The organism is Roseivirga echinicomitans (assembly GCF_001592935.1).
Classification (GTDB): domain Bacteria; phylum Bacteroidota; class Bacteroidia; order Cytophagales; family Cyclobacteriaceae; genus Roseivirga; species Roseivirga echinicomitans.
Map to the genome: position 1 here is coordinate 345641 of NZ_LRDB01000023.1, position 57671 is coordinate 403311.

The 57671-nt window shown below is 40.7% G+C and carries 51 protein-coding genes (2 of these 51 running past the window's edge); 24 read left to right on the plus strand and 27 right to left on the minus strand.

Going from position 1 to position 57671, the window contains the following annotated elements; all coding sequences use genetic code 11:
* Together AWN68_RS12860 and lipA are read left to right on the plus strand one after the other, a co-directional pair.
* Window positions 1-637 carry the 3' portion of a hypothetical protein gene (locus AWN68_RS12860; RefSeq protein WP_068416309.1) on the plus strand. Its footprint begins 92 nt before the window's first position, so only the last 637 of its 729 coding nucleotides appear in the window; its start codon lies beyond the left edge, outside the window; it ends in the stop codon at window positions 635-637.
* A gap of 67 nt (window positions 638-704) precedes the next feature.
* Complete coding sequence (gene lipA, locus AWN68_RS12865) at window positions 705-1586, plus strand: lipoyl synthase (RefSeq protein ID WP_053223562.1); 882 nt, start codon at window positions 705-707, stop codon at window positions 1584-1586.
* A 48-nt stretch (window positions 1587-1634) separates the two neighbouring features.
* Here lipA and AWN68_RS12870 read toward each other — a convergent pair whose 3' ends face one another.
* Window positions 1635-2171, minus strand: a complete 537-nt coding sequence (locus AWN68_RS12870; RefSeq protein ID WP_068416312.1) for a YXWGXW repeat-containing protein — start codon at window positions 2169-2171, stop codon at window positions 1635-1637.
* A 305-nt stretch (window positions 2172-2476) separates the two neighbouring features.
* Here AWN68_RS12870 and rpsT point away from each other — a divergent pair, with 305 nt between their 5' ends.
* The 7 genes from rpsT (at window position 2477) to rny (ending at window position 8926) form a co-directional block, all read left to right on the plus strand.
* Window positions 2477-2728 (plus strand): 30S ribosomal protein S20, encoded by a 252-nt coding sequence (gene rpsT, locus AWN68_RS12875; RefSeq protein ID WP_068416315.1) that lies wholly within the window; start codon window positions 2477-2479, stop codon window positions 2726-2728.
* Window positions 2729-2844: 116 nt separating this feature from the next.
* Window positions 2845-3534, plus strand: coding sequence for a RadC family protein (radC, locus tag AWN68_RS12880; protein ID WP_068416318.1), 690 nt, complete (start codon window positions 2845-2847; stop codon window positions 3532-3534).
* Window positions 3535-3592: 58 nt separating this feature from the next.
* The gene (locus AWN68_RS12885) at window positions 3593-4210 is read left to right on the plus strand and encodes a DUF1684 domain-containing protein (RefSeq protein ID WP_068416321.1); all 618 of its coding nucleotides are present in this window, start codon (window positions 3593-3595) and stop codon (window positions 4208-4210) included.
* 74 nt (window positions 4211-4284) lie between these two features.
* Window positions 4285-6699: a phenylalanine--tRNA ligase subunit beta gene (gene pheT, locus AWN68_RS12890; protein ID WP_068416324.1), complete on the plus strand. Its 2415-nt coding sequence runs from the start codon at window positions 4285-4287 to the stop codon at window positions 6697-6699.
* A gap of 1 nt (window position 6700) precedes the next feature.
* Window positions 6701-6997 (plus strand): hypothetical protein, encoded by a 297-nt coding sequence (locus AWN68_RS12895; RefSeq protein WP_068416325.1) that lies wholly within the window; start codon window positions 6701-6703, stop codon window positions 6995-6997.
* Window positions 6998-7057: 60 nt separating this feature from the next.
* On the plus strand, window positions 7058-7297 hold the full coding sequence (locus AWN68_RS12900) for a cell division protein ZapA (RefSeq protein WP_245658006.1): 240 nt from the start codon (window positions 7058-7060) through the stop codon (window positions 7295-7297).
* Between the two features lie 63 nt (window positions 7298-7360).
* Window positions 7361-8926, plus strand: a complete 1566-nt coding sequence (rny, locus tag AWN68_RS12905; RefSeq protein WP_068416327.1) for a ribonuclease Y — start codon at window positions 7361-7363, stop codon at window positions 8924-8926.
* 120 nt (window positions 8927-9046) lie between these two features.
* Here rny and AWN68_RS12910 read toward each other — a convergent pair whose 3' ends face one another.
* The 3 genes from AWN68_RS12910 to AWN68_RS12920 all read right to left on the minus strand — a co-directional run bounded on the left by AWN68_RS12910 (window position 9047) and on the right by AWN68_RS12920 (window position 14661).
* Window positions 9047-11107, minus strand: coding sequence for a carboxy terminal-processing peptidase (locus AWN68_RS12910; protein ID WP_068416328.1), 2061 nt, complete (start codon window positions 11105-11107; stop codon window positions 9047-9049).
* A gap of 179 nt (window positions 11108-11286) precedes the next feature.
* On the minus strand, window positions 11287-13668 hold the full coding sequence (locus tag AWN68_RS12915; protein ID WP_068416329.1) for an ABC transporter permease: 2382 nt from the start codon (window positions 13666-13668) through the stop codon (window positions 11287-11289).
* Window positions 13669-13686: 18 nt separating this feature from the next.
* Window positions 13687-14661 (minus strand): S41 family peptidase, encoded by a 975-nt coding sequence (locus tag AWN68_RS12920; RefSeq protein ID WP_084362860.1) that lies wholly within the window; start codon window positions 14659-14661, stop codon window positions 13687-13689.
* A gap of 175 nt (window positions 14662-14836) precedes the next feature.
* Here AWN68_RS12920 and AWN68_RS12925 point away from each other — a divergent pair, with 175 nt between their 5' ends.
* Window positions 14837-15994, plus strand: coding sequence for a DUF4221 family protein (locus AWN68_RS12925; RefSeq protein WP_068416334.1), 1158 nt, complete (start codon window positions 14837-14839; stop codon window positions 15992-15994).
* 3 nt (window positions 15995-15997) lie between these two features.
* Here AWN68_RS12925 and AWN68_RS12930 read toward each other — a convergent pair whose 3' ends face one another.
* Window positions 15998-16477, minus strand: coding sequence for a MarR family winged helix-turn-helix transcriptional regulator (locus tag AWN68_RS12930; RefSeq protein WP_068416335.1), 480 nt, complete (start codon window positions 16475-16477; stop codon window positions 15998-16000).
* Between the two features lie 312 nt (window positions 16478-16789).
* Here AWN68_RS12930 and AWN68_RS12935 point away from each other — a divergent pair, with 312 nt between their 5' ends.
* On the plus strand, window positions 16790-17314 hold the full coding sequence (locus AWN68_RS12935; protein WP_068416336.1) for a RidA family protein: 525 nt from the start codon (window positions 16790-16792) through the stop codon (window positions 17312-17314).
* Window positions 17315-17543: 229 nt separating this feature from the next.
* Here AWN68_RS12935 and AWN68_RS12940 read toward each other — a convergent pair whose 3' ends face one another.
* Window positions 17544-18365, minus strand: coding sequence for a neutral zinc metallopeptidase (locus tag AWN68_RS12940; protein ID WP_068416337.1), 822 nt, complete (start codon window positions 18363-18365; stop codon window positions 17544-17546).
* A gap of 90 nt (window positions 18366-18455) precedes the next feature.
* On the minus strand, window positions 18456-19343 hold the full coding sequence (locus AWN68_RS12945) for a S1 family peptidase (protein ID WP_068416339.1): 888 nt from the start codon (window positions 19341-19343) through the stop codon (window positions 18456-18458).
* A 247-nt stretch (window positions 19344-19590) separates the two neighbouring features.
* On the opposite strand from AWN68_RS12945, the gene AWN68_RS12950 reads away from it, so the two are divergent.
* Together AWN68_RS12950 and AWN68_RS12955 are read left to right on the plus strand one after the other, a co-directional pair.
* Window positions 19591-21393 (plus strand): M61 family metallopeptidase, encoded by a 1803-nt coding sequence (locus AWN68_RS12950; protein ID WP_068416340.1) that lies wholly within the window; start codon window positions 19591-19593, stop codon window positions 21391-21393.
* Between the two features lie 284 nt (window positions 21394-21677).
* Window positions 21678-22244, plus strand: coding sequence for a pentapeptide repeat-containing protein (locus AWN68_RS12955; RefSeq protein ID WP_068416341.1), 567 nt, complete (start codon window positions 21678-21680; stop codon window positions 22242-22244).
* A 35-nt stretch (window positions 22245-22279) separates the two neighbouring features.
* On the opposite strand, the gene AWN68_RS12960 is transcribed toward AWN68_RS12955, so the two are convergent.
* From AWN68_RS12960 to AWN68_RS12970, 3 genes are all read right to left on the minus strand, one after another.
* The gene (locus tag AWN68_RS12960; RefSeq protein ID WP_068416344.1) at window positions 22280-23383 is read right to left on the minus strand and encodes a Fic family protein; all 1104 of its coding nucleotides are present in this window, start codon (window positions 23381-23383) and stop codon (window positions 22280-22282) included.
* A gap of 155 nt (window positions 23384-23538) precedes the next feature.
* Window positions 23539-25068 carry a P-loop NTPase family protein gene (locus AWN68_RS12965; protein WP_068416347.1) on the minus strand — a complete coding sequence of 510 codons (1530 nt, stop codon included), beginning with the start codon at window positions 25066-25068 and terminating at the stop codon, window positions 23539-23541.
* Between the two features lies 1 nt (window position 25069).
* A complete protein-coding gene (locus AWN68_RS12970; RefSeq protein ID WP_068416497.1) occupies window positions 25070-26167 on the minus strand; it encodes a vWA domain-containing protein in 1098 nt (365 codons plus the stop codon).
* A gap of 212 nt (window positions 26168-26379) precedes the next feature.
* On the opposite strand from AWN68_RS12970, the gene AWN68_RS12975 reads away from it, so the two are divergent.
* The 3 genes from AWN68_RS12975 to AWN68_RS19010 all read left to right on the plus strand — a co-directional run bounded on the left by AWN68_RS12975 (window position 26380) and on the right by AWN68_RS19010 (window position 27621).
* On the plus strand, window positions 26380-26826 hold the full coding sequence (locus AWN68_RS12975) for a hypothetical protein (protein WP_068416351.1): 447 nt from the start codon (window positions 26380-26382) through the stop codon (window positions 26824-26826).
* A gap of 23 nt (window positions 26827-26849) precedes the next feature.
* The gene (locus AWN68_RS12980; RefSeq protein ID WP_068416352.1) at window positions 26850-27266 is read left to right on the plus strand and encodes a DUF1761 domain-containing protein; all 417 of its coding nucleotides are present in this window, start codon (window positions 26850-26852) and stop codon (window positions 27264-27266) included.
* A gap of 187 nt (window positions 27267-27453) precedes the next feature.
* Window positions 27454-27621 carry a hypothetical protein gene (locus tag AWN68_RS19010; protein ID WP_157716201.1) on the plus strand — a complete coding sequence of 56 codons (168 nt, stop codon included), beginning with the start codon at window positions 27454-27456 and terminating at the stop codon, window positions 27619-27621.
* Window positions 27622-27633: 12 nt separating this feature from the next.
* On the opposite strand, the gene AWN68_RS12985 is transcribed toward AWN68_RS19010, so the two are convergent.
* Genes AWN68_RS12985 through AWN68_RS12995 form a run of 3 tightly spaced genes read right to left on the minus strand, consistent with a single transcriptional unit; the run spans window position 27634 to window position 32554 of the window.
* A complete protein-coding gene (locus AWN68_RS12985) occupies window positions 27634-28434 on the minus strand; it encodes a Rossmann-fold NAD(P)-binding domain-containing protein (RefSeq protein WP_068416353.1) in 801 nt (266 codons plus the stop codon).
* An 11-nt stretch (window positions 28435-28445) separates the two neighbouring features.
* Window positions 28446-29588 (minus strand): N-acetyl-alpha-D-glucosaminyl L-malate synthase BshA, encoded by a 1143-nt coding sequence (bshA, locus tag AWN68_RS12990; RefSeq protein WP_068416355.1) that lies wholly within the window; start codon window positions 29586-29588, stop codon window positions 28446-28448.
* 38 nt (window positions 29589-29626) lie between these two features.
* A complete protein-coding gene (locus AWN68_RS12995; RefSeq protein ID WP_068416500.1) occupies window positions 29627-32554 on the minus strand; it encodes a glycoside hydrolase family 3 N-terminal domain-containing protein in 2928 nt (975 codons plus the stop codon).
* A gap of 109 nt (window positions 32555-32663) precedes the next feature.
* Between AWN68_RS12995 and AWN68_RS13000 the strand changes: the two genes are divergently transcribed.
* Genes AWN68_RS13000 through AWN68_RS13015 form a run of 4 tightly spaced genes read left to right on the plus strand, consistent with a single transcriptional unit; the run spans window position 32664 to window position 36618 of the window.
* Window positions 32664-33017, plus strand: coding sequence for a hypothetical protein (locus tag AWN68_RS13000; protein WP_068416357.1), 354 nt, complete (start codon window positions 32664-32666; stop codon window positions 33015-33017).
* Between the two features lie 15 nt (window positions 33018-33032).
* Entirely contained in the window at window positions 33033-34895 is a 1863-nt protein-coding gene (gene mutL, locus AWN68_RS13005; protein WP_068416364.1) for a DNA mismatch repair endonuclease MutL, read from the plus strand.
* Window positions 34896-34900: 5 nt separating this feature from the next.
* A complete protein-coding gene (locus AWN68_RS13010; protein ID WP_068416366.1) occupies window positions 34901-35698 on the plus strand; it encodes a rhomboid family intramembrane serine protease in 798 nt (265 codons plus the stop codon).
* Window positions 35699-35703: 5 nt separating this feature from the next.
* Window positions 35704-36618: a rhomboid family intramembrane serine protease gene (locus AWN68_RS13015; RefSeq protein WP_068416368.1), complete on the plus strand. Its 915-nt coding sequence runs from the start codon at window positions 35704-35706 to the stop codon at window positions 36616-36618.
* On the opposite strand, the gene AWN68_RS13020 is transcribed toward AWN68_RS13015, so the two are convergent.
* From AWN68_RS13020 to AWN68_RS13030, 3 genes are all read right to left on the minus strand, one after another.
* Window positions 36615-39059, minus strand: coding sequence for a TonB-dependent receptor (locus AWN68_RS13020; protein ID WP_068416373.1), 2445 nt, complete (start codon window positions 39057-39059; stop codon window positions 36615-36617). The two genes, AWN68_RS13015 and AWN68_RS13020, sit on opposite strands and share 4 nt — an antisense overlap.
* Before the next feature lie 81 nt (window positions 39060-39140).
* Entirely contained in the window at window positions 39141-40181 is a 1041-nt protein-coding gene (gene rlmN, locus AWN68_RS13025) for a 23S rRNA (adenine(2503)-C(2))-methyltransferase RlmN (RefSeq protein ID WP_068416376.1), read from the minus strand.
* A 17-nt stretch (window positions 40182-40198) separates the two neighbouring features.
* Entirely contained in the window at window positions 40199-40621 is a 423-nt protein-coding gene (locus AWN68_RS13030; RefSeq protein ID WP_068416377.1) for an acyl-CoA thioesterase, read from the minus strand.
* Between the two features lie 163 nt (window positions 40622-40784).
* Between AWN68_RS13030 and clpB the strand changes: the two genes are divergently transcribed.
* Entirely contained in the window at window positions 40785-43403 is a 2619-nt protein-coding gene (clpB, locus tag AWN68_RS13035) for an ATP-dependent chaperone ClpB (RefSeq protein WP_068416503.1), read from the plus strand.
* Window positions 43404-43476: 73 nt separating this feature from the next.
* Window positions 43477-44370, plus strand: a complete 894-nt coding sequence (locus AWN68_RS13040) for a S66 peptidase family protein (protein WP_068416378.1) — start codon at window positions 43477-43479, stop codon at window positions 44368-44370.
* Here AWN68_RS13040 and chrA read toward each other — a convergent pair.
* The 6 genes from chrA to AWN68_RS13070 are packed head-to-tail and all read right to left on the minus strand — an operon-like array spanning window position 44354 to window position 50450.
* On the minus strand, window positions 44354-45538 hold the full coding sequence (chrA, locus tag AWN68_RS13045; protein WP_068416379.1) for a chromate efflux transporter: 1185 nt from the start codon (window positions 45536-45538) through the stop codon (window positions 44354-44356). The genes AWN68_RS13040 and chrA overlap by 17 nt on opposite strands.
* A gap of 15 nt (window positions 45539-45553) precedes the next feature.
* On the minus strand, window positions 45554-46528 hold the full coding sequence (locus AWN68_RS13050; RefSeq protein ID WP_068416380.1) for an isopenicillin N synthase family dioxygenase: 975 nt from the start codon (window positions 46526-46528) through the stop codon (window positions 45554-45556).
* A gap of 53 nt (window positions 46529-46581) precedes the next feature.
* On the minus strand, window positions 46582-47271 hold the full coding sequence (recO, locus tag AWN68_RS13055; protein ID WP_068416384.1) for a DNA repair protein RecO: 690 nt from the start codon (window positions 47269-47271) through the stop codon (window positions 46582-46584).
* Window positions 47271-49523: a type IX secretion system anionic LPS delivery protein PorZ gene (porZ, locus tag AWN68_RS13060; protein ID WP_157716202.1), complete on the minus strand. Its 2253-nt coding sequence runs from the start codon at window positions 49521-49523 to the stop codon at window positions 47271-47273. The genes recO and porZ overlap by 1 nt, the downstream gene beginning before the upstream one ends.
* Window positions 49520-50125 carry a thymidine kinase gene (locus AWN68_RS13065; protein WP_068416389.1) on the minus strand — a complete coding sequence of 202 codons (606 nt, stop codon included), beginning with the start codon at window positions 50123-50125 and terminating at the stop codon, window positions 49520-49522. Before AWN68_RS13065 ends, porZ begins: the two co-directional genes overlap by 4 nt.
* Before the next feature lies 1 nt (window position 50126).
* Window positions 50127-50450: a 2Fe-2S iron-sulfur cluster-binding protein gene (locus AWN68_RS13070; protein ID WP_068416392.1), complete on the minus strand. Its 324-nt coding sequence runs from the start codon at window positions 50448-50450 to the stop codon at window positions 50127-50129.
* Between the two features lie 33 nt (window positions 50451-50483).
* Here AWN68_RS13070 and AWN68_RS13075 point away from each other — a divergent pair, with 33 nt between their 5' ends.
* Window positions 50484-51479 (plus strand): hypothetical protein, encoded by a 996-nt coding sequence (locus AWN68_RS13075; RefSeq protein WP_068416394.1) that lies wholly within the window; start codon window positions 50484-50486, stop codon window positions 51477-51479.
* 26 nt (window positions 51480-51505) lie between these two features.
* Here AWN68_RS13075 and AWN68_RS13080 read toward each other — a convergent pair whose 3' ends face one another.
* From AWN68_RS13080 to AWN68_RS13090, 3 genes are all read right to left on the minus strand, one after another.
* Window positions 51506-51727 (minus strand): hypothetical protein, encoded by a 222-nt coding sequence (locus AWN68_RS13080; protein ID WP_068416396.1) that lies wholly within the window; start codon window positions 51725-51727, stop codon window positions 51506-51508.
* 41 nt (window positions 51728-51768) lie between these two features.
* The gene (gltX, locus tag AWN68_RS13085; protein WP_068416399.1) at window positions 51769-53283 is read right to left on the minus strand and encodes a glutamate--tRNA ligase; all 1515 of its coding nucleotides are present in this window, start codon (window positions 53281-53283) and stop codon (window positions 51769-51771) included.
* A 90-nt stretch (window positions 53284-53373) separates the two neighbouring features.
* Window positions 53374-53757 (minus strand): RidA family protein, encoded by a 384-nt coding sequence (locus AWN68_RS13090; protein WP_068416403.1) that lies wholly within the window; start codon window positions 53755-53757, stop codon window positions 53374-53376.
* A gap of 49 nt (window positions 53758-53806) precedes the next feature.
* Here AWN68_RS13090 and AWN68_RS13095 point away from each other — a divergent pair, with 49 nt between their 5' ends.
* Window positions 53807-54475 (plus strand): 3-hydroxyacyl-CoA dehydrogenase family protein, encoded by a 669-nt coding sequence (locus AWN68_RS13095; protein WP_068416506.1) that lies wholly within the window; start codon window positions 53807-53809, stop codon window positions 54473-54475.
* A 52-nt stretch (window positions 54476-54527) separates the two neighbouring features.
* Here the strand turns inward: AWN68_RS13095 and glmS are convergent, their stop codons facing one another.
* Both glmS and AWN68_RS13105 read right to left on the minus strand, forming a co-directional pair.
* Complete coding sequence (gene glmS / locus AWN68_RS13100; RefSeq protein WP_068416405.1) at window positions 54528-56363, minus strand: glutamine--fructose-6-phosphate transaminase (isomerizing); 1836 nt, start codon at window positions 56361-56363, stop codon at window positions 54528-54530.
* Window positions 56364-56406: 43 nt separating this feature from the next.
* Window positions 56407-57671, minus strand: partial view of a DUF4270 family protein gene (locus AWN68_RS13105; protein ID WP_157716203.1) — the 3' portion only. The gene runs 28 nt beyond the window's last position; 1265 of the gene's 1293 nt are visible here — the last part of the coding sequence; its start codon lies off the right edge, out of view; it ends in the stop codon at window positions 56407-56409.

A 57671-nucleotide genomic window follows, 5' to 3' on the forward strand; every position in this document is an offset into this window, starting at 1 on the left:
ACTTGAAGACGAAGAGTATGAAATTGAAAATGTGTTTGGAGCCTCTCATGCCTCCAACAGCGGCCTCATAAGTTCCTTATTCTGGCGGCACTCAAATTCATTTGACAAAAAGAATTTGGCACATTACGGGGTTGAACTGGCTAATACACGACACCCAAGAGAATCGCGACAAACCACTATTACAGGAAATAGTTTTGTTATCGGAAAATCCAATTATCTCATTTCTATCCGTCCTTATTACGGAAGAGAAAAAGTGTTATTTCAAAAATCACAACAACAAGGGGTAAGGATTTCGGCTATGGCTTCTGCAGGCCCCACGCTTGGCTTAGAAACACCTTACTATGTAAATTATAGAGGAAGGAAGGAACAGTATGACCCAAGCATGCACTCTGTGAATAATATTAATGGAACAACTGGGATATTAAAAGGGCTCTTTCAATCAAAGTTTGTACCGGGGCTTCATTTCAAAACCTCAATGACTTTCGAAACCAATTCTACAAAAAATAGGGTTTTTGGCATTCAGGCAGGCTTTGTTGTGGAGGCTTTCACACGTAAAATCAACATACTTCCAGAGGCCGAAAATAAGAATGTTTACTCTGCCGCATTCATTGCCGTTTATTTTGGCAAAAGAAGATAAGCTACTTTCATACCATTTCGGAACCTTTGCCTTACCTTTGTGGTATTGTTAGTCAGAGGAGAAAAGGATGATTGAACTACCAGTAATTTCTAAAGAAAAAGAAACCAGAAGAAAAAAACCGGACTGGTTGCGTGTAAAACTTCCTATTGGGGAAGAATACGCCAAAGTCCGTAAACTGGTTGATCAATATAAACTTCATACCATTTGCGAAAGCGGTAATTGCCCAAATATGGGTGAATGCTGGGGAGCAGGTACTGCCACGTTTATGATTTTAGGTAATGTATGTACCCGAAGCTGCTCATTTTGCGCAGTAGCCACAGGTCGCCCACCAGAATATGATACCGAGGAGCCTAAAAGAGTAGCCGAAGCGATTAAGTTGATGGGGGTTAAGCATGCCGTGCTTACTTCAGTCAACAGAGATGAGCTAAAGGACAGAGGAGCCGAAATCTGGTATCAAACGGTTGTAGAGACCAAAAAATTAAGCCCTGAAACGACCATAGAAACACTTATTCCAGATGTTAAAGGGAATTGGGACGCCCTATACAGAATGATCGATGCCGGTCAGGAAGTGGTTTCGCACAATATGGAAACTGTTGAAGAACTCTATAGAAGGGTTCGCCCTCAGGCCAAATACGCAAGAAGTTTAGAAGAGTTAAAACGCATTAAGGAATATGGCAAGCGTTCTAAATCTGGCGCCATGTTAGGTTTAGGTGAAACTGACGAACAAGTATTCAGACTAATGGATGACTTGGCGGAAGTAAAGCTTGATATTTTGACTTTAGGCCAGTATTTGCAGCCTACCAAAATGCACCACGAAGTAATTGAATACGTTCACCCAGATAAGTTTGAATTCTTTAAAGAAGAAGGCTTAAAACGAGGAATTAAGTATGTAGAATCGGGCGCACTGGTTCGATCATCATACCACGCAGAAAGACACGTTCACGTATAACAAAAGAGGCGCCAATGGCGCCTCTTTATATTTACATACTATCAGTTTCTAGAAAATTCTAATCCAAACACCTGGCACCCAAACTCGAACACCGCCCATTACGCTATAGCGGCCTTCCTGCCAACGATGATAATCTCTTCTCACTGTCCAGTGGCCAGAAACCCATACATCTCTTCTCAACCTTCTATTATACTCCCAATAGCCATTTACCCAAATATGTCTGCTGCTGGGCGCGCTACTTCGGAATACTTTATTCCTTCTTCCATTTCTGAAATCGTAATCATAGTCGTAAGAATAATTATCAACTCTAGTCCAACCACCGTTACTCCTAGAGCCTGAGTAGCGATAGCCGTTATTTCTAACTACCACCTTCTTTACCACAGTCTCAGTTCTCCCATTTCTCTTTACGCTAGTGCTATATACTTTTTTACGATCATCGTTTCGTTTGCGATCGTCATTGCGTTTTTCAACTTTGTTTTTATCTCGGTTGTTTCGGCTATCATTACTTCGCCTCTGAGCCTGTATCTCTCCTTCGGCAAAAAGCCCAACCACCATAATTCCTATTAACAGTATCACTCTTTTCATAACCTTGATATTTAAGTTTTCAACAAGGGTCGACCATTTTACTAATGCATTACAGACTCACATTTCCATTATCGTGCCAAAAAGAAAAGGGGTTTGGAGAAAAGAATTTCTGAATTCAACATTCTACTTGTTCCTAGCAGAACAAATCCGTAAAATTGCACACGCATTGACAAATAGTGAACCGCTCAATAATTGAGAATAATAATTGTTTGGCTCTTAGGTAAATTTCAGCATTAGTGTTTGCAAATATTATTATAAGACTTATCTTTGCGTCCCGAATTTGAGAAATTGTAAGTAATAAATACATGGCAAATCATAAGTCTGCATTAAAAAGAATACGTTCGAACGAGGCTAAACGATTGAGAAACCGTTACCAGCACAAAACAACTCGTACTTACATCAAGAGATTGAGAGATACCTCTGATAAAGCTGAGGCTCAAGAGTTATTGAAGAAAGTTATTGGAATGGTGGATAAATTGGCGAAAACCAATATCATCCATAAAAACAAGGCTGCCAATAACAAATCAAAATTAACTAAGCTGGTAAACAGCCTTTAAGGGTTAATTTGTAAAAATACTTGAAACCGAACTCTTCAGGGTTCGGTTTTTTTTGTTGCCCAATATTTAATATTCATAAGCTTTTATTATATTCAGTCTTCCCATTCTAATATAAAATGGAAAAAGGACTAAATATTCTTAAATGGGCTGAAGAAGATCGCCCACGTGAAAAACTCCTACTGAAAGGTAAGGCCGCGTTATCCGATGCAGAACTAATTGCCATCCTTATTGGTTCGGGATCTCGTGAGCTAAGTGCCGTTGATCTTTCTAAAAAAATCCTCTCCAACTCCAACAACGATCTCAATACATTAGCCAAACAATCAGTTTCTGAACTTCAGCAATTCAAAGGGGTCGGTGAAGCCAAAGCTATTTCTATTATGAGTGCCTTAGAATTGGGTAGAAGAAGAAAGGTGTTTCAATCGGCTAAAAAACTAAAAATCTCCAACTCAAAAGATGCATACGAGCTTATGAAGCCCGAATTGACGGATCAGCCCGTTGAACAATTTTGGGTAATTATGCTCAAAAGAAACAATGAAGTCATTCAGAAAAGAGTAATCAGCCTAGGTGGTGTTTCAGGCACCGTAGCCGACCCTAAAGTGATCTTCAAAAAGGCATTAGAAGATTTAGCCAGCGGGATTATACTTGTTCACAACCATCCTTCTGGCAACCTAAAACCAAGTCAAGCAGATATTAAACTCACTGAAAAACTGAAGAATGCAGGAGAGTTACTTGAAATCCCCGTTTTAGACCATATCATCTTTACTGATGACGGCTACTATAGCTTTGCAGACGAAAGCTTAATCTAGCCTATACTTAAATCAACTTTGCATTTGAGTTTCGGCCTTTTCAACCTTACTTTGCAGCATGAAAAGGAGCACCATTTTCGTTATTCTGATCGTTTTACTATTAGGTGTCACTGTCTTTAATTTTCTCACCGTTGGAGAGAGCACTAAAGATTACACAGCGCGAATTGAAACAGAAAGAAAAGACAAGGACAAGCGAATGCTCGCTTCAAGTTCTCCCCTACTGGATGAAGAAAAGAAAATCTTCACTAAACTTAACTATTACCCAGTAAACGAAGATTATAAAATCTTGGCGCGCCTCATTGAAATAAAGCGGAAGGTGCCAGTCTTCATTACTACCACTACTGGCGAGCAGGAAAAGTACATTCCATATGCTCATGCACAATTCGAACTCGAAGGCAAGCAACAAAAACTGTTGCTCTACAAAGATTGGGACGATGTAAACCCAAACCGTTTGTTTTTAATGTTTGCGGATGACACCAGCGGAGACGAAACTTATGGTGGTGGCAGGTACATTGATTTAGAAGAAAACGGTACCAATTCCATTATTTTAGACTTCAATACAGCCTACAATCCATACTGCCACTTCAACCCTGAGTACAGTTGCCCCATCCCTCCTGCCGAGAATTTGATGAAAGTTCCAATTAAAGCAGGCGAAAAGCTCTACAAAAACCTTTAAGCACATTGTTGGAAAGCTTAAATCATTAATTTTGCTCTTTCACCTAAATTTGGTGGGGCAAGTAAATTATCAGCATGAAGATTTCCCTTAACTGGCTTAAAGAATACATTCAAATTACTGAATCTGCAGAAGAGATTGCAGCACTTTTAACTGGCTCTGGACTTGAAGTAGAAACTTGGGAGGAAGTAGAATCGGTAAAAGGCGGCTTAAAAGGCTTGGTCATTGGTGAAGTCATCACTTGTGCAAAACACCCCAATGCAGATAAACTAAGCGTAACCACCGTTGATATTGGAGGAGAACAGCTTTCTCCGATTGTATGTGGCGCTCCAAACGTAAAAGCAGGTCAAAAAGTAATTGTTGCTACCGTAGGTGCAACGCTATACCCAAGTTCAGGCGATTCATTCCAAATAAAAAGGGCCAAGATTAGAGGTGAAGTTTCAGAAGGAATGATTTGTGCCGAAGATGAGATAGGTCTTGGACAATCGCATGATGGCATTTTAGTGCTTGACACAGATCTACCCAGCGGCACTCCTGCCGCAGACTATTTCAATTTAGAATCTGATTTCGTTTTCGAAATAGGCTTAACCCCAAACCGAGCAGATGGCGCTTCGCACATTGGTGTAGCCAGAGACCTCAAAGCGCTTCTCAATAGAAAAGTTGAATCCCCTTCTGTTGAAAGCTTCAAAGTAGACAATGAGAAAAGAGTCATTCCGGTAACCGTTGAAAATACCGAAGCGTGCCCAAGGTATTCTTCTCTCACCATAACTGGGGTTACAGTAACTGATTCTCCTGAATGGTTAAAAAATAGATTGAATTCAATTGGAATAAAGCCGACCAATAATGTGGTGGACATTACCAATTATATACTCCATAGCCTTGGCCAACCAATGCATGCGTTTGACGCGGATGAAGTTGTAGGAGATAAAATAACAGTGAAAACACTTCCTGAAGGAACCACATTCACAACCCTAGATGAAAAAGAAAGAAAACTAGCCGATACAGACCTGATGATTTGTAATGAGGCTGGTGGAATGTGTATCGCTGGTGTATTTGGCGGTATAAAGTCAGGCGTTAAGAAAACCACTAAAAACGTGTTTTTGGAAAGTGCTTATTTCTCTCCAGACTACACCAGGAAAAGTGCCCAAAAGCATCAATTAAAAACAGACGCCTCTTTCCGTTACGAGCGTGGAACAGACCCTAACATTACGGTTTACGCATTAAAATATGCGGCACTGCTCATTAAAGAGCTTGCTGGAGGCGAAATCTCATCACCAATAGCCGACTTCTATCCTGCGCCAATTCAAGATTTCAAAGTAGAAGTAAAATTCGCGAATATCGACCGATTGATAGGCAAGGCAATTGGAAATGACAGGATCAAGTCTATTCTAGAAAGCTTAGATATTCAAATTCAGGATGAAACTGAAACTGGCTTTACTGCTATTGTTCCTCCTTTCCGTGTAGATGTCCAGCGCGAAGCTGATATTGTAGAAGAAGTATTGAGAATTTACGGTTACAACAATATTGAGATTGATGAGCATTTAAGCAGCTCATTTCTTTCCGAGTTTCCAGCCAAAGATGCAGATGGCATCAAAAAGGAAACCTCTCGTTTGTTGGCGGGCGCAGGGTTTCATGAAATCGTAACCAACTCACTTACTAAAGATGGTTATTCCAATTCTACTGCTGCCATTGATGAAAATGACAACGTTAAAATTCTCAACTATTTGAGTGAAGATTTGAACGTAATGCGTCAAACACTTTTGTTCCATGGCCTCGAGGTTATCGATAGAAATGTAAAACGTAAAAATGGCGACCTAAGACTTTTTGAATTTGGAACCACTTATCATTTCATCAAGGAAAAATATGTAGAGCGTTCTAGGCTTTCACTGTTTGTAACAGGAAATGCCACGCCTGAGAGCTGGTTATCACCAAGTAGGAAGGTGAACTTCCATGATTTGTCTGCGATTGTGCTCAAGTTATTGGCCAAGTTTGGCATCAGTAAAATTGAAAACCAAGAAACAGAAAGTGAGTTATTCGGCTATGGATTAACAATTTCTACGAATAAAAAACCAATTGTACACCTTGGAAAGGTGAACGCAGAAGTGGCCAAATTAACGGATGTTTCTACCGAAGTATTCTTTGCTGACTTCGATTGGGACTATATTCAAAAACTTTATACTTCTGAATTTACCTTCCAGCCGATCTCTAAATACCCTGAGGTAAAAAGAGACTTGTCATTGGTTGTTGATAAAGCCATAAATTTTGATGACATTAGGATGTTAGCAGAAAAGCTTGAGCGATCATTGATCAATAGAGTCAGTGTTTTTGACGTATATGAAGGTGACAAAATTGATGCGGGTAAGAAAGCCTATGCCATTAGTTTCTATCTTCAAGACCAAGAAAAAACATTAACAGACAAAGTGATTGATAAAAGCATGAGTCGATTAATGCAAGGTTTTGAGCGTGAGCTTGGAGCAGTAATAAGAAAATAAGATGGCAGAATTATCGCTTTTTCAACGTTTAGACCGTGTGCAACAGCAGTTAAAGCAACTGGTGGTCAAGCATGAGACATTAAAGCAAGAGAACAAAGCGTTAGCGAACCAAAATACTGAGTTAAAAGGACAAATAATTGACCTTCGAACTCAAGTTGCTGATTTTAAAAATCAGGATAAAATCACTAAAATTGTATCAAACACAACCGTAGAAAAGGAAGAGTCTACAGAGTTGAAGCATAAGTTAAACGAGTACATTAAGGAAATAGATAAATGTATTACTCATTTAAGTGAGTAGTATGATCATATGGTAGACATTCTATCAATAAAAATCAAAATTGGGGACCGAGAGTACCCTATGAAAGTTAAACCTGAAGAGGAGCAAAGGGTACGGAATGCAGGCAAGTTAATAAATGAGAAATTACGGTCTTTTAAAAGCCAGTTTGGTATAGATGACAAAGAAGATCTCTTAGCCATGGTAGCATTCGATTGTATGATCGCAAAGATGAAAGTGGAAAGTGAAGTAGAATCAATAGATTCGACAACTACTGACCAGTTAGATCAACTTGAAGACATAATCAAAACAGCCCTCTCTTAATTCCTTAAATACCGATTTAGATTACGTTTCAGTACACTTCCAATTCTACCTATAGATTCACATATGGGAGAAACAGTTACAATCCTCATTACGGCCATCGGAGCGTTGGCTATAGGGGTGTTCATAGGAAGACTTCTGTTACAAAAAGTTAACACGAAGGCTGCTCAAGAACTTGCAGAAAAAGGCAAACTAATCATGAAAGAGGCTGAACTTACAGCCGAAACCCTCAAAAAAGATAAAATTCTTGAGGCCAAAGAAAAGTACCTACAGCTTAAATCTGAGTTTGAAGAAGAGGTTAATCGCAAGAAAAATCAAATCATCACCAACGAGAACAAGCTGAAACAAAAGGAAACCACACTCAATGCTCAACTAGAAAAGGTAAAGCGAAAAGAAGCCGAAGTTGATAGCCTTAAAGAAAATGTAGAAGCGCAGTTAGAGATTGTTCGAAAGCGTAAAGACGACCTTGAAAAAAAGGTGGATGAAAAAGTAAGAGCACTTGAAAAAGTCGCCCAACTTTCAGCTGACGAAGCCCGAGATCAACTGATGGAAACCTTAAAGGTTGAAGCGGAATCTAATGCATCGGTGCTCATTAAAGACATTATTGATGAGGCCAAGCTAACAGGGGCAAAAGAAGCCAAGAAGATTGTCATTGAATCTATTCAAAGAACCGCCACTGAACATGCAGTTGAAAACTGTGTATCCATTTTCCATATTGAAAGTGATGATGTAAAGGGTAAAATTATTGGTAGAGAAGGTAGAAATATTCGTGCGCTAGAGGCAGCTACTGGAGTAGAAATTATTGTTGATGATACTCCCGAAGCGATCATCATTTCTGGCTTTGATCCAGTAAGAAGAGAAGTCGCTCGACTTTCTTTGCATAGGCTTGTAACTGATGGTAGAATTCACCCCGCGAGGATTGAAGAAATTGTAACCAAAACCACTCAAAACATTGAGGAGGAAATCGTAGAGATTGGTGAAAGAACGGTGATCGACTTGGGTATCCATGGCCTCCACCCTGAACTTATCAAGTTGGTAGGTCGAATGAGGTTTAGATCTTCTTATGGTCAAAACTTACTTCAACACTCAAGAGAAGTAGCTAGACTTTGTGCTACTATGGCTTCAGAGCTAGGCTTAAACGCCAAACGTGCGAAAAGAGCAGGCTTGCTTCATGATATAGGAAAGGTTTGGCCAGAAGAACCGGAAATTCCACATGCATTATTAGGAATGGAATTAGCTCAGAAATACAAGGAGCATCCAGAAATCTGCAATGCGATCGGAGCCCACCACGATGAAATCGAAATGACTTCAATGATCTCTCCACTTATCCAGGCTTGTGATGCTATCTCAGGGGCTCGCCCTGGCGCTAGAAGAGAAGTGATGGAATCTTACATCAAACGACTGAAAGACCTTGAGGCGCTTGCCTTAGACTTTGACGGAGTAAATAAATGCTACGCCATACAGGCCGGTAGAGAATTGAGAGTTTTGGTAGATGCCGACTCAGTTTCTGATACTACCGCGGGTCAGCTTTCTTTTGATATTTCACAAAAAATTGAAAAGGATATGCAATACCCAGGGCAAATTAAGGTGACTGTGATTCGTGAAATGAGAGCGGTAAACTACGCTAAATAGAATCATGCTTAGCAGAGAAAATTTCCGATAGGAACCTCTCACTCAGGCTATAAATAAAAATGGCTGGTCTTCTGATGAAGGCCAGCCATTTTTGTTTGGTTTATCGCTTACTATAGCGGTTTATCCTTTGCTCTTCTTGGCAGCGATCTGCTCCGCTAAGAGGATTATGCTTTCTTTTAAGAATGGATCTTTCAATTCATTCAAAGAGTGGTTCACGCCTTTACTCGATCCTAACTCTTTTAGTGAGTCTCCAATTTTTACTCTGGCATCTCTTTTCTTTTCGAAGTCATCAGCCTCTTTTTTACGCGTATCATAATTCAACGAAACTGAAGTTTTCGCCCTAGCTTTATTCAGCTCATTTATGTCATACTGGTAATCAACCAAGCTCTGATCTGTCTTTAATCTTTCCTCATGCGACTTCTTGAGTTGAGCAATCAAGTCATTGTCTACATAATTAAGTGGAGTAAACTTTGCCGCTGGAATTTTATCCCATGGCAATGCACTTGGTTTTGAGCTCTCTCCAAATTCCTTGGCACTAAAAGCAGACGGCAGACTAATATCTGGCGAAACACCCAAATGCTGAGTACTACTTCCTGTTACCCTATAAAATTTTGCTATGGTGTATTTGATAAGCCCAAGTTCATCAGTAGTTGGCTCTCGTAAGAAATCATTCAATCCTCTCACGTTCTGAACGGTTCCTTTACCGTAGGTCTGCTCTCCAACAATCACAGCTCTTTTATAGTCCTGCAATACGGCAGCGAAAATCTCAGAAGCCGAGGCAGAAAAACGGTTTGTCATGATGCTCAGAGGTCCAGAATAAAACATCTTTTCCTTATCATCTTCTTTGGCTATTTGGCCATTGGCATATTTAATTTGAACTACTGGTCCGCCTGGTAAAAACAAGCCAGATAAACTTATCGCTTCAAGTAATGAACCTCCACCATTGTTTCTTAAATCCAACATCACTCCATCTACACCGTCTTCTTGCAGTTGTGTAATTAGCTTTTTAACATCGCTGGTAGCACTACTGAAATCCTTTTCTCCATCTTCAAGGCCTTCAGAATCCAAATAGAAATCGGGAAGCGTTATAATTCCCAAGTTGTAAGTCTTACCTCCCTCTTCATACTGAACTACTTGACTTTTAGCCTTGGCCTCATCGTACTTAATTTTGTCCCGAACTATATTCACAATTTTCGTTTGCCCACCAACAGGCCTTCCCGCAGGCAAGAACTCTATGCGAACTAAGGTTCCTTTCGCGCCACGAACTTGACCTGCCACTTCATCAGACCTCCAGCCTACAACATCAACCATTTCACCTTCGGCACCTTGCGCAATTCCTACTATCCTGTCATCTACATCAATCTGACCACTTAAAAAAGCTGGGCCCCCAGGACGCAACTCAACAATTTTGGTGAAATCGTCATCTTGCTGCAAAGTGGCACCAATTCCTTCCATGGCTTTAGAACTTTCACGCTGAAAGTCTTCGGCACTTCTTGGCCCAAAATAACTCGTATGAGGGTCGAACGACTCGGTTACTGAATTCATCAGTATCTCGAAGACATCCGTACTGTTGTACTTATCTACATTGCTTTTAAAGCGTTCGTAACGCGTTACAAGCGTTTCAGAAATCTTCTTATCATCAGAACCACTTAATTTTAAGCTTAAGGCCTGATTCTTTATAATCTTCCTCCAAAGTTCATCTTGCTCTTGAGCGGACTGAGGGTAAGGTACCTTCTCTCTATCAAAGACAAATTCTTCCTTTTTAGTGAAGTCGAATTTATGTTGCGATTCGGCCAAAGCATATTTAAGGCGCTCTTCCACCCTCTTTTTATAAATATTGAAAATGTAAAAGGCTGGGACTAAATTTCCACGCTTCAAATCTTCATCGAAAGCAAAGCGATACTTTTGAAACGACTTAATATCCGCAGCTAAAAAGTAATTTTTACTTCCATCCAATGACTCAATGAAATTATCTAGAATGACTGAAGACAGTGAATCATTTAAATCAACATCTCTATAATGGAAAAAATCAAGGATTTGAGTCACCATAATGGCTTCCTTGATGTGCTCCGATTTTGGCTGCAAATACTTTGTGGTATCAGCCGTATCGGAAGCATAAATATTGGTGCTGCCCAATAATATGAGAGCAGGTATGATAATTAACTTTTTAAACAATTTCATAATAAGTAATAAGCTTTTCAAACTCAATAAACCCAAATGGGGGAAGAGCATAAATCTAACGAAAATAAGTGCTTTTCGTCTTTACCGATGATCACATTCTTTGGGTATCAACAATTAAACCAATTCTAACCATTTAGGTTGCGACCCCTACTCTCTATAATGTTAAAGTTTGCTAAAATCTATTCGCACCTCAACGATTTGGCTGGATTTACCATGGCCGCTTTAACCGATTGATAGGTTACTGTGGCTAACGCAATAAATAAAGCTACTATTGCCGAAGCCAAGAACCACAGCCAGTTGATGTCTACACGATAGGCAAAATCACTCAACCAGTATTCCATCATATAATAAGCCAAGGGGCTGGCCAAAAGCACAGCAACAATAATGAGCTTTGTGAATTGGTTTGAAAGCAATACAACGATTCCGAAAATTGAAGCGCCCAATACTTTTCTCACTCCAATCTCTTTTGTTTTTTGTTGGGCTGTAAAGGCTGAAAGTCCGAATAAACCCAAACAAGCAATGAAAATAGCCAGCCAAGTAAAGCTAAAAACTAGGGTTCCGAACTTTTCATCGGACTGGTATTGCTGACCAAATTCCTCATCAAAGAAACGGTACTCTAAAGGACTATTCGGGAACACCTCAGTCCAAGTGCTTTGCACAAAAGCCATTGTTTTGCTTATATCCGCTGCATTCAACTTAATGGCCAAGCTACCTCCGCCATTAGGGTTATAGAACATGGCCAGTGGTTCGATTTGATAGCGAAGTGAGGCAAAATGAAAATCTTTCACGACACCGATAATGGTTGACTCATTTTGGCCAAAAGACAACTTCTTCCCTATTGGCTCATCCCAAGCCAACAGCTTGGCCATGGCCTCATTAATAATTACAGCCTGCTGCTGATCCGTGGCAATTTCCTTATTGAAAAGTCTTCCTTGAGCAATTTCCATCCCCATTAAGTCTACAAAGTGCTCATCAAAATTAAGCACACTCACGATCCATCGATCATCTGGGCCAGCACCTTCAGGAGTAACCCCTCTTCGACCAAAAGTGCGTCCTGGCATTGAAGCAGTACCGGCTGTGGCAATGATGGAAGGATTTTGTTCTAGCTTATTTTTAAGTACTTGAATGGAAGGCTGCAAGCTTGGATGACTTACATCCAAAGTGAGGATTTGTTCTGTATCAAAACCTTTGTCCGCATTGCGCAAAAGTTGCAATTGGTCATACACGATGGTCGTTCCAATGATCATCACTATTGACACCATAAACTGAAAGACCACCAAAGATTTTCTTAGAACAACGCCTTTCCCGCTAGTTTTAAAAGAGCCGCGAAGAATACTAATTGGGCTGAAACTGGACAACATAAAAGCAGGATAGCTTCCTGAAAACAGACCCAATATTATAGTAAAGACGATTGCACCTAATATCCAAACTGGATTAGAAATAAAGTGTATGGCCAAGTTATCATTAAATGGAAGGCTAACTGCCGAACCCAAAGCTGCCACTAGGCCAATGGCGATCACCAAGGAGAAAAGGCAAAGGAAGATTGACTCTACCATGAACTGATTGATCAGCTGCTTTTTTACAGCCCCAAACACCTTTCGAATTCCAACTTCCATTGCCCTATTGGCCGATCTGGCGGTGGACAAATTCATAAAATTGAAAGAGGCAATGAGCATTACAAAAAGACCAACGGCTGCCAAAGTATAGACATAGCCCTCATCCGTTTTATTCAGGTTATAGTTCTCAAAAAGAATTCCGCTAGATTTTAAATGAACATCCTTTAAAGGTTGAAGCGTTACGCTGAAATTTTCACCCACGTTATTCGAACGGATCAAGGTTTCCATTTTCCCCTCCACCGTTTCTTCATTCACCGGATTGGCCAATTCCACATAGGTCACCATGCTGATACTCTGCCATGAATTGAGAAATTGCGCAAAACCAGAAGTGGTGTCTGCCTGCTGCATAGAAACAATGACATCAAAATTAAGGTGGCTGTTTTCGGTCACATCTTTCATCACGGCTACCACTTCCAAACCGGGCTGGCCTCCAATGTCAATTCGCTTGCCAATGGGATTATCCGTACCAAAAGTTTTCTGCGCCATGCTCTGCGTTACCACCACCGTATTGGGGTTTTTCAAGGCATTTTCCATATCGCCTTCCACCAATTTAAAATCGAACATTTCAAAAATAGAAGGTTCGGCATAGGCAAAATGATCGGTATAAAAACCCTGCTGCTCATAGGTAATCAGTTGTCTTCCCTGAGGTAACATTCTCACCCTGTTTACTACTTCCGGAAAATTATCTTCCATAGATTCTCCCAAAGCAGGAAGCGTAATGCCTACCAAACTATTGCTTACTCCCAAGGCCCTGTCTATCGTAAGCACCCTAAAGATTTTATCAGATTTAGAATGAAACTTATCGAACGATAATTCATTCTGAACAAAGAGGAAAATAATGATGCAGCAGGCCATACCTATTGACAGGCCCAACACATTGATGACTGAAGTTGCCTTACTTTTCAACAGACTTCTAAGTGCAATTTTGATGTAGTTCTTGATCATATTTAAAAACTTGACTTCCTAATTTTTTGCTTTAATAAGTTGCAATGCCTTATCCAAAGCGGCATCAGCTTTGATTTCAATATTGGGTTTTACCCCCACTCCTTCCCAGTTGGTTTTGGTAATTGGATTAATGGCTCTGCCTTGAGGTACATTGACAATAAAACCATCTGTTAGCAGCATTGGCCCACCCGGATGCGCCCCTCCGCCCGTGGTTTCACCAATAATAGTGGCGCGTTCTAAATTTTTTAAGTTGTACGTAAACTCTTCTGCAGCCGAAAAAGTATAACTACTGGTGAGCACATAAACAGGCACATTTGGTTTATAAACAGACGCTAAGTCTGGGGCTGTCCAAGTTTCTGAATACCTGTCGCTTGGCCGCCAATAAAAAGTATTCAAGTGAACAGGCTTATCACCAAAAAGGTAGCTAGAAATAAACCTGATCATGGAGGGAGAGCCTCCTCCATTTTTTCTTAGGTCGAAGATTATAGCATCGGACTGAATCAATTTGTCCATTGCTGCCTTTGCTACCTCTTCTGCAAATCGGATATCGGAAAAACCTCTTAGGTCTAAATAACCGATATTACCCTCAAGAATATCAAGCTCTTCAAAGCCATAATTCCCTTGGGCTGGTCTACCGCCTGTCGGGCTACCTTGCTGAATGGCCTCAAAACGTGTAGGGTTATAAGTTACCCGAATATGCTTGTCATTGGCCACCGACTTTAAATCTGCATCAAGTTGTTTTGCTAACTCACTGGGAGAATCAATTTCATTATACTCTCCCATTTTTAGTTTCGAGAGAATCAGATCACTCATGGCTTTGCCCTTTTCTGGAAAAACGTAATTGCGATCCATGATTTGAGCCAGTTGAGTCACCACATTCGTTTGGTCAAAGGATTGGGCTTGTAGACCAAATGAGTAAAAAATTATAAAAAGAGAAATGACGATTCTTGGCATGTTCATTACATTAATACGTAACCGCTTACCAAAAAACATACCTAATTTAAACAGTAATCGCAACTCATTGTTAAACAATATCTTAAGAAATACTCCAAACCGTGAGAAGCAAAATAATGAACGATCATGAACAGTGGGTTGCACGATTCTAGTGCAAAAATAATGGTGCAACCTTATCCAAAACTATAAAATTAGTTTAACTTAGAGCTGACTTATGAAAAGAAAACAAAAACTCCCCGCTCTCGCTATTATAGCCATTAGTTTTTTGATCTTCAGCTGTGGAAACTCCAAGTCAAAAGATAAGCCTGACGCAAGCTTAGTGCCCAGCGAAACGATTAACTTCTCACTCGATAATCAAACCTCAAATGTGAGTAGCTTCTTGGCCTACCACGATAATTCAGGAGATGGTTTGTTGTTTTCCCTAAATCAGCAAACCAATGAAATTCAGGCTTACTCCATGAACGAACAGAAACTGGTTCATCAAAACTCCTATGCTATTGAGGGGCCAAAAGGGGTAGGAGAAATCTCAGCCTTTCATATTGTTCGATTCGACAGCATCATTATTTTCCCTGCTAGCAAAAACTCCGTTTACACTTCAAATATTCTGAAAGGTTCGGTGGAAGGAATAAAATATGAACCTCCTTTAGGCTACTCCAATGCCGTGTTTTGGCCCAGTGCTTTTCCCTCGAACTCGGCATTAATAGACGGGAAACTTATGGTAAAAACCAGTTTTATGGGAAATCCATACTTACTCTCGGATGATCAAATGGCCGCTACACATTTGGCGTATTCTATTGACCTTACTTCAGGCCAAACCACTCCCCTTCCTCATTTTTTCCCGAAGGGATATTGGGGAGACAAAAAGACTTATTGGAGATTCAGTATGAGCGCTAGCCCTAAGTTTGTTTATTCCTTTTTCGGAGATCACAATGTTTATTATGCAGATTCGCCAAACTCAAAACTGTCTCCTGTATTAGCAGAAAGCAAATATTTCAAGAAGAGTATCGATCGATTTCCTACAGATGGTTCGTCAGAAGATAAAGGGATGTATCCGATTGTAACTCCTCATTACGGAAACGTTATTTATGACCAATACCGAGAGGTCTATTATAGGTTTTGTTTACCAGGCGTAGAAATACAGGAGGAAGAAAACATCTCTCAGCTTTTTTCATTCCCAAAAACGTTCTCAATTATCATATTGGATAAGGACTTGAATCCCGTTGGAGAAACATACTTCGGGAAAAATACAGCGTTGGCTCCCTACAATTCATTTGTTGGAAAAGATGGGCTTTACATTTCCATTAACCATCCCGAAAACCCCGAGAACAAAGAAGATTTTATGAGTTTTAAACGCTTTGAGTTGAATTGGTAAGGTTTACAACAGAGACTTCACCCTGTCATACATAGACTTTTCGTCCAATGCGGACTCTATCGTCTTTATGTCGTCTAGGAAGTTTTGCTTGCTATCGATTAAAAGCTGATCGTTCGCCTTTTTAATTTTAAGCCAAAGGCCTTCCATTTTACCGACCAATTCAATTCCGGTATCGCTCAGTTTTAAAAGGCGTTTTCTTTGGTCGAATTCGTCTTTCGATTCAATCACCAACTTCTTCTTTACTAAAATATTTGCGACTTGATTTACGGCAGGGTGGGTTTGTTGTAAACTGGCCGCCAGCTCTGTCACTGCCAGTTCTTCTCCGTTTTTCAGGGCATACACTACAGCAAACCAACGGGGTTCAAAATCGAAGTCAGATTCTTTATAAATAGCGGCCACATCTTTGGCCAACCGCTCGCTTAAGTTTTTCAGGCGAGTAGCCAAAGCTAAACTGCCCAATTCTTCAATTATGTTCCTTTCCAATTATCTCTTCTTTTGGGGAAGCAGCAATATTTGCACTCCCGTTGATCAATTTATTTCCAGCCAATTACCTCCTCAAAACTCTCTTTGGCTTAGCAAATATCTGTCCAATGCTGAACTGTATTCCGCATCTTTCTTTCTTGTAGAATAAATATTTATTTCGAAGATAATACAGAAACTGCGTTTCGTGGGGTGATTTTTTACCTAAGGTCGAATTATATGAATTAAGGTGGTAGCTAACCCCACGCCCAATTTCGCTCCATCAAAACCCAACAAGCGGCTAACTTTTGTATCTTCATCTCAAAATCTAAACCCATGACACTAAAAGCAAAACACCTTTTCCTTCTCTTTATCCTCACTGTTTTCACTTCCTGCCAAACAGCCCATAAGGATGATGACAATGAGCACTCCACAGAAGAAGTTACTCGCTTCGAAAGAGAGGGATCGTCCATTCTAAAGGGAGTAAAAGTACCCGCAGGCAAAAGCATCTATTTTGCCAGTGGCATTGTGGCCAACCCAAAAGACGAAACCAAGCCCGAAGGCGACCGTGAGAGATTTGGAAATACCTATGAACAAAGCGTGAGCACTTTAAAGCGAATTGCGGATTATTTAAGCGAAGAAGGTTTGGGCTTAGAAGATGTTGTGGCCATGAAAGTGTATGTTGCTCCCGACCCAGAAAACGACAACAAACCCGATTTCGATGGCTGGTTTAAAGCCTACGCTGAGTTCTTCGCAACGGAAGAAAACCCCAATAAAGTAGCAAGATCAACCATTGGAGTATTTACCTTGGTCAACCCAAATATGTTTATCGAAATTGAGGTGAGGGCGGTTTATAAGTAATGATATAGACTGTAATCGATTTAATACGCCAACCCGATTGTATCAAGAATAGGGCTTTATAAGAAGTTGGTTGCTTTTTATGTGGTGTACAACGGTATCAGCTATGAGTAGTTGCGTGGTTTAGTGCTTAACTTTGCAAGTATACACCGAACTGAAAATCCGTGAAGATTTTCAGAACTAGGCAAGAACAAGCAATTACTTAGAGCCATTTTTGTAGGCAGTATTTTAATTATCCGCCTAGTTTTCTTCTGTACTCCATAGATTTATTCCATGCTGTGATTAAAGATACATCTCCTAGTTTGAACCCTTCAATAAAGGCATTATATCGCTGCTCTGGTGTGCCATGGTGTTGAGGAGAATTAAATTGATAATCACCTCTTGAATAAAATGCACGGATGCCATCTTCTAAAATTCTAAATTTTTTTGCCTCGCTTTGGAAAACTCGAATATATTCAGCCATATGCCAGCCAGCTAAAAAATCGGCTTGTAATTCATTATTTCGACTATTCCTTGCCACTCCCATTTTAGCCTGTAAGATGTGTGCACATTCATGTGCTATAATGGCATCTATTGAATACGTTCCTCCTGCTTTGCCAGCATTTAAAAGTTGATATGGATCAAGACCTAGTTTTCTACATTGTTCAAAAAAGTCTTGTCTCCATAATTGAAATTCAGCCTGAACTAATTTCCCCCCAATTCGAATAATCCCATCGTCAGATCCGTTAAAATATGCAAAAGCATTTGGTGAAATCCCGTCATTATAATAAGCTACATTTGGTGTTATTTCAAATCTAGCAATTGCATATTGCGCACCAATTGAGACAAATCGATCTATCATATCAGCTTGATCTTGAGTTTCTGCCCATTTTCGAATAGTCGTAATTGGTGTTTGATTAATTGAACTCAAAAATTGCAAACTCATACATCCTTCATGATTTCCCTCCCCTTGTGGAGATGTTCCTAGGTTCGTTGACATCTTCTGAGAGTAGCAATCATAGAATGAGGTAAATATTAAGAAGAATAGCGTCAATAGTTGTTTTTTATTTTTCATGCCAAATTGTTTTTCGGGTATTGTATTGCCTACAACGCTCAGTGTTTGGTGTCGTAGCATCCAGTAGGGCACTATACATTGTTAGGCACTTTATTCTTCTTGAAATTTAACTTTGTGCTTTGTTAAAAACTCCTTGATCACAGAGACATGAATACATTCTCCTAAATGAATAAAGGAATAATCACTCACTTTTTTACTCTCCCCATTAGAAACAATTTTTTTATTCTCAATATCAAATCCTAAATGCAGGTTTTTTGTTCGGCTTTGCATTCCATAAATGACACCATCAGAATTAAACAATGGGCCTCCGCTTTGCCCTCTTAATCCCGGAGTACTCAATTCTATTCCAGCGGTTCTACCTTTACCATCTCGTAAAAACCTTGTAATCATTCCTTCTATTGGAAATCTTGGAGAAGCAATTACGCCCTCTTTAGTCCACTCGATGTCATCAGCTTGATCATTAAATTTGAAATTCGTAAACTCAGGAAAAGGAAATCCAAGCCTACAAAGGAAAGCTCCTTGTTTTATATCAGAAGCGTCTTTCTTAAACTTCGGGTATTCATCACAGATTACGTTTGTGAAATCATTAAATTTTAAAATTGCTAAATCATAGTCTGGATGAAGATGCCATGTAAATCCTGACATTTTATCTATACAATCCAAAAATGTATTTTTTAATTGAATCGTTGTATTGTTATCAATTTTATATTTTAGAAGTAATCCCTTGAGAGCTCTTTTGAATTTTCCGTCTCTCGGTAATCTATCTCTTTCTTCCTTAAATAGGTTGTAGTTTTTGACAACATTTTCGGATTGAACCAATAGCTCTATTACATGTTTACATGTCAAAGCATAGCCTTCATCATTAATTAAAAATAATGTTGCAGCTCCAGGAATTATTGATTTGCCTGAATATGTCCTAGATATAGTGTGAATGGGTCGAGTAAACTTTGCTGCTGTTTCGATTGCTTCTATAAACATGACTTCTATTTTATTGTGCCTAACATTAACTATCAGTCACGTTTGTGACGTATAGCCATAAATATATTCATTTTTATGACTGAACTACCCAGTATATCATTTATATCAGTCACTTCTAAGGAATAGCAGCTTGGGTTTTAGGTAACCTTCTACATTTTTCTTTTTATTTTGATTCCTTTGTATCAAGAATACAGCAATCTTTGGAAGAGAATATTCATACAACAACATCCATCTTTTAGTCGAAAACATGAAACTAAGAAACCTAACCATAGCCTTACTGAGCTTCTTGGCCATCAGCCTACAAGCCCAAACCTACAACGAATACGAACTTTCGTTTGACAATGCAGTGCACCACGAGGCCAATATTAAAATCAAGTTCAGCAACTTAGAAAACAAAGTATTGGAAGTGCGCATGAGCCGTAGTTCACCTGGCCGCTATGCCGTGCATGAGTTTGCCAAAAACGTGTACAACGTTAAGGCCACGGACAGTAACGGAAAGGCCCTACCTATTACCAGAGAAAACCCTTATCAGTGGAATGTGGCTGGACATAACGGGACAGTCAACTTTGAATATACGCTTTATGCCAACCGTGCTGGAGGCACTTATTCTGGCATTGATGAAAGTCACGCCCACCTCAACATGCCCGCTACTTTGGCTTGGGCCAGAGGTTTAGACCAACGCCCGGTAAAAGTAAAGTTCAATGTGAGGGAAGACAGGAACTGGAAAGTAGCTACTCAGCTTAAAGATTTGGGCAATAATACATTCTACGCGCCCAACACCTATTACTTAATGGACAGCCCAACCGAAATTGCCGATTTGTATTTCAGAGAAAGAAATGTTGATGGACAAACCATTCGTTTGGCTTTGCATAAAGACGGCACAACCGATGCAGAAGTGGATGCTTATTTTGAAGAAACTATGGGCATTGTAATGCAGCAAAAAGCAGTTTTTGGCGAATTGGCTACTTACGACTTCGGCCAATATACTTTCCTTTCTTGCTATATGCCCAACGCCAGTGGCGATGGTATGGAGCACAGAAATTCAACTTATGTGGTGAGCGGATTAGCGGTCGAAAGACCATTGGCCTCCACCTCGATGGGCACCATGTCGCATGAGTTTTTCCATAACTGGAATGTGGAAAGAATCAGACCTAGATCACTTGAGCCCTTCAGTTTTGAAGACGCTAATATGTCGGGTGAATTGTGGTTTGCAGAAGGATTTACGAGTTACTATACTGGACTAATGCAGGCACGTTCTGGCAGTATTTCTACTGATCAATATGTAAATGGATTGGGCGGAAGTGTAGGTTATGTGATCAATGCCCCAGGTAGAAGTTTCCACAATCCAATTGAAATGAGTTACCAAGCGCCATTTGTTGATGCGGCCACATCGATTGACCCCACCAACTTGAGCAACATTTTCATTTCCTATTATACCTATGGTTCGGTATTGGGCTTGGCGCTTGATATGTCGCTAAGGACAATGGACAATGGTAAAAACCTAGATGACTACATGAAGTACGTTTGGGAGAAACACGGCAAAACGGAAATTCCTTATACCGTTCGTGACCTACAGGCCCGAATGGCCGAGTATGCGGGAGAAAGCTTTGCCAATGAGTTTTTCGGAAAATATATTTTGGACAGTCAAATGCCAGATTACGCCAATTTGTTCAAGAAAATGGGTGTGACTTACACCAACAGAGCTGAAGGCCGTGCAAGTATGGGTGACAACATTCGTAAGCAAAGAGAAGGCTGGCAACTGACAGGCAACGCCACGGTGGGTTCGCCAATTTATAAGGCTGGTATCGAATCAGAGGATGTGATTTTGAGCCTCGCGGGCACCGTATTGACAGATGATTCAAACATCAACGAAATTATAGCGGCACACAAACCTGGCGACAGCATTGAGATTAAGTACCGCAAAATTTGGGGTGAAGAAAAGACTTCAAAACTTACTTTAGAAGAAGCTCAAGCTTGGTCTACGGGAATGGACGCCAATGCGGATGCCAAGGCAAAAGCCCGAAGAGAGGCATGGTTGAGGAAGAGGTAGTTATTGGTTATTAGTTAAGAGGAATGAGTTAGGAGGGTTTAGTAAATCAGAATTCTCTATTCAGGATCGGTTTCTAGATCCTTCGTGCCTCAGGATGAAAAGCATTGTGCACAGAACAGTAACGGAGGTTATTTCTTGAAAAAAAACTCCGTTGCTAGTGGCAAAATAACTCAGACTAGACCTCAAAAAACCGAGTGAAACTTAACAGCCTGTTTTCCTTTCCTGAGGCACGAAGGATCTAAAGTCTCACTTTTCTGGAAGAGGGATCTATTACAAATATTCAAATGAAAGAACACAGCGAAATCACATTTAAGAACGAAGACTTTAAAGGCCATTTGTTTGACGGTGAGTTTTATGATGAATGCCACTTTGTTAACTGTGATTTAACTGGTGCAGATTTTAGAAGTAGTTCTTTTGATGGTTGCACTTTCGAAAGTTGCAATCTCGCGGCTATCAAAGTAGTCAGTGCCAAATGGGATGACATTAGTTTCAAGGGCTGTAAGCTTAGCGGGATTGATTTCGAACCCATCAGTAAAATGCTGCTGTCTTTCTCTTTCGAGAATTGCCAAATCAGTTATTGCTATTTCAAAGCATTAAAAATTCCTTCTACCCGTTTCTTAAACAGTGAAATCAAGGAATGCGATTTTATAGATACGGATTTATCTGCCGCCACCTTTAAAGGCTCAAGCTTGGTGGGGAGCACTTTCGTGAACTGCAATTTATCCAAGACCGATTTTCGAGAAGCCCATGGTTACCAATTCAACCCCAATAACAATCGTCTAAAAAAGGCAAAGTTTTCCAACCCCGAGGTGCTCGCATTATTGGATGGGTATGATATTGTGATTGAATGATAAGCTCATTCGGGAGTTTAACTTAAAGACTGGCTTTAGAAATTGAGTAAATAACTTGTACTTCTCCCCCCTCCTTCTGTCTTAACCAACACCTCTTTTTTCAATAAATCATTAATATCTCTTCCAGCAGTATCTTGCGAGCATTTGCACATTTTCGCCCATTTGGATGAAGTTAATTTACCTATAAAGCCATCAAAAAGTTTATTGACCATTAGCGCCTGTCGGTCATTGAAAGGTGTGCTTGCATGACGCTCCCAAAATTTAGCTTTCTGAACTGTGGAGCTTAAGGTTTCGGATGTTGCTTCTAGAGCATTCTCAAGGCAAGTCAAGAACCAAAGTAACCATTCGGTGATGTCTAAATTACTCTTCTGAGTTTCTTCTAAAACTTTATAATACGCCTTCCTTTGGTTTCTTATCTCAGAAGACATACTATAAAAGCGTTGATTACTTCCATCTGCCCTAGCCAATAGCATATCCGTAATTGCCCTAGCAATGCGTCCATTTCCATCGTCAAAAGGGTGAATGGTTACAAACCAAAGGTGGGCTATTGCAGCCTTAAGCACTGAATCCAAATCATGAACATTATTTATCCATTGCAATAAAGAATTCATTTCTACCTCTAAAAGATCGGAAGCAGGGGCTTCAAAATGCACCTTTTCCCTCCCTAATGGCCCAGACACCACTTGCATTGGATCATCAGGCGCATTATCTCTCCATTGGCCAACTACTATTGAAAATAGACCAGACTTACCCGTTGGAAAAAGAGAAGCATGCCACTCAAAAAGTCTTTGTGAAGTCAACGCTTTGTCTCGATTCTGTGTAGCATCAAGCATCATTTCCACCACTCCATCCACATTTCGGTCTGAAGGTATAAGGCCTGCTATATCCAACCCCAGCCTTCTGGCGATGGATGATCTCACCTGATCCTTATCAAGAAACTCACCTTCTATTTCACTCGACTTTGTTACATCTGAAATTAGTGTATTGAGGTTGGCTTCAGACTTTAGACTAAAGCCTAGACCTTCCATTTTACCCAAAAGAAATCCTTGCCTGTTCCTTACCTGAACAAGGCTTTCTAACACCATAACTTTATCCCATGTAAAGTTCGGCCAAGCTTTAAGCTGATGGATATATTGCATATTCTCCGCAAATTATGCGGTAAATATAAACATTATTCTCCGCATCAAGAAATTATTCTCCTCAAATAATGCAGAGAATAGACTGATTAATCTCCGCATGAAACGAAAAAAGGCTCCGAAGAGCCTTTTTAATTAGTTTAATTTTTTAATAAAGCTTAACTCAGCTCATCTTCATCGAAGCCTTCCATATCATCAATGGAGAACATACTGCTGAGTAGATCTTTGAAGCGGGTGCCAGTATCTAAAGCAGACTTGCTCAGTTTGCTATATTCGGCCAAGCCGTGAAGCACGAACTCCATGAGGAACAGTTGCTCGTCTTTAGATTTCTTAGGATACTTATTCTTTACTAAGTCTGCCAAGCCAGGCACAGATAAAAGTGCTTTCTCATATGCTTCGTTAGAAAGATCGTTCAGTAAATCGATCGAACTCCCTTCTCCGAACCAATTGATAATGGCTTTGTAAGGGTTTTCCGTTTTCTCTCCCTTGTCCTTCTTTTTATCGTCTGGATTTGGGAAGTAATCTAAAAACTGTGTCCGAATGGCCTTGCCCACCAAGTTGTGCGCTACTATACCTGGCCCTTCTTGTTCGCCTTCATACACCAACTCTACCTTGCCAGTAATCGCAGGAATGACTCCTACAAAGTCGGAAACACGTACATAAGTTTTCTTTTCGCCATTCATTAAAGCCCTTCTTTCCGCAGCACTCAATAAATTCTCGTAAGCAGAAATGGTCAGTCGTGCAGAAACCCCACTTTTCTCATCTACATACTCACTATTTCGGGCTTCAATCGCCACTTGCTCAATGAGGTCTTGCGCTATTTCATTCAAGACAATTTTCTCTTTCTGAGCTTCCTTAATGTCTGCTTCTTGCACCGTAATCTGCTTACCGATCTCCAAAGTTTTTGGATAATGGGTAATAATCTGGCTATCGATACGGTCTTTCAATGGAGTTACAATGCTGCCTCGGTTGGTATAATCCTCAGGGTTTGCGGTAAACACAAATTGAATATCTAAAGGAAGCCTCAGTTTGAAACCTCTGATTTGGATATCACCTTCTTGCAAAATATTGAAAAGTGCCACCTGAATTCTGGCTTGTAAATCGGGCAACTCATTGATGACAAAAATGCCTCTATGCGACCTCGGCACCATGCCGTAATGGATCACACGCTCATCTGAATAAGGTAATTTTAAAGAGGCAGCCTTGATCGGATCCACATCTCCAATTAAATCGGCAATGGACACATCAGGCGTAGCCAGTTTTTCAGAATAACGATCGCTGCGATGGAGCCAAGCAACAGGCGTTTTATCTCCCATTTCCTTTACTTTCTCTAACCCAAACTTGGTGATGGGGTTCAACGGATCATCATTCAATTCAGAACCTTCAATGACGGGCACATACTCATCTAAAAGCAAAATCATTTGACGGGCAATTCTGGTTTTGGCTTGCCCTCTCAAGCCCAACAAATTCATGTTGTGTTTGGAAAGAATGGCGCGCTCCACATCAGGAATTACAGTGTCTTCATAACCCCAAATACCTTCAAAAGTAGGTTCCTTGTTCACCAGTTTTTTGATCAGGTTATCACGAAGTTCATCCTTTACAGATTTACTTTGATAACCCGCCTTTTTCAAAGCGGCAAGGGTATTTATCTTCAATAATTGATCAGAGGTCAATTTGTAATAGCTCATGTTAAAATCGTTTACTGCGATTGCGTTTAAAGTCTTCAAAAATAACGTGCCCCAAGCCTTTGAGGCTACTGTAATAGGCATTGCCGTTATTGGCTGCGGTAAATTCCTTCACAAATTCCTTCAGATATGGATCTGACGCAATCATAAAAGTGGTAATAGGAATTTGTAATCTCTTACACTGACTCGCCAAGTTCAGTGTTTTATTAAAAATCTTTGGGTCGAGCCCAAAGGCGTTCTTGTAGTATTTAATTCCAACTTTCATGCAGGTGGGCTTCCCATCTGTAATCATGAAAATCTGTTTGTTGGCGTTTTTTCTTCTTCTTAAAATATCCATGGCCAACTCTAGCCCAGCAATGGTATTGGTATGGTAAGGCCCAACTTGCAGGTAAGGCAAATCCTTGATTTCAATCTGCCAAGCATCGTTCCCAAATACAATCACATCGAGTGTGTCTTTTGGGTATTTGGTTTTGATAAGTTCGGCCAAGGCCATCGCTACTTTTTTAGCTGGCGTAATTCTGTCTTCCCCATACAAAATCATGGAATGAGAAATATCAATCATCAACACGGTTGAAGTCTGAGTTTTGTATTCTGTTTCAATGACCTCCAAGTCATTTTCGGTCAGCTTAAACTCTCCGAAACCGTTATTGATTTGCGCGTTGCGAATAGAGTCCGTCATGGCGATTTGCTGAAGAGAATCACCAAACTCGAAGGGACGTCTGTCGGTGCCCGTCTCATCTCCTACTCCTGAAAAGGAAGTTTTGTGCTGTCCTTTTCCTGACTTTTTCAGCTTGCCGAAAATTTCTTCCAAAGAAGATTTTCTGATTTCCTGCCCCGTTTTATCCGTCACCTGAAATTTACCGTCTCCGTTTTGCTCGGTTAGGTAGCCTTTATCTTTAAGGTCTTCAATAAAATCACCGATGCCATAATTACCATTGGTGATGTTGTATTGCTTATCTAAATTCGTCAACCAGCTGAGGGCTTCGCCAGCCTCACCTCCTGTAATACTAATCAACTGCAAGAAGATATTCAGTAGGTTGTCAAAGGCCGATTGCCCAGCCGTTTTTTGCGGAATGTATTTTGAAAATCGATATCCTTTCATGAATGCCTTGACAACGCGATTGATAATGAATTGGTTTAATTTAAGTCTGGTTTCTTTTGGCAATCTACGACTGTTCTGACCTAATAAAACTCCAGTTTGGACATCTTAATTATTAGGTAATTACTTACATTTAGTAACCGGTTCAAATAAAAGACGCTTTAGCGAACGGCTAATTTTGCCTTCCTTTGCTTAACTTTTATAACATAAACTGAATGAAACTCACTAAACTGCTCTTTTTCGGCCTCGCACTTTGCGCAATGTCTTCTTGTTCTAAAACCAACAATGCTGAATTCATTATTGGCGAATGGTACAACGAATCCATGATCGTCACCATAGACCATGGTAAACCAGAAGAGACGGCCTTCAAAGTGCCTATTGGTAGCTGGGAAGAGATTCTCGGCATTAAACCCATTTTAACCACCTACACAATTGACGGAAATTATACTTCTATCTATACCGATCTATCTGGGGAAGTATCCATGGAAACTTTCGGTACATGGGAAGTAAAAGGCGACAGTATTTACCTTACGGAAAATGACATCACCACTGCTTACAAATTTGTGTGGATGGATGGCAAGGCAGAGTTTACAGGTTTTTTGGACTGGGATGAAGATGGTCTGCCAGATGATTTGTATTCGGGCATTCAAATCAAGAAATGATTTTTTAACCAAATTAATAAACTATGGACATTTCAAACATCAATTGGTTGGCGGTTGTCGTATCGACAGTGGCCTATTTTGCACTAGGCGCTATATGGTATGGCCCTCTTTTCGGCAAAGCGTGGCAGCGAGGCAATGGTCTCTCTGATGAAGAACTCAAGAAAGGTAATATGGGAAAGCTATTCGGTAGCGCTCTGATTCTTTCATTTGTGGTAAGTTTTGGAATGGCCATGTTTTTTTATGGTTTTGGTGAAAACCCAGATATGGATGCCACAATGGGTGGAATGATGGGCTTAATGACAGGCCTATTCTTTATTATTCCTTCTACCGCGTTAAATTATAATTTCGCTAGAAAAGGAGTTGGTCTAATCATGATTGATTCACTCTATCACACCATCGCCTTTACCATTATCGGTGTCATTTTAGGCATTTGGAAGTAATCAAACACGTTAAAAACAGCACAATAAATAACAAATCCCAAAGCCCATGCGTTTAGGTTGTCATCACCTAAACATTCATGGGCTTTAAATCGTCTTGGATGTGACTAAAAAAATTATTGTACTCGATGGTCATCTCGGGAACTAACTGAGCAATTTTTTTATTTAGGTATGGTCAAACAACTCAGACATGAAAAATCAGAAACAACAAACACTACCTGTTGCCTACAAACAAGGCTGGCAGATAGCCCAAGCCGAAGATGAAATGTTCACTCAAATTAATAACCGATTGAAGTCTATAAAGGCCATCAACAAATTAAAACGTGGTGAGCTTTTTTTAGAGGTAATTGAGAGCTGAATTAGCTTCTCATTAAAAATCCAGAGGACTCGGTTTTAAGAAGCTATACCCTAGGTCAGTAAGCTTTTTCCCCGACACTTTTTTAGAATCAATAAGTTCAGGCGCCTCCCAAATGGGTTGGTCAAAGTTATGCTTATGCGCCATGGATTCGTGTACTTCTTTGCGTGTTGGGTGTTCTGGGCAAACTAAATTGAGTGTGCCCTCTTCTAGCAAATCACCCTTTATTAATTGCTGAATAATATTGATGACGTCATCGCGATGAATGTAATTAACTGGTGTAATGGCTCCTGATGTGGCCTTGTCTGCAAACCACTTTCCTGGAATTCTGTCTTCGCCCATTAAGCCTCCACAACGGAGAACAGTAAGTTTAGCCTCCACATGGCGAATTTCTCTTTCACCATATACCACCGCTTTTGTCGATCCATTTTCTAAATCGAAATCGGTAGTTTCGGTCACCCAACCCTCTGTATTAGGGTAATATGAGGTGGAACTCACAAAGATCACTCTGGGCACCTTGTGCTGATCCACCAAGTATTTCAGGTACTTGATTTGTTCGCCATAAAACTCAGGCGTATTTCTTTTTCTCCCTGGGGGAATATTAATAACGAGTACATCGGTTTGAAAAAGGGCGTTGAAATCTTCGCCCATAGGCATGGGGTCCATTTTGAGTAAAAACGGACTAATTCCTGCATTGGAAAGCGAATCGAATTTTTCTTTTGAAGTAGTACTGCCCAATACAGAAAAGCCTTCTTCAGATAATTTCTTTCCTAAAGCCAAGCCTAACCAACCACAACCAACGATACTCACTTTCATTCGGAGTTCTTTTAGACCGTGGCCTTCGCTTTCATTTCAGCAACTACCTTTTCGTAATATGCTTCGTACTGTGGAAGAATGTTCGTGATATCGAAATCCTTAGCTCTTTTTAGCGCATTTGTTTTGAAAGTCGGTAAATTTTCGTCCTTCAGAATATGCAGGGCATTTTTCGTCATGTCCTCCACGTCACCAATTGGCGACACAAAGCCTGTTACACCATGAAGGTTCAACTCAGGAATACCACCCGCATCAGAAGTCACCAATGGCACTTCGCAAGCCATGGCCTCTAAAGCAGATAAACCAAAGCTTTCCTTTTCAGAAGGCATTAAGAATAAATCGGCAACAGAAAGCACTTCTTGCACCGCCTCTAATTTCCCTAAGAATCTTACTTCGTCATAAATACCTAGGTCACGGCAAAGCGTTTCGATATGACTTCTTTCTGGGCCATCGCCTACCAAAAGCAAACGCGCAGGTATTTGTTCTTGAATCTTATGGAACACTTTCACCACATCGTCAATACGCTTTACTTTTCTAAAGTTTGACGTGTGAACAATCAGCTTTTCCCCATTAGGGCAGATGGCTGTTTTAAAGTGTTCTTTACGTTGCTTCTTGAATTTTTCTAAATCGATAAAATTGGGAATCACCTCAATTTCACGTCTAATGTTGAAATGCTTGTAGGTATCTTTCTTTAAATCTTCAGAAACCGAAGTAACGCCATCCGACTGGTTGATGCTATAGGTTACCACAGGCTCATACGATGGATCTTTACCCACCAAAGTAATGTCTGTACCGTGCAAAGTTGTAATCACTGGAATTTCAATGCCTTGATCTTTCAGGATTTGCTTTGCCAACACCGCAGCCGAAGCGTGTGGAATTGCATAATGCACATGCAGCAAATCAAGCTTTTCGTATTTCACTACGTCCACCATTTTACTGGCCAATGCGAGTTCGTAAGGAGGGAATTTGAAAAGTGGATAGGAACGAATGTTTACTTCGTGATAAAAGAGGTTCTCGTTAAAGAAGTCCAACCTAGTAGGTTGAGAATAGGTAATAAAATGAATTTTATATCCCTTTTTAGCCAGCCCTATTCCTAGTTCTGTAGCTACAACTCCCGAACCACCAAAGGTTGGGTAACACACGATTCCAATATTCATTAATTCTAGCGCTTTAAAGCCAACTTTCTTTCAACTGGTTAGTCTTTATTAAAGTTCCAGATCGACTCGTAGATTAAATCTTGAATTTTGGTACGGATATTCCACTGAATCAGTTTTGCATTTTCTGCATTCGGATAAACCCTATTCGCAAGGAAGACATATACTAGCTCCTGCTCAGGGTCAGCCCAAACCGCAGTACCCGTAAAGCCAGAGTGCCCAAAAGTAGATGCTGAGGCATAACGTGAGGTTGGCCCTTCATCTTTGCCCACAATTGGTTTATCCCAGCCCATTCCTCTGCGATTATCTTCGGTTTGTTGATTGGTAAAAGCAGGAATGGTATTTAAATCATAATATTTCTGACCTCCATACTGGCCCAATTGTAAATGCATTTGCATAAGAACGGCCAAATCGAGGGCATTAGAAAACAGACCCGCATGTCCAGCTATTCCGCCAAACATAGCAGCACCTTGGTCGTGCACAGTTCCTCTCAATAAAGTTTTTCTGAAAAGGTTATCGTCTTCGGTTGGGGCAATTTCTTGTAGAAAGCCTTTTTCGGTAGGCAAATACCCCATGGTTTGTAAACCAAGTGGGGCATAAAGTCTGTCGTTCAAGAAACTATCGAAGGGTTTGTTTAAAATATTTTCGGCCAATTTGTAAAAGAAATAATAACCCATATCCGAATAGAGGTAATCGTACTTCTCTTCACCTCTAGGCATTTTTCTCAGGTCCGCATCAATCACCCATTTCCAAAGTGAATCAGCCAAGGCTGGGCTTCCATACATATGGTCGGCAACAGTAGAATTATAACTCGGGCCCGGAGTCTCGCTATAATAGGCCTGATCTAAAACGCCATTGTCCACCGTTCTTTTCCAAAACGGAATGAAAGGTTGAAGTCCAGCCTGATGCAAAAGCACATCCCGAATGACTAAGTCTTCCTTGTTCGTCCCTTTCACTTCGGGCAAGTAATCGCCCAATGTTTTATTCATGTCGATGAGGCCGTTTTCGTTGAGGTACATCAGCACCTGAACACTGGCCATCACTTTGGTGATTGAAGCCAAATCGTACATGGTTTCATCATCTACAGCGATGAGACTGTCGTAGGTTTGATAACCATAATTCTTACTGAAGATCACTTTCCCTTTTCTGGCTACCATCACTTGACCTCCAGGGGTCGCTTTTCCGTCAATTGCTTTTTTCATAAAGGCATCAATACCTTTCAATGTTTCAGAGTCCATCCCCACTTCCTCTGGTAATCCAAAGCTCAAACGAGACGCGGTCATCGTCTTAATTCCTGTGCCATTTTTAAAGCTGCCAGTGGTTACTGGTAATTTACCTTCGGCACGAAGTGCTCCAAAAATGATTTGCGGAGCAATATTTCTTGTAATTTCATTGTCTTCGTAAGTGCAAATAATATTCTTCACCCCATCAAAAAATTGAAGCCCATAAGCATTGCCAAATGCCACAACGATGACATTGGTTTTGGCCTGCAAATCACGAATGAACTGAACTTCATCCGACTTTACGCCATGTTGATCTTTGGTTGAATTGGTAATTCCACCGTAGCCAACAACCACCGTATTGTAAGAAGAAAGCGACTCTAATAAAGACTGATAAGTTGTTCCCGCCTTAAAGTGATCGAATTTAGCATACTTACTTAGCGTGTTCTGAAACTCTTGATTATCAGCTATACCAAAGTTCAGTGAGGCAAACTTGGTGCTGTCCAGTCTAATGATTGGTAAAAGCTCATCTGTATTATCTACCACCGTCATCGCTTTCTGGTAAAGTATGCGATTCAACATTTCAGCATAACTGGTGTTAATGCGCTCGGTAAGGTTATCGGTAGAAATTGGTTCAACCTTAGAAAGCCCCATCCAATATTTAGCCTCCAAAATTCTTCTGACCCGATAATCCAAAGAGGCTTGAGTCAAATCTCCTTTTTTGATGGCCTTCTTTACTTGATCAATGCCCTTGGCTACATCTAAAGGAAAAAGGATAATGTCGTTGCCAGCCATCAAAGCGCGTACATCAGCTTCGCCAGGTTCGTAATATTTTGCCACGCCCTGCATGTTCATGGCATCGGTAAAGGCCAAGCCGTCAAAGCCAAGTTCATTTTTCAGAAGGTCGGTTACTACTTTTTTTGAAAGTGTAGTGGGGGTTTTCTCTCGGCTGTCATAAGCGGGAATTTGCAAATGTGCCACCATTACACTCATCAAACTATCTTTCATTAAAGCCTTAAAAGGGTAAAGCTCAATGTCATTCATCCGCTCCTTGCTCTGGTTAATCACTGGCAAATCCGCATGAGAATCAACATCCGTATCGCCATGACCAGGGAAGTGCTTAGCGTTGGCCATAATGCCAAAATCTTGCATGCCCTTCATGTAGGCCACACCTTTTTCAGCCACATTGAATTTATTTTCACCAAAAGACCGATAGCCAATTACTGGGTTCTTAGGATTCACATTTACATCGACTACTGGCGCGAAGTTGATGTGCATATTCAATTGCTTGAACTGATTGGCTACTTCCTTGCCCATTTCATAAATCAGTCGGTTATCTTGAATCGCGCCTAAAGTCATTTGCTTCGGAAAGTCCATAATACTGTCCAGTCGCATGCCTATCCCCCATTCTGCATCCATAGCAATGGCCAATGGCACTTTGGCTTTTGCCTGAAAGCGGTTGGTAAGGTTGGCTTGTCTGCCTGCTCCTCCTTGAAAGAAGATTAAACCACCAATGTTGTATTTAGAAATCTGGGCATCGATTTCAGCAAAATGCTTTTCATCTAGGTTAGAATAAGCCGCCACCATAAAAAGTTGGCCCAGTCTTTCTTCTGGAGTCATGCTATTGAAAACACTATCGGCCCAAGCTTTTTGGCTTACGGTATCTATTTTTGAATAGATCTTTTGAGCACTAGCGGCTGCAACAAAAAGGGTGAGTAGAAGAAAGGTGTAAGTAACTTTTTTAAGCATTATGCCGTAATTTTTAGTTATAGCAAATAAACTATAAATTTGCTCATGGTGCATTTTATAGCGAAATTCTTTGCGGTATAAAGAACGCCAAATTATAAGAAACAATATTATGAAGCTACCAAGTCTTGTAAAGAAACCTAATTATCAGCGATACGATATCAAGCCTCGGTACTACGATCCTGTTAAAGAAGACATCGAAAACCGTACCAGTAGAATTAAAGCTGAAATGGGGATGAACGAAAATGCGAATCTCGATCCGGGTTATCGTTCACAGATTGAAGGTTCATTTAGAAAAAACATGAAGCACGCCAAAAACGGAGTGGACCAAACCATCATGTTGCGTTTGATCATTTTCGTTATTTTAATACTGTTTGTGGGTGGTTTCGTTTACATCGGAAAGGATATTTTCTACCTTGCCCTTCTTTATGTTCCTTATTTAATTTGGAAGAAAATGCGAAAGTAATTTCTTCAAACTTTCATGCCCGATTTAATACGATTACTTCCTGATAATATCGCCAATCAGATTGCCGCTGGCGAGGTAGTGCAGCGTCCTGCTTCGGTGGTCAAAGAGCTATTGGAAAATGCCATTGATGCTGGCGCCACGAATATTAAACTCATTATAAAAGAGGCGGGTAAAGCGCTAATTCAAGTAATTGATAACGGCACAGGAATGTCTGAAACAGATGTTCGCATGTGTTTCGAGCGTCATGCCACCTCAAAAATTCGTTCTACAGAAGACCTCTTCACCATAAAAACAATGGGCTTTCGGGGCGAAGCCATGGCCTCAATTGCTGCGGTAAGTCAGGTAGAAGCCAAAACTAGAAAGGAAAGCGAAGAGCTTGGGGTATTGCTCCAAATTGAAGCTTCGGAAGTAAAAAAGCAAGAGCCAGTTTCAACTCCTGTAGGTACTTCCTTCTGTGTGAAAAATTTGTTCTATAACGTTCCCGCTAGGCGGAATTTCTTAAAGTCAAATTCTGTTGAGACCCGTCATATTGTGGACGAATTTCAGCGTGTGGCCTTATCTAACCCCCAAGTGGAAATGGCCATGTACCACAACGATTTAGAAATGTATCACCTCACTTCAGGTAAGCTGAGCAACCGAATCGTGGGTATTTTCGGCAAGAAATACCAAGCACAAATGGCTTCTTGTTTGGAAGAAACCGACATGCTGAAGGTTTACGGTTATGTAGGGAAGCCCGAATTCGCCAAGAAAACCCGTGGCGAGCAGTTCTTTTTTGTGAACAACCGTTTTATTAAAAGCAACTACCTGAACCATGCCGTCACTACCGCTTTTACAGGACTTATTCCTGACGGTAATTTCCCTTTTTACACCCTCTTTTTAGAGCTCGACCCTAAGCACATCGATATCAACGTTCATCCAACCAAAACCGAAATAAAGTTTGACGATGAACGCACGGTTTATGCCATAGTAAAGGCTGCAGTAAGACAAGCTTTAGGAACGCACAATATTACTCCTGCCTTAGATTTTGGAGCCGATGTCAACTTCGCCTCCTTCCGGCCACAGCCTCAAGGTTCAAGCACTGGAATCAGCCCAAGCCAATCGGATAGAAATTATGGGCAGTTCAGAGACTTGGACAAAAAGCGTGAATCTACTTCGCACTGGGAAAAGCTCTATGACGGGCTACAGAAGGACATAGAAAAGGAAGAAAGACACAACGCTCAGCTCGACATTCACCCAGAAGCCCAAAGTACGGTGACTATGGGGAGTGCCGCCAATACAGCAGAGAGTTACAAACCGAATCATGAAGCGGTTTTACCCTCGGCAAAGTATTTTCAAATTCATAAAAAGTATATTGCAACCCATGTAAAATCTGGTTTGCTATTAGTGGCACAGCAAGAGGCGCATGAACGTATTTTGTATGAACGTTTTTTTCAGATGATCCAGAATCGATCAGGTGCTTCTCAGCAATCGTTGTTTCCACAAAGCTTGGAACTCAACCCTGCTGACTTTGCCCTCGTTATGGGTATGAAAGATGAAATCAGTGCCATTGGTTTTGAGTTTTCAGAATTTGGAAAAAACACGGTGGTGATCAACGGAGTGCCAGCGGATTTAAAAGCAGCCAACGAAAAACAATTGTTCGAGGGCTTTGTTGAACAGTTCAAGCAAAATCAATCGGAGCTCTCGATTAGTGCTGATGAAAACATTGCTAGATCAATCGCGAAACGTTCGTCTTTAAAAGTAGGGACAACGCTGTCACCAGAAGAAATGGCTTCATTGATCGACCAACTTTTTGCATGCAAGAACCCGAATTATTCACCTAACGGAAGAAAAACATCTTTCTTAATGGAATTGGAAAAAATAGACCAGTTTTTTAACTAACACCTATGTTTGGACGACTTACTCCCCTTGTAAAAAACCTCCTATATATTAATATCGGAATTTGGTTGGTTCAGTTTTTACTGAAAATGGATTTGGGTAGCCGCTTTGGCTTGTACTTCATTGCCTCTGATAACTTTAATCCAGTGCAGTTTGTCACTTATATGTTTCTACATGACATATCGAGTCCGATGCACATTTTCGGGAACATGTTTGCCCTCTTTATTTTCGGACCACTCTTAGAGCAGTTTTTAGGACCAAAGAAGTTCATCATCCTGTATATGGTCACAGGTGTGGGCGCGGGCCTTTTCTACACCGGAGCAAATTACTTAGAGGTGAGCGCCATTAAAAATGACGTTGAAAGCTATTTGGACAACCCCAATTCTGAGGATTTTAACCGATTAATCGCGGAACATAACGTATACAAACCAGAATACATTTATCCTTTTATTGAGCAGTATTCTCGAAATGAAGACAGCCCTCAGTTAAGACAAGAGTCTATTCAATATGCACGAGGGCTTTATGCCTTCTTTGGTGACTACCCAATGGTGGGAGCTTCGGGAGCCGTCTTTGGAATTCTAGCGGCATTTGCCCTTTTATTCCCGAATACCGAACTTTTCCTGCTGTTTCTTCCTTTTCCCATTAAGGCAAAATATTTGGTTACGGTGTACATTCTTTACGAACTGTTCGCTGAATTTCAAAGATCGCAAGGAGATAACGTGGCACATTTGGCACATATCGGGGGTGCAATCATTGCCTTTTTCTTGGTAACCTACTGGAAAAAGAATAGACGGGAATTTTATTAAAACACATGAACAGCATTCTAGACGATTTTAAGCTCGCGTTTAAAACGGGAAATATCTTAAACCAGTTGATTGTCATCAATGTGGTGGCATTTGTAGTACTGGGAGTTATAGGCGTATTCTTTACTATTGCAGGCTATGGTGGGCTTTTCCAAAGCATTAGTCATTACCTTATGCTTCCTGCAGACCCCAGCCAGCTGATCTACCAACCCTGGACTTTGATCACCTACTTCTTCTACCACGAAGGGCTCTTCCATATTCTTTTCAATATGCTGTTCCTCTACTGGTTTGGAAAAATTATAGCAGAATACATAGGGCAAAATAAGGTCTTAGGATTATATGTTTGGGGTGGGATTTTTGGCGGAATCTTATACTTGCTTGTTTATAACTTACTTCCCTACTACGCACCAGCAATTGAAGGAACATACCTTTTAGGAGCTTCTGGAGGTGTAATCGCTATTGTTGTTGGGGCGGCTACTTTTATGCCCAACTTTACAATTCCTTTGATTTTTCTTGGCCCCGTAAGGTTAAAGTATATCGCAGCATTTTATGTCATTACCTCATTACTTCAATCTACAGGCTCCAATGCTGGAGGTGAAATAGCACACTTAGGAGGTGCCTTGGCTGGGTTCTTATTTATTACCCAACTAAAAAGTGGTAATGACTGGAGCAGGGTTGTTGTTCAGTTTATCACTTGGGTGAAAAGCCTTTTTAAGCCACAGCCAAAAATTAAGGTAACCTATAGAAGTGCTAAGTCGAGCAGCGGTGCTAAATCAACCAAGAGCTCTAAATCTCCTGAAAAGAAGAAGTCAGAAACCTCGCAAAGTGAAATTGATGCTATTCTAGATAAAATTTCTGACAGAGGCTATGATGCACTAACCAAAGAAGAAAAACAAAAGTTGTTTAACGCCAGTAAGGATTAGTTCTTTCCTATAGCATAAGTTTTGTTGATGAAGAATGGAATACCAGAGTTGGTCAATCCTTGCACATCAATCATTATGCGTTTAGCATCATCTGAATTCCAAAACTCGATAGTAGCTTCTCCATTTTCGTCTAACTCAATCATGGTTTGCCAGTGTAAAACGGCACGTTTATCAGGCTTGGCATCTTCTGGTTTTTGAACGTCATACTTGGGCGTATAGAACTCCCGGGGTTGGTCATAGGTATAAGGCAACTCTACGATCATTGTACTGCTGTTTTTTAACTCTTCTGGGCTTAATGATATACCATCGGCCGACTTTGTATAGAAGGCCATCACACCGCCTTTTCCTGCATCTCCAAAAATAGCAGTGGCCGCCAACCCTTTAAATAGAACTACTCTTGAGAAATTCATAGGAGATAAACCTGAAATTAAGGCAGCGTCAGTGGGAACATCGTCTAGTAAAAAAAGTGCTGGGTAAGTAAAGCCTCCTGCACGGATCACCACAGTGGGTTCTCCTGTTGGTCCCATGCGCACAGTAACCCCTGGAAACTTGCCAATCAAAGCAGAGAAAATATTGGTATAGGCGCCGGTGGCAGACCATTCTGTGAAATCAAAAGCCGAAGTCCCTCTGCCATAAGCCGTTTTCTCTTTCAGTTGTTTGTCTTCCCGCTCGACTTGTAACTTGCTGCCTTCTACCATTACCGTCCCTAAGTCGGTGAATAAAGAGTCTGGATTAAAGGCCCTTTCAATCATATCTCTCTCTTTTTTGAATTGCAAAAAGTCTTCTTTTTCTAACACCTCTTCTTGGCTAAAGACGGACTTAAAATTGGGTAACGGAGAGTTTACCCTCTCTTTCAGGGTATCAACTTCAAAGCGAACGTTGTCTTTATCTTTCGAGCTTTTCCCCTTCAGCAAAAGGTTATCCGACTTGTACACCAATAAATTTTGAAACGAAAAACGACCATCCTTATCCGTTTCTGCTTCTAATATAAGCGGAGGAAAAGAACGATTATTCACTAGGGTTACCTTGCCAGAAGATTCTGTTTTCTTACTCGATTCTTTGTACAGCGTTCCCTCCAAAGAAACCCCCAGCTCTACAGGGAAATCGAAGCCTGGGTAATTATCATTCATTAAGTCATTCCATACAAACCGGCTCCAGCCGTGGGTCATCATTACCAAATCAAGGTGTTTTATGGCTTCGGTATTTTCTCCATTGAAGTAGTACATCGGATTATCAACGTAGCCTTTCAGGTCCGAACTGAGTAATAATTCTGAGTAAATTGTCTGTTCCGGACTCCCATCAATTACTTTATCCATATCCAAAACACTCATCGACATCATCCCTCTGAAAGGATCTCCGTTCGTATCAGTCAGTTTAATTTTTGTAGTAAGCTTCTCTCTTGCCTTATAGCTACTCTTATCTAAATTCAAGCTTGTTTCTATCTGACGTTCAATAAATACCAAACGCTCCAGCAAAGGCCTATCATTCTCATCAAAAAGGGTAATATGAGAGGTGCCAGCTGGTATTTCAGCCGTAGAAATCACTCCTAAGGCCTCACCCTTTGAAAGGTCGACTTCTATGGTGTGTGATACCAAACCGCGGGTATGTATTAGCGCTTTAAATCTGCCTGTTGAAGGTTTGCTTACGTTAGCCCTAAATATTAATCTCAACTGGTTTGGCCGTTGGATTACTTGAATGCCATAGCCTTCGTTTTCCAATTTGGGAAGGCTATAAGTTTCATTTTCACCTGTCAACTTAACGCTATAGGATTCTCCCTTCTGAGGAAGCAAGGTAAACAGTCCCATACCATCGTGTTCGGTATTAAAGCTCGTAATTCTTGTGCCAATACTGTTATACACTTCACCCTCCACATAAATACCTTTGCCTGAGCTATTTATTGCTTTGAAGCCCACTTTGGTAGGAATTCCACTCACCAAATTTCCGCCTTCAGGAAAAAACTGAAGATCGATTCTCCTATTCGTAGTAGAAATAGCTCTCTCTAATTCCGAACCAGTGACTACTACTATGGGCTTTTCAAAAAAGAAGTTTTGGTCAAAATTGCGCATCCAGTTGGTGTAGGCACGCAATACATAATTGCCTTCTGACAGTTCCTGAGGAACATCAATAACTCCTTGACCGAATCCACCTTCAGAAAAAATCAGTTTTTCGGCCACCAAGCTGTCAGTATCAGAATAGAGTTCAACATAAACATTTGCACTGAAGGGAGAAGGTTCATGAAGGTAGCCTGCCGTTAAATACGACTGGAACCAAATGGGCTCGCCAGGTGCATAATACTTTCTGTCGGTGTGTAGGTAAACCTTCTCCTGAGGATATTCTTGATTATAATAGTCGAGTTTCTCTTGTACTGTAGTGCCTTTTTGAGCCTGAACGGCACTGAACACCAACGCTAGCAGTCCTACTAGAATTATTTTTTTGGTCATGAAATCAGGATAAACACAAGAGAATTAATCAGGGAAATCAGAATATAAGATAATTTATAGACGGTCGTAAAGCCAAAAGGTTTATAGCTTATTGGCCAATTGACCACAAGCCGCATCAATATCTTTCCCTCGGCTTCTGCGCACGTTTACAATAATGCCTTTCTCACCAAGAATCTTCTCGTACATCTCGGTTTTTTCCGGGGCTGCTTGTTGAAACATGCCATCATCAATCGGATTGTATTCAATCAAATTAACTTTGGAGGCCACACGGCCACAATATTTGGCCAAGGCGTGCGCGTGCCTTTCGTCATCGTTAATGTCTTTCCAAATCACATACTCAAAAGTGATTTTTCGATTTGTTTTCTGATACCAATAGATCAACGATTCCGCCAATTCATTCAGGTCACTTTTCTCGTTAATCGGCATTACTTTCGAGCGCGTTTCGTCAATGGCGGAATGCAATGATACGGCCAAATTGAACTTCATGTCCTCATCGGCCATGCGCATAATCATTTTTGGAATGCCCACGGTAGAAAGCGTAATTCTCTTGGGCGACATGCCCAAGCCTTCTGGCGAAGTGATTTTACGGATGGATTCCATTACGTTTTGGTAATTGAGCAAAGGCTCGCCCATTCCCATGTACACAATATTGGTCAGCGGACGACCAAAGTAAAGTTCACCTTCTTCTTTAATGGCGACTACCTGATCGTAGATTTCATCAGGGTTTAAGTTACGCATGCGCTTAAGACGGGCAGTGGCGCAAAAGTGGCAATCCAAGCTACAACCCACTTGAGATGAAATACAGGCGGTAATACGAGTCCCTGTTGGAATCAACACCGATTCCACCGTCATGCCATCATGTAACCTCACAGCATTCTTGATGGTACCATCTGAACTGCGCTGCATCTCATCGACTTTAATGTGATTGATGCTGAATTTTTCTTTAAGAAGATCACGGGTAGAAAGCGAGATATTGGTCATTTGGTCAAAATCCTTTGCCGATTTTTTCCAAAGCCATTCATATACCTGTTTTGCTCTAAAAGCCTTGTCTCCAATGCTCACAAAAAACTCCTGAATTTCTTCGAGCGAGAGTTGTCTAATGTCGCGTTTTGCCTCAACCATTTTGCAAAGGTAACGATCTAAGCTTGAATCTTTGAAAGGAATGGCGAAGGGATATTCACCACTTTGTTTTCTTTGTAATCGAACATGGCAATTCCCGTTTTTGCTCGGGCAATTTCCTTGGTGCCACAACTCAATCTGTACACCAACTCAAAGCTTTTCCTACTAATCTCTGCGACCGCTACTTTAACTTTAATGGCATCTCCATGAAAAGCTTCGCCCTTGTAGGCAATGGCTACATCGGCTTGAATTGTACCACAACCATCAACCGAAAGTTCGTCTTTATAACCAAGCGAATTAAAGAAACGGTAACGCGATTCATGAATCATGCTCAGCACACTATCGTTACCCAAATGCCCACCATAATTAATATCTGAAATTCTGACTTTGATTTCGGTTTCAAACAGAAAAACATCGGGTAACTCTATCTTCACTCTTGGCATATTTCTAAATATTTTTTGTGTAAATCTAAGACATAATGTCCGAATAAACGAAATGAGCCAGCATTTTTCGGCCAAATTTTCCGAACATCAACAGTGGATTGTGATTTGTAATGCTAGGGTTGTCAGCGTAAAAGCTGAAGAATATTTAAAGCAAATAACAATCATGGATTTTAAAAAATATACAATCAAATCGCAGGAAGCCATTCAAAAGGCGGCCGAACTTGCCGCTGGAAATGAGCAGCAAGCCATCGAGCCGGGACACCTTTTAAAAGCGATCCTTTTATCGGATGAGAATGTACTTTCTTTCCTGATAAAAAAATTGAGTGTGAACAAGGTGCAGTTTGAAACCAAACTGGAAGATATAGTAAACGGATACCCAAAAGTAAGCGGAAGTAGTTCGCAGCCATATTTATCTAACGATGCCCATTCGGCACTTACAAAATCATTAGAATTCCTGAAGGATTTCAAAGATGAGTATGTAGCCATTGAGCATATCGTTCTTGGCCTTTTGGCAGGAAAAGACAAAGTAGCGTCCATGATGAAGGAGGTTGGCTTTGGAAAGAAAGAACTCATTGCTGCCATTAAGGAATTACGCGGTGGAAACAGCGTAACGGATGCCAATGCAGAGTCCAAATATCAGTCGCTGAGCAAGTATTCAAAAAATTTGAATGAACTCGCTAGCCAAGGTAAAATTGACCCTGTAATTGGGCGTGATGAAGAAATTAGAAGGGTGCTTCAAATTCTTTCAAGAAGAACGAAGAACAACCCAATTCTTTTAGGTGAACCAGGAGTAGGTAAGACTGCTATTGTAGAAGGTCTCGCACAGCGTATCATCGATGGTGATGTGCCAGAAAACCTAAAATCAAAAACCATTATCTCACTGGATATGGGGCTTTTGGTAGCGGGCGCCAAATACAAAGGCGAATTCGAAGAGCGTTTGAAAGCGGTTATTAAAGAAGTGCAAGATGCCGCAGGAGAGATCATTCTCTTCATTGACGAGATTCACACTTTGATTGGAGCAGGCGGTGGTGAAGGTGCTATGGATGCTGCCAATCTTTTAAAACCAGCTTTGGCACGTGGCGAGCTTCATGCCATTGGAGCCACTACATTAAAAGAATATCAAAAGTACATTGAGAAAGATAAGGCTTTAGAAAGAAGGTTTCAGTCTGTAATTGTCGATGAGCCAGACCGTGATGATGCCATTTCTATTCTGCGAGGAATCAAAGAAAAATATGAAGTGCACCACGGGGTTCGAATTAAAGATGATGCGGTAATTGCTGCTGTAGAGCTTTCGACCCGATACATCTCCGATCGTTTCTTGCCTGATAAGGCGATTGACTTAATGGATGAGGCTGCTGCCAAATTGCGTATTGAAATGGATTCTCTTCCTCTGGAATTGGATGAGATGAACCGTAAGATCATGCAATTGGAAATTGAACGCGAAGCCATTCGTAGAGAGAAAAACAAAGACAAGGAAACTGTGCTTTCGAAAGAAATTGCAGACATTTCTGAAAAACGAGATGACCTTAAAGCGAAGTGGGAAAACGAGAAATCGGTGATCACAAGCATTCGTGAAGCAAAGGAAAGCATAGACCGTTATAAGTCTGAAGCAGAAAAAGCAGAACGTGAAGGAGATTTCGGTCGAGTGGCAGAAATTCGCTATGGTAAGATTGTAGAAGCAGAGCAGAAGCTAGAAGAGCAAAAAGCTAAGATGAAGGAGATGCAAGGTGAAAAAACCTTGTTGAAAGAAGAAGTGGATGCAGACGACATTGCTGAAGTTGTAGCAAAATGGACGGGGATTCCCCTCTCCAAAATGCTTCAATCTGATCGTGAAAAACTACTTCACTTAGAAGAAGAATTGGGCAAACGCGTTGCAGGGCAGAAAGAAGCGATTACCGCCTTGTCTGATGCGGTTCGAAGAAGTCGAGCTGGTTTGCAAGACCCTAAGCGTCCGATTGGTTCTTTCATTTTCCTAGGAACGACTGGGGTCGGTAAAACCGAATTGGCGAAAGCCTTAGCGGAATACCTCTTCAATGACGAAAACAATATGGTGCGTATTGATATGTCAGAATATCAAGAGCGTCATGCGGTGAGTCGATTGATTGGAGCGCCTCCAGGCTATGTGGGCTATGAAGAAGGCGGTCAGTTGACAGAAGCGGTGCGTAGAAAACCTTATTCAGTAATTTTATTGGATGAGATTGAAAAGGCACACCCAGATGCTTTCAACATTCTTTTACAGGTTTTAGACGATGGACGATTAACGGACAGTAAAGGCCGGGTCGCTAACTTTAAAAACACGATCATCATTATGACAACCAATATTGGTTCAACAATTATTCAAGACAACTTCGCCAATATTACTGACGAGAATTTATTGGACGTGATTGACGAAACCAAGCTTGAAGTGATGAATCAGCTGAAAAAAGCAGTGAGGCCAGAGTTCTTGAACAGGATTGACGAAACGATCATGTTTATGCCGCTCAACCGCGATAACATCAGGCAGATTGTTCGAATTCAGTTTGGCTTAATTCAAAAACAATTGAGTGAAAACGGTATTGAAATTGAAGCGACTGACGAAGTGCTTGATTACCTTGGAGAGTTAGGTTGGGATCCACAATACGGTGCCCGTCCGCTCAAAAGAGTGATTCAGCGCAAAGTATTGAATGAACTTTCGAAACAGATTCTATCAAGTAAAATTGATAAAGATTCGGTCGTGAGCATTGAGCTTACAGCAGATAAGGAAATCGAATTTGTGAATATTGAAAAAGTAGAGGAGTTGTAGTTTTTAAACTAACTGCAACATAAAAATTGAGAGAAGACGTCCTATTCAGGCGTCTTCTTTTTACTTTAGGGGCATGTTGATTCCTCCATTATTAAGTCAAGGCGATAAAATTGCCATCGTAGCTCCTGCCAAGAAAATTCAGTCGGATTTGACTTTTGCGGTGAACACCTTAACCGAATGGGGATTGACACCAGTTTTGGGAGAGCACGTTTTAGCGACAGACCATTATTTTGCAGGAACAGACAATCAAAGACTTCAAGATTTACAGGAAGCATTGGACAATCCTGAAATCAAAGCCATTCTCATTGCCCGTGGCGGTTATGGCACTACAAGAATTCTGGAGCAAATCAATTGGAGCAATTTCCTCGAAAGCCCAAAATGGGTTTGTGGTTTTAGCGACATCACTTCACTAATTACCGAACTCAACAACCGTTCTGTTGCCTGCATTCATGGCCCAATGGCGGTTACGCTAGATTGGGATGAACAAACCACCGAAAGCGTGAAATCTATGCTTTTTGAAGGAAGAGTAAATTACGACATACCTCCTCACCCTTTAAACCAACTAGGCCAAACCAATGCCGCGCTTATTGGTGGAAATCTATCCATTATCTGTAACACGATAGGGACTTCTTCTGAAGTACAGACCAAAGGCAAAATTCTCTTTTTGGAAGAAGTGGGAGAATACTTCTACCATTTAGATCGGATGCTCGTGCAGTTAAAAAGAGCTGGAAAGCTTGATGCTTTGACAGGCGTAATCATTGGAGATTTTTCTTCCATAAAAGACCATAAAGATTGCTTTGGAGCAAATGCTTTGGAGATTATTTCTCGCAACATAACTGACTTGAATATCCCAATCGCTTATGGTTTCCCTTTAGGCCATGAGAAAAGAAATCTCCCTGTTTACTGTGGAGTTCCTGCCATTTTCGATGTCAGCGAAAAGGGTGTAAACCTTAAATATGAGGTATAAATATTCCAGCCAGTAGCCCCGCCAAAATGATAAATGGAGGTGGTATTTTAGTGTAGGTAAGCATTAGGAAAGTGCCTATAATCACACTTACGTTCAATACATTATTCTCAATGGGTTGAAAAAGCACAAAAGCCGCAGCCGCCACCATTCCCGCGCTGGCTGCATTGATTCCTTCTAACGAAGCCCTGACTACACGATAGCGTTTTAAGTCATCCCAAAAGCGAATGACAAAGAAAATCAGGAAAGTACCTGGTAGAAAAATACCACAAGCCGCTACAAAACCACCCAAGATTTGGGCTCCCAATCCCATCTCTCGAACAGACAAGGCTCCAACAAATGAACTTACTGAAAACACGGGTCCAGGAACGGCTTGTACCATCGCAAAACCAGAAAGAAACTCTTCAGAAGTCAAGAAGCCTTTAAACTCTACAAACTCTGTGTGAAGAAAGGGAATCAATACCTGCCCTCCACCAAAAATCAAACTTCCGTTTCGATAAAAATTCTCAAAAAGCAATACAAACCTATCTTGGGTAACAGCGCCTACACCAGCAGCGGTGACAAGCACCAAGGCCCAAAGTGTAAAGTTCCCCCATTTGATTTTAATCTTTTGTTTCTCTTCCGGAGCCTGTTTCTTGTATTTGAATGCGGTAAGCGTTCCTGCAAAAATCAATACCAAAGGCAATGCAATCGGCTTAGAAATGAAATAGGTAACAATGGCTGAAAGTGCCATCAATCCACCCGCAGTTCGGGTAGTCACTACTTTTGAAGCAATAATATAGGCGCCATAGCTTACAAATCCCACGGCCATAGGTTGAATAAATCGGGTAAACTCTAAGCTCAGGTTTTTGGTTTGGTAAGAGTCTACCAATATGGCGGCTGTGGTCATAATGGTTACCGCAGGCAGCATCCAAACCAACAAAGTAAGGTAAGCTAAGTTTGCTCCACCAATTCTATACCCAATGGCGGTAATGGTCTGGGTAGAAGTTGGGCCAGGTAAAATTTGGCAAAGCGCATTCAATTCTATTAACTCCTCTTCCGTAAGGTAGCCTCTTTTCTTCACCATAATCTTAATGATCATGGCAAAATGCGCTTGTGCACCGCCAAAGGCCGTTAGCGCTATGACTAAGACATCACGCAGAAAAATATAGTATCGAATACGCTTTATCAATGAATTAAAGCTTGGTTACTTCTTCTTCAGACCCAACTCAATTAGTCGTTCATTCAGAAATTCTCCTGCTGTAATGTCCTCATAAAGCTTTGGATGATCTGCATCAATACAGCTTTCTAGACAAGTCAAATCCATATCGGAACGCGGGTGCATAAAGAAAGGAATTGAGAAGCGCCTGTTCTTCATTAACGCTCTTGGCGGATTCACTACTCTGTGAATTGTTGATTTCAGCTTATTATTGGTATGGCGCGAAAGCATGTCGCCCACGTTCACTACTAATTGCTCAGGCAAAGCAGTAATCGGAATCCATTTGCCGTCATTTCTCAACACTTGAAGACCATCGGCACTTGCCCCCATCAAAAGCGTGATCAGATTAATATCGCCATGCTCAGCCGCACGTACGGCATCATCAGGCACTTCATCTGGATTTTCTATTGGGAAGTAATGGATCGGACGCAAAATACTGTTCCCGTTCTTTACTTTATTATCGAAGTAGTGCTCTGGTAAACCAAGATAAAGCGCAATGGCTTGTAGCATTTTAATGCCAGCTGCCTCAATGGTTTTATATACTTCCAAGGCTATTTCTTCCATTTCTGGAAGTTCTTCTGGCCAAATATTATCTGGATATTCACTTTTGATCGGATCGCCATCAGTTACTTCCTGACCTACATGGTAGAACTCCTTCAAATCGCCCGTTTTGCGACCTTTGGCGTGTTCTTTCCCTTTACCTATATAACCGCGCTGCCCAGCCAATTCTGGCACTTCATACTTCTGTTTAATGTCATCAGACATCAAAAAGAATTTCTGAATAGTAGCGTATAGCTTTTGTGTTTGGGCTTCAGAAAGTCCATGGTTTTTTATCGCCACAAAGCCTATGTTATTATAAGCTTGGCCGAGTGCATCTACAAACGCTTGTTTTTTGGCTGAATTGCCCGAAGTAAAATCGGCTAAATCTAGCGAGGGAACCTCATCGTATAATTTTTCGCTCATGGCTGAAATGGTTAAAAACAGTCTAATTTATTAAATATTTGTTACAGAGTTCACTAACTCAACACCTCTTTCAATACTTCTAGGGATTTTATTTCATTTAACCCCGATACATGAATCTGGTAAAACTTGATGATATGCGAGAGCACATCGCGCCTTAATTGGCTAGTCAGTATTATTTCCTCGCCAAAAGATTTGTTCATCAACGCAGAAATGATGGCTCTCTCTGTTTCTAAAGTAGAGAAATGAACTCCATTTTCTTTAAGTTCTTCAATAAAACCCTCGGCAGATTGAGGCTCAAAACCCAAATAGCCGGTACATTTCATCAGAAACTGTAAGTGAAAATTAATCACATTGGTCTCCATGTGATCGAAGATCACCATGGCCTGATGCACAAAATCGTATAACTCTTCGTTTTCAGATTCTTCCCTTAGCGTTTTGCTCAGCATTTCGGTAAGGAAAATTCCGATCCCTGTTTTTACTGGATTGAAAGGAATAGAGCTGTATGCATAGCTGAACTTAGCTTCAGAAATTCGTTGTAGGTCTTTGCCGTTTTTATGATACACCACCAAATCAAGTAAACCGAGCGGTTGGTAGAGTGCCATCTTTCCTCTCGATTTAGCACTTCGAACGCTGTTCACAATATAGCTTTGCATACCAAAGGCCTCGGTGAAAATACGGACTATAATAGAAGTCTCCTTGTATTTTATATAGCTTAAAACTATGCCTCTGGTGCGATGTAGCATTAGATTACCACTATTTTTCCAACAAAGGTTTCAGTGCCATCAGCATTTGAACTGAACACCAAGTACACGCCAGTTTTCACTTTTACTCCGCTATTATCACGGCTGTTCCAAATAGCAGTGCTGCCATTGGCTTTGGTTTCCTTTACCAACTTCCCGGAAATGTCAGTAATCTTTACCGAAGCATTATTCACCAGTCCATTGATTACAATTTGTCCATCAAAACTCGGTGGCACTGGGTTGGGGTAAATCTTTACATTTTGGTGCTCGAAAGTGCCTAGGGTTGCATCGCTTTTAAAAGACACCAAGCCTTTGTCTGTGCCTACAAAAACTTCCCCCGAAATCTCTTCCACATAAATTGAAGTAATGGCATTCGAAATGAGTGGGCTATTTTGCGTTGTAAATCTTTGCACTAATTCTTCTCCTGTTTCGCTAAAAAGCCAAAGCCCGTTATTCTTCGTTCCGAACCATTTTCGGTTGGCGGGGTCAATCGCCACAGCAGTAATATTTTCATCGCGAAGTAATAATCGGTTTTCATAGATGGGAATACTGGAAGACAAAGCTTGGCCTTGAAGAACCGCATTCAGGTTAGGGAAAAAAGCGATCCCCTCATCCGTTCCAACCCATAAAAATTGGTTATCATCCAGTACCAAAGCGGTGATTTTACTCCCCGGCAAACCACCTTGACCACCATTCGTGTTTAAATATCGTTCGGTGTTGCTGGTTTCATTGAACACCAAGATTCCGCCTCCACGGCTATCCTCAATTGGCATCCATTTATCACCATTGGGGGCAATAAATAACGACACAGGATATTTGGATCGGGAATTAGTAAGGGAATAGGAACGCCAAGCATCTTCCTCGAAATTCCATTCATGGAGTGAATTCAATGTTCCATAATCCGTAACCCAAAGCGAATTCTCATTTTTGGCCAAGCCAGTGATTTTTCCATTTCCACTTCCATTCAAAGTGGTATTGGGTGAAAGCTCCTTTATTGAGCGGGTGCTTCCTTCTGAATAGGAATAAAGTCCTTCAGTAAAAGAGGCCAATATCATTGAGGGTTCACCGGCAACACTGATCAACTCAAAGTCCACTAGGTCTTGGATGCTGTCACCAGCGCTATTAATGATAGCAGTATTTTTCCAACCCTCTTCAAACGAAAAGGACGAGAAATACGAAGCTCTATTTAAAGCCGATAGATTCTCATCGAAACCACCAGAAAGCTTAATCGTTTGATCTTCATAGCTTCCAATCAACCAAGTGTTGTCGTTGGCTGGGCCTGAAGGATTGAAGGATTGTTGGCCATTAGGCTCCACCTTGAGCAAGCCATCAAAGCCATCTCCTACCCACCAATAATTCTGATAGAGCATTATTTCATTCCGTGAAACCCCTTGCTTTGGGAAGTTATACAGGGGATTCAACTGATTATTGTCGAAAGAAAAAATACCAGAATTGGTTAAAATCAGGGGTAAATCAGAATCAGAAATGATTGCAGTAATCGATGCATTAGCTGAGGCTTGATACGACCAGTTACCGCCTTCGAAAGCAAATAAATCTGTGGCCGAACTGGCATAAAGTTTAGCATCCACTTGTTGAATATTCGAAAAAGGAATTCCAGTAAAATCTCTTCTCCAATTATTGTAATCCTGACGATTTACTCCGCTCTCTAAACTGACAGAAAGAATACCACTTTCTGTGGCCGCGTAAATACGGTCATTAGAAAAAACGATCTCTGATACGCTTACACTTTCACCATTCACTCCAATATTCTGGTACGATTCAATAATTTCTTCAGCGGAAAGGTCTAAAACAATTATGCCCAAATCCCCAGACAAGTAAGCTCGACCGATATTGAAGGCGATATCCTTAAATGATTTATTCGTAGTTGTTGGCGCTTCTAGAACGGTTCTAATGTTGTGAACCCCATCGTCAGAAAGTAAATCGATATTCCCATTTGCGTAACCAATCACCAGCGTTTTGGAGGTTGGATCGTAGCCAATGGCACCTATACTCACATCGGAAAGCCCGTTACTTTTAGTCAGTCGGTTGACAGAGTTTTCGGATAAGTCGACAAAGAAAAGCCCATTGGGAGTAGCTGCGTAGATCAGTTCACCTGCCGGAGCAATGTCTATCACATTATTATAACTGATGTGCGACCGCCAATTGAAAACTGGAATCTGACCTTGTGCAAAGCTGGTTTGCACTGCAAGAAGCATGATGGCTCCCAAAGTCAGACTATGCAGGCGTTCGATCACTTTTTCTTATTCTTCTTTTTTTCTTCGAGGCCTTGGTAGAAGTATTTGCGATTTCGGGCTTCGTAAATATCTTTCTCTCCCAGCTCCACAGTCTTTTCAGAGTCGGAAAGTTTGTATGAGAACGAAGCCAAACTACCGCTTACTGTACAGATAGCATGTAATTTGGTTACAAATTCCGCAATTGCAAGTAACTGAGGCATGGGGCCAAAAGGATTTCCTTGAGCGTCCATGTCCAAGCCAGCCACAATCACTCTTTTTCCATTATTGGCCATGGTCCGGCAGACATCAATGATTTGATCATCAAAGAATTGTGCCTCGTCAATTCCCACTACATCGCTTTCACCACATAACAGCAAAATATCCGAAGCGAACTGCACAGGTGTAGACCTAATTACGGTATTGTTGTGGGAGACTACATTCTCCACATCATAACGCGTATCGATAGCTGGTTTAAAGATTTCCACATTCTGTTTGGCAATAGTAGCTCTTCGGAGGCGCCTAATTAGCTCCTCTGTTTTTCCAGAAAACATACAGCCACAAACCACCTCGATGGATCCAGATGTATGCTCTCCTGCTATTTTACCCTGTGGTTCGATAAACATACTATGCGGTATAGGTCATATGAGGAAATTTATTTTTGTCAGCTACACGAACTTTCACATCACCCAGTAACTTTGCCTGACAAGCCACACGTTCACCTGATTGAAGTTTACCTGCATCAAAAAGCAGTTGTTCAGTTTCTTCAATTGGGCTAAGTTGGTCTGCTCCTTCTACTACTATAATTTTACATGTGGTACAACGGCCTTTTTTCCCGCAAGCGTGCATCCAGTCGATTCCGCTTTCGTGAATAATATCCAGTACCGATTTAGAGTTATCTGTGTTAGAAATCTCTTTATTGTTCAGGTTTTCAATAGTGATCTGTCCCATAATTTTTAATTTACAAAACAAAAGAAATAAGCCATGAGCTACAAGCTAAAGCAAGAATCAATCTCGAGTTTTTCTACTGCCACCGCTGCAGACATATGTACTGAGTTTTTTGCTGGAAAAAATAAAATAAGCGGAGAGTCCATTATGGCCCTCACAGAGGTTAGACAAGTGAATTCATTTATTATCGAATCGCTTTTCACCCAATGGCAATCCGAAATGGCACGATTAAGAAGCCCTTATTTTGATTTCGAGGCCGAAGAAGTGCAAAAGGCACTCAAAGAATTTATGAATACGCTTTCTAACCACATTAGTATTGGCCGTGGGCATTTGGAACCACTTTTAACCAAGGCGATTGAGGCAACAATACTATTGACCTTCTCACCAAAAAAATATGTATTGAACCATTGGCTTGATGAACAAAAAGAAAATCTACCCAAAGGGAAATTGAGATACATAAAAACGCATACGGAAGGATTCAAATTAATTTACGACACAGCCAAGACACCCATCAATCCTGCTTACCTAGGTAATTTGTTTGATTCAATGACTTCTCACTTCAAAATCCCTGAGCCTGTTGAATTCTTGCAGAAGTTAAATGCTGAAGATAAACTTAGTCTTCTTTTTGAAAAGGAAGAGGCCGCAGAGCCAGCTCCTTCGCCTGTTTTTACTCCAGAAGTAAATGAACCATTAGAGGTAAAAAGTACTGTGGCCGCCAAGCATGGAAATGGTAAAGAAACCATTAACGATCGCTTTAATGGAAACACCAATGCACCAACGTTGGCTGAAAAACTCCAAAAGAACACTGCGCAGCCACTTGAGAAAACACTCACACTCAACGAGCGAATTATGTTTACCAAAACACTTTTTGAAGGTGATCAAGCTCTAATGACAAAGGTTTTTGAAGAGCTTGATACTGCAAACAGTATGGACGAAGCCTTGAGCAAAACACAGCCCTACAATAAAAAATGGGACATAGAAGGCGATGAAATGGAAGCCTTTATCCAGGTTTTAAGAAGAAGGTTTAATTAATTCAGAAAAAATAAAAAGGGGAGTTTCTACTCCTCTTCATCACTTTCTTTACTCTTGATCTCATCCAGATCGTCTCGATCACGGAGCTTTTTATCATCAACATTCTTATTCAAAAACTCATTGATTTTATCAATCGACAAAGAGTTACGAATTTCTCCAAAGGAATCGATCTTAATTTCCATTCCCTCAAGCTCTTTATTCACTCGCGGTTTTTGATCCTTTTTCTTGTTCTCCTTTTTCCTTGCCATATTATCATTGTTTACTTCGGTATAATAAAAACTGAGGTGACTTAATCTGCCGTTTTTAATACTTCAATCGCCTTATTAATTCGATTGGCAGCTTCTGCTGTCCCCAAGATAGAGATAATCTCCATGAGGTCTGGACCACCACCAGCGCCAGTTAAAGCCAAACGCAACGCAGGCATTACCTTCCCAAGTGAAGTGTCGTCCGTTGCTAATACCGCTACAAACTTTTCTTTAGCCTCTTCTGGACTAACTTTTTGAAGCTTAGCTATTTCGTTTGCGAACTGCGCCAATTTCTGAACAGCTTCTGCCGTCCATTTCTTATTTACGGTTTTTTCATCATAAGTTGTGGGTGCAGAAAAGAAGAAATCGCCACTTTCCAAAATATCAGAAACAAAGGTAATTCGCTCCTTCATTGAGCCAGCAATGGCACTTAAAAGCTCCATATCTACATTAACATTGTTCTCTTCCTTCAGCATTTGAGCTAAATCTTCATTTGACTTATTTTTCAAATATTGCTGATTGAACCATTTCGCTTTTTCAATGTCGAACTTGGCTCCAGATTTATTAATTCGCTCTAAAGAAAATTCAGAAATGAGTTGATCCATAGTGAACATTTCTTGCTCCGTGCCAGGGTTCCAACCCAACAAAGCCAAAAAGTTCATACAAGCTTCTGGCAAATAACCAGACTCCTTAAAGCCTTTCGACAATTCTCCTGAAACGGGATCTGACCAATTCAATGGAAATATAGGAAAGCCCAATTGATCCGCAGCTCGTTTGCTTAACTTGCCATTGCCATCAGGCTTGAGCAATAGTGGTAAATGCGCAAATTGTGGTGCTTCCCATCCAAAGGCTTCATACAATAAAACGTGCAAAGGAGCCGAAGGCAACCATTCCTCACCACGAATCACATGGGTGATTTCCATCAGATGGTCATCCACAATATTTGCCAAATGATAGGTGGGCATTCCATCAGACTTCATCAACACCTTATCATCCAGCGTGGTGGTATTCACTACCACCCAGTCTCTAACAACATCCTTAAAGCGGACGTCATCATTTTTGGGCATCTTAAAACGAATAACGTAAGGCTCGCCTGATTCTAGCTTCTGGTTCACCTCCTCGGCAGACATTGTCAGCGAGTTCTTCATCTGATTTCTGCTGATGGCATTGTACTGCGGATTCGCCATGCGAGCTTCTTTAAGTCGCTCGCGCATTTCATCAAGATCCTCAGGAGTGTCAAAAGCATAATATGCTTTTCCTTCAGCAATTAGCCTGTCAGCATATTCCTTATAAAGTGATTTGCGATCAGATTGACGATAAGGCCCAAAATTACCGCCACTTTGTGGCCCTTCATCTGGCCTAATACCACACCATTCCAAAGCCGTAAGAATATAGTCTTCGGCCCCCTCAACATAGCGATTTTGGTCGGTGTCCTCTATTCTAATAATGAATTTGCCTCCGCTTTTCTTGGCAAATAAATAATTATAGAGGGCTGTTCTTACTCCTCCTATATGTAAAGCTCCTGTTGGGCTGGGGGCAAATCTTACTCTAACACTCATGAAATCTAATTTGGCCGCAAAAATACGCAAAAGTCAAGTCCATCACTAAGAATGACTTGGTGATTTACAATGAATTAAAATTTATTCGAATTAAATGTCTACTGCGATGCACGAAATTTCTACGTTAACATCTTTAGGCAGTCTGGCCACCTCAACGCATTCTCTAGCGGGAGGGTTCGCTTTGAAATAAACGGAATAGGCTTCATTGATGGTAGCAAACTGATTCATATCCTTAATGAAAATAGAACACTTCACAATATTACTAAAAGTCATTCCTGCTGCTGATAGGATTGCCTCAAGGTTCTTCATTACTTGATGAGTTTCCTCAGTGATATTCTCATTGATCATTTCGCCAGTGGCTTGATCGAAAGGAATCTGACCTGAAACATACAATGTATTACCTGCTTTAACGGCTTGGCTATAAGGCCCTATTGGGGCTGGAGCGTCTGGACTGTTGACGATTATTTTCGACATGTTCGGATTGTTTGATTTAATGAATAATTTTGGGGCAAATTACACATTTATGAAAATTCTAGTCATCGGTTCCGAACAGAATATCGAAGAGTTTAAATTAAAATTTAATACGGGGCATGAATGCCGCTTCGAAACGGACTATGATTTCGAAGAAGACATCTCCACATTTGATTGTGTTTTTGACTTTTTTATTGGTGATAGCCCTGAGCAATTCGAGATATTTAGTGCTTATGAAGGACTAAATCTATTTGTGAATGCTCCGAAAATATCACTCGCAGAACTGGCCTATTACCAAGAAGAGGTCAACTGTAACCTTTATGGGTTCAACGGCCTACCGACTTTCCTAAACCGAGATATTCTAGAAGTTTCAGCTTTGAACGATAAAGCCAAGTCGGGTTTGGAGGCCTTATGCAAAAACCTAAACACTACCTTTGAGCTCGTTGAAGATCGTGTTGGAATGGTAACGCCTAGAATCATCTTCATGATTATTAACGAGGCTTTTTATACCCTTCAGGAAGGTACAGCTTCAAAAGACGCCATAGATACAGGAATGAAATTAGGGACGAATTATCCTTTTGGCCCATTTGAATGGTGCAATAAAATTGGAGTTCAGCAGGTTTACGAAGTTTTAGAAGCCATGTATGAGGATACTAAAGAAGAACGATATAAAATATGTCCGCTGCTTAAAAAGGAATACTTAAGCCGCATTACGCATTAAAAAAGGGAGCTCAATGAGCTCCCTTTTTATTCAATTATAATTTCTATTTCCTTTATTCTACGGTAACAGATTTAGCCAAGTTTCTAGGCTGATCCACATTACAGCCTCTCATAACCGCGATATGGTATGATAACAGTTGTAATGGAATTACAGCAATAAGTGGCATTAATGCATCACTAATGTGCGGTACTTCAATCACATAGTCAGCCATTTTAGGAATTTCTGTATCGCCTTCAGAAACAACTGCGATAACTTTACCTTTTCTCGCCTTTACTTCTTGAACGTTAGAAACAATTTTTTCATAGCTACTGTCCTTAGTGGCAATTACTACAACTGGCATTTCTTCGTCTATCAAAGCAATTGGCCCATGCTTCATTTCAGCTGCAGGGTAACCTTCAGCATGTATGTAAGAAATCTCCTTAAGTTTTAAGGCTCCCTCTAAGGCCACAGGGAAGTTAAACCCTCTTCCTAGGTACAAGAAGTTTCTGGCATCTTTAAACACCTTAGCGATCTCCTCAAGTTGGTCATTCAGCAATAAAGCCTTAGCCACTTTATCTGGCACTGATTCCAGTTCAAATAATAATGCTCTGTATTTACTTTCAGAAAGAGAACCTTTCTTTTCAGCAATCATCAAGGCCATCATTGTAAGTACTGAAATTTGAGCCGTAAATGCTTTGGTACTTGCCACTCCTATTTCTGGACCAGCATGCGTATACGAACCAGCATGTGTAGCCCGTGCAATCGAAGATCCCACCACGTTACAAACACCTATGATGGTAGCGCCTTTCGACTTAGCCAACTCAATAGCAGCCAATGTATCAGCCGTTTCGCCAGATTGAGAAATGGCAATAACTACATCCTTCTCATTTACGATCGGGTTTCTATATCTAAATTCAGATGCGTACTCTACTTCTACAGGAATTCGGCAGAACTCTTCAAATATGTATTCAGCCACCAATCCAGCATGCCATGATGTGCCGCAAGCAATAATCAGAATTCTCTCGGCATTGACCATTTTGGTCACGTAGTCAAAAATACCACCCAACACGAGCTTACCTTCCTTTGCCTGAAGCCGGCCTCTAAGACAGTCTCCTATTGATTTTGGCTGCTCAAAAATTTCCTTCAGCATAAAGTGATCATAACCCCCTTTTTCTATAGCCTCCAGCTGAATATCAATAGTCTGAACATACGGAGTCATTTCTACATCAGAAACACTCTTAATGGTTAAATGCCCATCTTTAATAATAGCAATTTCTTGATCTTCTAGGTACACTACTTCGTTCGTATACTCTATAATTGGTGTAGCATCTGAAGCAAGGAAAAATTCACCTTTACCCAAGCCAACCACTAATGGACTCCCTTTACGGGCAGCGATCAAAAGGTTTGGATCCTCCAGAGAAATAATAGCAATGGCATATGCCCCTACTACTTTATTAAGGGCTAATCGTACCGCCTCTGCAAGGCTAACTCCAGAGTTTAGATAAATGTCTTCAATAAAATTTATAAATACCTCTGAGTCTGTATCACTTTTAAAGTCAAACCCCTTTTTTATTAGATCAGTTTTAAGTGAAGAATAGTTTTCAATAATCCCGTTATGGATCATTGCCAGCTTGCCAGAGTTAGATACATGAGGGTGGGCATTCTTATCGTTGGGTTCTCCGTGGGTTGCCCAACGGGTATGTCCAATCCCTATATTGCTACTTACGTCCTTCCCCTTAACAAAATCATGAAGGTCAGCAACTTTCCCCTTTTTCTTGTAGACATTTAAGCCTCCATTCAATAAGGCCACTCCAGCACTATCATAACCTCTATATTCTAGACGCTGTAAACCCTTGATTATTACTGAATAAGCCTCTCTATGGCCTAAATAACCGACTATTCCGCACATATATAATTATTTTAACGAGATAAATATAAGAAGATGACTTCCCCTATTTAAGTTCAGAGTAGAAAACTTTAAGTTTAAAATCTTCAGGTCGAAATACCACATTCCCCAGTTCCCCATTAATAGATGAAGGTGCTATGAAAAATTGATTTCTTCTAAAGACATCAGAAAAATAATACCCTATAAATGAAGTGATCGACCCTGTATAGGTTTTTGAGTCCTCATCATAAAGAAGTGTTAAAGCTGTTCCGCTTCCGATTGGGTTTGACCCATCTTGTTGTATGGCTCTAAAATTTTCTCCATCTCTAATCACTCTATTCCCTGAATCTGTAAGCAATAATAAAAGTCTTGTAGGAGGCGTAACGCCATCAACGGGTTCATCAATAGGCCCTATAGAAACCTGAGCAGTATTGACGATTACATCAGGCTTTAGATTGGCGAATGTCTGTAATTCCGAAAGATTAATTTTAGTTACAATTCCAGCACCTGCCTGAATATAACGAAGTCCTGAGCTTGGTGAATATTCTTGATTAGTAGTTGCCATGCCCTCTAAAGCAGTACCCGAACGATCAAATTCAAGCCCATAATAATGAGTCAACTCACCAATTGTTATCTTATGAGTAGCAGGCACATTAACAGTACCGGTACTTGATACCTCACTGTAATAAAAATCGATCATTGAAGATTCCGGCTCCAAAACTATCCCAAATGCATTTGATGAGTTATCTTCAGTTTGAAATGCCAGCCCAGGAAAAGCTGACTCAAAAGCCTCTTGGGTTGCTACCTGTGGACTTCCATTTCTCATGAGTTCAAATAGCTCATTCGCAAAATCTATGTTCACATTTATTGTATAAACAGAATCAAGTTCATCAATCAGAATATTACCAGAAGCCACCAATTCATTTGAAATAGCAGTGCTATTGGTTGTAATATGTAGTGTGTCTTTTATTTGTTCAGATAAGAGGCTTACTTTAAGACGAGCCGTCTTAGCAAAGTCTTTATATAGGTACCCAAATTTTATGCTCAGCTTAACACTATCTAAAATAGCCTCTTCAGATATATCATTAAGGTCGTCAACATTAAGTTTCATTTGGGCATAACTGGTAGCCTTAACCTTTCCAAAATCCGGATCATCAATATTTCCAATAAACCCAACACCCAAGTTTGTAGATGAAATTGAATCTAACAAAACAACGGAAGAGCTAGTACCTACTGTCTCTACTGAAAACTCTACAGGTGAAATATCATCCGAACCAAACCCAAAATCTCCATTCTTCTCACAAGAAAACAAAAGAGTGAGGCCTAACATTA

Coding starts and splice junctions, on each gene's coding strand:
- AWN68_RS13030 (WP_068416377.1), bottom strand. CDS start 40,621: ATGCCAAGAGTGAAGATAGAGTTACCCGATGTTTTTCTGTTTGAAACC.
- pheT (WP_068416324.1), top strand. CDS start 4,285: ATGAAGATTTCCCTTAACTGGCTTAAAGAATACATTCAAATTACTGAA.
- rlmN (WP_068416376.1), bottom strand. CDS start 40,181: ATGGTTGAGGCAAAACGCGACATTAGACAACTCTCGCTCGAAGAAATT.
- AWN68_RS12970 (WP_068416497.1), bottom strand. CDS start 26,167: ATGAAAGGATATCGATTTTCAAAATACATTCCGCAAAAAACGGCTGGG.
- AWN68_RS13095 (WP_068416506.1), top strand. CDS start 53,807: ATGAAAATTCTAGTCATCGGTTCCGAACAGAATATCGAAGAGTTTAAA.
- mutL (WP_068416364.1), top strand. CDS start 33,033: ATGCCCGATTTAATACGATTACTTCCTGATAATATCGCCAATCAGATT.
- AWN68_RS12870 (WP_068416312.1), bottom strand. CDS start 2,171: ATGAAAAGAGTGATACTGTTAATAGGAATTATGGTGGTTGGGCTTTTT.
- glmS (WP_068416405.1), bottom strand. CDS start 56,363: ATGTGCGGAATAGTCGGTTATTTAGGCCATAGAGAGGCTTATTCAGTA.
- AWN68_RS19010 (WP_157716201.1), top strand. CDS start 27,454: ATGAAAAATCAGAAACAACAAACACTACCTGTTGCCTACAAACAAGGC.
- lipA (WP_053223562.1), top strand. CDS start 705: ATGATTGAACTACCAGTAATTTCTAAAGAAAAAGAAACCAGAAGAAAA.
- radC (WP_068416318.1), top strand. CDS start 2,845: ATGGAAAAAGGACTAAATATTCTTAAATGGGCTGAAGAAGATCGCCCA.
- AWN68_RS12945 (WP_068416339.1), bottom strand. CDS start 19,343: ATGTTTATAGAAGCAATCGAAACAGCAGCAAAGTTTACTCGACCCATT.
- AWN68_RS13080 (WP_068416396.1), bottom strand. CDS start 51,727: ATGGCAAGGAAAAAGGAGAACAAGAAAAAGGATCAAAAACCGCGAGTG.
- AWN68_RS13020 (WP_068416373.1), bottom strand. CDS start 39,059: ATGACCAAAAAAATAATTCTAGTAGGACTGCTAGCGTTGGTGTTCAGT.
- AWN68_RS12885 (WP_068416321.1), top strand. CDS start 3,593: ATGAAAAGGAGCACCATTTTCGTTATTCTGATCGTTTTACTATTAGGT.
- AWN68_RS12960 (WP_068416344.1), bottom strand. CDS start 23,383: ATGCAATATATCCATCAGCTTAAAGCTTGGCCGAACTTTACATGGGAT.
- AWN68_RS13090 (WP_068416403.1), bottom strand. CDS start 53,757: ATGTCGAAAATAATCGTCAACAGTCCAGACGCTCCAGCCCCAATAGGG.
- AWN68_RS12950 (WP_068416340.1), top strand. CDS start 19,591: ATGAAACTAAGAAACCTAACCATAGCCTTACTGAGCTTCTTGGCCATC.
- AWN68_RS13070 (WP_068416392.1), bottom strand. CDS start 50,450: ATGGGACAGATCACTATTGAAAACCTGAACAATAAAGAGATTTCTAAC.
- AWN68_RS12985 (WP_068416353.1), bottom strand. CDS start 28,434: ATGAAAGTGAGTATCGTTGGTTGTGGTTGGTTAGGCTTGGCTTTAGGA.
- clpB (WP_068416503.1), top strand. CDS start 40,785: ATGGATTTTAAAAAATATACAATCAAATCGCAGGAAGCCATTCAAAAG.
- AWN68_RS12975 (WP_068416351.1), top strand. CDS start 26,380: ATGAAACTCACTAAACTGCTCTTTTTCGGCCTCGCACTTTGCGCAATG.
- AWN68_RS12995 (WP_068416500.1), bottom strand. CDS start 32,554: ATGCTTAAAAAAGTTACTTACACCTTTCTTCTACTCACCCTTTTTGTT.
- AWN68_RS13075 (WP_068416394.1), top strand. CDS start 50,484: ATGAGCTACAAGCTAAAGCAAGAATCAATCTCGAGTTTTTCTACTGCC.
- AWN68_RS12900 (WP_245658006.1), top strand. CDS start 7,058: ATGAAAGTTAAACCTGAAGAGGAGCAAAGGGTACGGAATGCAGGCAAG.
- AWN68_RS13040 (WP_068416378.1), top strand. CDS start 43,477: ATGTTGATTCCTCCATTATTAAGTCAAGGCGATAAAATTGCCATCGTA.
- AWN68_RS12980 (WP_068416352.1), top strand. CDS start 26,850: ATGGACATTTCAAACATCAATTGGTTGGCGGTTGTCGTATCGACAGTG.
- AWN68_RS12935 (WP_068416336.1), top strand. CDS start 16,790: ATGACACTAAAAGCAAAACACCTTTTCCTTCTCTTTATCCTCACTGTT.
- AWN68_RS12895 (WP_068416325.1), top strand. CDS start 6,701: ATGGCAGAATTATCGCTTTTTCAACGTTTAGACCGTGTGCAACAGCAG.
- AWN68_RS12915 (WP_068416329.1), bottom strand. CDS start 13,668: ATGATCAAGAACTACATCAAAATTGCACTTAGAAGTCTGTTGAAAAGT.
- AWN68_RS13065 (WP_068416389.1), bottom strand. CDS start 50,125: ATGTTTATCGAACCACAGGGTAAAATAGCAGGAGAGCATACATCTGGA.
- AWN68_RS13000 (WP_068416357.1), top strand. CDS start 32,664: ATGAAGCTACCAAGTCTTGTAAAGAAACCTAATTATCAGCGATACGAT.
- recO (WP_068416384.1), bottom strand. CDS start 47,271: ATGCTACATCGCACCAGAGGCATAGTTTTAAGCTATATAAAATACAAG.
- AWN68_RS12910 (WP_068416328.1), bottom strand. CDS start 11,107: ATGAAATTGTTTAAAAAGTTAATTATCATACCTGCTCTCATATTATTG.
- AWN68_RS12965 (WP_068416347.1), bottom strand. CDS start 25,068: ATGAGCTATTACAAATTGACCTCTGATCAATTATTGAAGATAAATACC.
- rny (WP_068416327.1), top strand. CDS start 7,361: ATGGGAGAAACAGTTACAATCCTCATTACGGCCATCGGAGCGTTGGCT.
- AWN68_RS12920 (WP_084362860.1), bottom strand. CDS start 14,661: ATGTTTTTTGGTAAGCGGTTACGTATTAATGTAATGAACATGCCAAGA.
- bshA (WP_068416355.1), bottom strand. CDS start 29,588: ATGAATATTGGAATCGTGTGTTACCCAACCTTTGGTGGTTCGGGAGTT.
- gltX (WP_068416399.1), bottom strand. CDS start 53,283: ATGAGTGTTAGAGTAAGATTTGCCCCCAGCCCAACAGGAGCTTTACAT.
- AWN68_RS13050 (WP_068416380.1), bottom strand. CDS start 46,528: ATGAGCGAAAAATTATACGATGAGGTTCCCTCGCTAGATTTAGCCGAT.
- AWN68_RS12955 (WP_068416341.1), top strand. CDS start 21,678: ATGAAAGAACACAGCGAAATCACATTTAAGAACGAAGACTTTAAAGGC.
- AWN68_RS13015 (WP_068416368.1), top strand. CDS start 35,704: ATGAACAGCATTCTAGACGATTTTAAGCTCGCGTTTAAAACGGGAAAT.
- AWN68_RS12940 (WP_068416337.1), bottom strand. CDS start 18,365: ATGAAAAATAAAAAACAACTATTGACGCTATTCTTCTTAATATTTACC.
- rpsT (WP_068416315.1), top strand. CDS start 2,477: ATGGCAAATCATAAGTCTGCATTAAAAAGAATACGTTCGAACGAGGCT.
- AWN68_RS12925 (WP_068416334.1), top strand. CDS start 14,837: ATGAAAAGAAAACAAAAACTCCCCGCTCTCGCTATTATAGCCATTAGT.
- AWN68_RS13010 (WP_068416366.1), top strand. CDS start 34,901: ATGTTTGGACGACTTACTCCCCTTGTAAAAAACCTCCTATATATTAAT.